Genomic DNA, 44,753 nt, shown 5'->3' on the forward strand with positions numbered 1-44,753 from the left:
TCGACAAATTTTAAGAAGTCTTCAAAGTAGCGGGCATGCGATGCTTGGTGTATTTTTAATTCGCCGACTTCGACCATACCTTCTTCAGGCATGTATGGATATTGAATGGACTTCATATTTTTTGTCGTAATAGCCATTTCGACGTTACGAATTAAAGTAGTTTCATCAGAAATTGATGCGACTTTTGGTTCAAAGTCACATTTCATAACGAAGACAAATGGATCATCAAAGTATTTTCGCAATTTTGCCTGTGCAATTAAAAAGACACCGCCTCGAACGGCGCTTGTATCAATATAAGTATAAACGAGTGGTTCGCTCATATCTTTGAAATCCTCTTTCGTTTTTGCAAATCGAATCCGGTTAAATAAATTATAATGAGGATTTGAATCTAATTCATGTCCAGCCTCGACAATAAATCGACCGATTTTTGTTGGAGCTTGTTCTGTTTTTGCATGGCGTTCCACTTTTCGTTTTGATATTTTTAATAATTCTCCATCAAGAAATTCTTTTAGAGAGCTATTTTCATATTCTTCCGCATCTAATGTTTGGAAGTGCTTATATCGCTTATCCGCTTGTTCTCCTTTTCCTTCTACTTGTATAACATAAAAAGAAAGAAAATTTATTTCGAAATCCATATTTATCACCTTATTTCATTTCGTTAACTCTTATCAGTATAGAGATGGAGAAAACATTCGTCAATTTTACAAAAAGAAACGTTAGTTCGTAGAAAAAGGAAGGGGAGTTCCCTTCCTTTTTCTTTCCCCTTGGTTTGTGGATTAAAAGCCATCTTCAACTGCTGAGAATGGTATGTTCAATCTGTTTTCTACAGTGCGCAAACGTTGGTTTAAGCGATTAAGTCTTCGCGTATGACGTTCTAATATGTTTTGAAGTTGGTTTACTTGCCTATTTAATTGATTAACGCGTTGCTCAAGTTCATTTACTCGTCTTTCTAATTGTCGACCGCCGCTACCAGGAAATGAAATTGGAATTTGGAATTGTCTGTTTGGGTCATATGGATCAATTTCTTCTGTTTGCTCTACATATGGCTGATATTGTAGCTGTGGGTCGTATTGCTGTGGATAAGCATAAGGATTATATGGAGCATATGAATTGTAGGGATACATATAACATCCTCCGTTCTTTCAAATTAGGTTAAATTCACCATAATGTATGTGCAAAAGCGGATGGGTGACACGGCAAACACCTATAAAGGAAAATTTGATATGCAAAATGATTATAAAAAAGGATTTTTCATACGAAAGTCTAAAATATAAAAGACAGATATATTACATTTGTTTTTCACATATTACATGGTATATACTGGTTATAAATGATAAAGGTTACAATCGTAACAAACTTATGTTTTTTATGCAAATATGTGTAGACATTTTGTGAAGAAAAGAGTAATTTTAATAGAGTAGAAATGAAAATGTAATATTTTATAATCATATTGTAAAGTAAGGCAATCATACATACATAAGATAGGAAAAAAGAGCAAGAAAAGTTGTTGGGGAAAAGGAGAGAGTATGTTGTTACGTAAAGCAAAAAGTATTGTAATAGGGGCACTATGCATTGGTGTAGTAAGTGGCTGTGGTACAAAAGTTAGTGATGTAGCGTTAGTTAGCGATATTGGAGGCCATACAGTAGAAGCGAAAACAGACGTTAATGATAGTATTAGTTTAGTAGATGGTCGCACAGGAACAGAAGTGAAGAAACTAGATTTATCCAGCTTAGGATACTTTGAAGATGAAAATAAGTTTAAAAAAGAAGTAACAAAAATTGTAAGTGAAGTTGGGAAAAGCGTTGATAAAAAAATGGTTCCTTCGCGTATGACAAGTGATGGAACATGGCAAGAAGGTAAGCCTTCTTATGAGTTAATGGAAAAGGAATTAGTAGAAAAGTTAATGAATGTCGGCATGTGGGATTCTTCATATCAGTTACCGATTGTTGAGAAAAAACCAGTAGCAACACCATCTGATGCAAGCGGATCTGGTACAGTCATCGGCCGATATGAAACAAATTTAGGTGGCTCGACTGGTGGAAGAATCGAAAATATTCGTATATCTGCTAATCATATTAGCGGAGTTGTATTAGGAAAAGGAGATCGCTTTTCTTTTAATGCATTAATTGGAGATACAACACCTGATAAAGGGTATCAATTAGGAAAAGAAATTGTTGATGGGAAATTAGTAGATGGATATGGAGGTGGAGTGTGTCAAACTTCATCCACTTTATATAACGCGGCAGATCAAGCTGGTTTAAAAATGGTAGAGAGAACAACGCATTCTAAAGCAGTTGGATATGTACCAAAGGGAAGAGATGCGACAATAGCCTATCCGTATTTAGACTTAGTATTTGAAAATACAAAAGATGTACCTGTCAAACTGTATATGGGTGTCGAAGGTGGAAAGCTTGTTGCTGAAGTACGTGCAATGAAGTAAGAATTTGACTTTACTTATTGTAAACTTGGCCATTCTTTTTAGTATAATACTAAAAAGGATGGCTTTTTATCTATTTTCCGAAAGGAGACGCCCGCCTTAAGGAATGAGAAGGGCGATAATCCTATGAGTAGGCGTGAGATATGAATGTCAGTTGGCATTAGCCAACATCTTTGTGCTACAATACATGTAGAACGAATTCAAGCGTGGTTGCTTGCTGCGTAAATAAAGTGAAACTTTAATCAGTGGGGTAGTTCAAATAATGAAAATGGTGTGCGACGACCAACTAGAACTGGTTAAGGGCCTTGCTGTTTTTATGATGATTTTTGATCCACTGGTATGAAAGAAATGACGATAGTGACCTGCTTTTCCGCTATATGAATCGGACTAGAAACTTCTAGTAAAGAAGCCTTTAGTCATACATTTTAGGAGGAAGCATGATAGATTTTATTTTAGAAACTATGGCGTTTGCTGGAATTATATGTATCATTTTAATTTTAAGTGTAAGTAAAACATTAAGAGATGCAAAGAAAAAGAGACAGAATAAAAATGATAAATGAAATCAGTTTAGAAGAAGGCCCTTGCGTATGGAAAGGGTCTTTTTTGTTATCGTTCAATCCCTTCGAACAACATTTCTATTTTCTTTAATAAATCCCTCATCACGAAGGCCACCGTTATGTAAAGCAATTGTAGAAGTGATAAAATCAACATCATTGTAAACAAGCTTCTTTTAGATGTAATATATATAATATTAGCATAATTTTAAAAGAGAGGAGGGGTTAGTTGGCTATAAATAAAAAAGAAAGGAGAAATGCAAAATGATATTAGATCTTGATTTTGTTTTAAGAATAGGTGTTGCTGGATTATTAGGTGCTATGGTTGGGATAGAACGAGAAATTCGTTCGAAAGAAGCTGGATTAAAAACGCATTTTCTTGTGGCAGTAGGAAGTGCACTAATTATGGTTGTTTCCAAATACGCCTTTTCTGATATTATGCTGGAGGAACATATATCACTTGATCCAAGCCGTGTGGCAGCTCAAGTTGTTAGTGGGGTTGGCTTTTTAGGAGCAGGTACAATTATTATTCAAAAACACGCAGTTAAGGGATTAACAACTGCTGCTGGCTTATGGGCAACAGCAGGAATTGGCCTGGCAATTGGAGCGGGGATGTATGCAGTTGGGATAGGAGCGACGATTCTTGTATTAATTGGTTTAGAAATTGTCAGTCGTATTTTTCGAATTCAGTTTCTGTTTCCACAACACATTTCAGTAGAAATATGTGTAAATACACAGGAGGCTATACAAAATATTCTTGAGTTATTGAAAGCCAAAGGAATACAAATGGTAACTTATGAGGTAAATGTAATCAAGAAAGAGGAAGAAATGGAGTATAAAGTAAATATACAAACGAAGGCGATTTCATCTGATGATAAAAATAAACTTATTCAAGAATTACAAAAACTTCCTAATATTTCATTTATAAAATTAAAGTCTTAAGACTGTAGATGAAGTGAGGAGAAGTTATTACCATAAAAAGGATGGTGCACAATATGTATGTCACTATCCTTTTGTTATTATACATGATTTTTGTATGATTTCATGTCAAAGAAAGAGATACATAGAAAGTATAATTTTAAATATCTTCTAGGTAATGAGCAGGATTATCATCCATTGATAAATTGCATCTATACGAAGATATTCCATTTTGATCGATAAGTATTTCTTGCATTGAAGTAAGTTAAATATAGAGTCCTGTTTCAAGGATCATCAAACTGAGCTTGATATGAGATTTGTTACATGATATGGAAAATAGAAGAAGAGGATGGGAAGTAAAAACTTGAATTATCTCATTTTTCGGATTATTATTTATGGAATAGTTAACTTACTTTAAAATTAAATAATTAATAAAGGAGAGAGGGAGATGGAAGCTACAACAGAGCACTTAGTAGTGAATTTAAAAGAAATACTTTCTGAGGAGCGAGTCGTAGTTAATATGACAGTAAGAGAACTGCATGGTAAAGACGAATCGTATCATGCAAGTAGTTTACCTGATGTTGTGGTGTTTCCGACAACGACAGAAGAGGTGAGTCAAATTATGAAGTTGGCAAGTCAATACGGAAAGCCTGTTGTGCCGTTTGGCGTGGGATCTAGTCTTGAAGGACACGTGATTCCGTATGAAAAAGGGATTACAATCGATTTCTCTTTTATGAATAAAATACTCGAAGTAAGAGAAAAGGATTTTCTCGTAAAAGTACAACCGGGTGTAACACGCTCACAGCTTAATAAAGTATTAAAAAAATATGGTTTGTTTTTTAGCGTTGATCCAGGTGCAGATGCTACGTTAGGCGGGATGGCTGCAACGAATGCGAGCGGAACGACAGCGGTAAAGTACGGAGTTATGCGAGATCAAGTGCGAGATTTAGAAGTCGTTCTTGCGGATGGAACCGTGATGCATACTGGTAATTTAGCTGTAAAGTCATCATCAGGTTATCATTTAAATGGTATTTTTATAGGTTCTGAGGGAACACTAGGGTGTTTTACAGAATTAACGTTAAAAGTATACGGCATACCGGAGCATATGGTAGCAGCAAGAGCATCATTTCCGGCGGTAAATGATGCGGTAGAAACGGTTATTCATATTTTACAAGCTGGTATTCCTATTGCGAGAATGGAACTTGTCGATGAGCTTTCAATGAAACAGGTGAATCGATATAGTGAAATGAACTATAGAGAAGAACCGACATTATTTTTAGAGTTTCATGGCAATAAAGCAGGATTACATCAGGATATTGAATTTACGAAAGAGATTGCTGGCGATCATAAATGTAAGGAATTTGTGTTTGAAGTAGAAACGGCAGCGCGCAATAAATTGTGGGATGCAAGACATAATTTAGCTTATGCATACGTTCATAGTTATCCTGGTAAAAAACTGATGAGTACAGATGTTTGTCTTCCGGTTTCAGAATTAGCAGATGCGATACAGTACGCAAGAGAAACATTACATACAACCGGAGTAGTTGGAGGCATTCTCGGACACGTAGGAGATGGGAATTTTCACGTCCTTTTAATGGTGAACCCAAATGATCAAGAAGAAGTGAAAAGTGCAGAAGAAATAAATGAAAAGATTGTTATGTACGCGCTAGAACACGGAGGAACATGTACGGGTGAGCATGGTGTAGGGATTGGGAAGCAAAAATATCAAGAGAAAGAGCATGGACCAGCACTTCTTGTTATGCAAAAAATAAAACAGGTCCTTGATCCGCAAAATATTTTAAACCCAAATAAAATATTCCAAATGAAGCAGTAGGGGATGAGTTGATGAGGGTTTTGGAGTAATGGAAATAATGGGAGAAGAATAAGAACCCCCGAGAATCGTATATGTTCTCCGGAGGTTCTATTTTCTATGCTTAAAGACAACTGTCTCACGTGCCACAAAAAGTACGATAAGGTTGAGTGGAAGGCTCGGGCACTGTAGCGTATTCATATTGTTCAGGTGAATGGGCATAAGGAGAGGAAAGGGCAGCCAGCAGTCGTTCCATTACACGGTAATCCTCTTGTTTTACTGCAGCTTCTAATGCCTCTTCGACACGATGATTACGCGGGATAATCGCAGGGTTGTTATCTCGCATTAGCTGTTGTGAAGATGATTTTGATTCTTCTTGTCTGCTTAACCGTTCTTCCCATTTTTTATGCCAAGATGTAAATGCTTCACTTTTAAAGAAATCAGTATCTTTATTTGTATCGAAAGTTAAAGCAAGGAAAGTATTTGTATAATCTGCACGATATTTTTCCATCGTGTTTAACAGTTCTTCCATTAGCTCTTTATCTGTAGCTTCTTCATTGAATATGCCTAGTTTTGCTCTCATCCCAGCAAGCCAATGCTTCTCGTATAGTGGGCCAAATTTTGAAATGGTGTTTTGAGCAATTTGAGCGGCTTGTTCTATATCTGTATGGAGAAGTGGCAATAGAGATTCAGCTAATCGTGCTAAATTCCATACCCCAATATATGGCTGGTTTCCATACGCATATCGGCCTTGCATGTCAATGGAGCTAAATACGGTTACTGGATTATATGTATCCATAAAGGCACAAGGGCCATAATCAATCGTTTCTCCACTAATGGTCATATTATCAGTATTCATCACACCGTGAATAAAACCAACAAGTTGCCATTTTGCAATTAAGCTAGCCTGTCGCTCTATTACTTCTTGTAGCAGTGCTAGATACGGTGTTTCATGTGCTTCAATATGCGGGAAATGACGTTTTATTGTATAGTCAGCCAAACTTTTTAAGTCTTCAATTGAGCGGGTAGCTGCTGCGTATTGGAATGTACCGACACGTATATGGCTACTAGCTACCCGCGTCAAAATGGCGCCTGGTAATTCTGTTTCGCGAAATATGGATTCGCCCGTTGTCGTCACGGCGAGACTGCGAGTGGTCGGGATCCCAAGTGCATACATTGCTTCGCTAATAATATATTCACGGAGCATTGGCCCGAGTGCAGCGCGTCCATCTCCACGCCGTGAGTATGGTGTTCGTCCAGAACCTTTTAACTGAATATCAAATCGTTGGCCAGAAGGTGTAATTTGTTCACTAATTAGTAGTGCACGTCCATCTCCCAGCATGTTAAAATGCCCGAACTGGTGGCCTGCATATGCCTGTGCAAGAGGAGAAGCACCTTCAGGGACTTTATTACCAGCAAGTACAGCTACGCCTTCTTCACTTTTCAGTGCCTCCGCATCTAATCCTAAAGATGTTGCTAAAGAATCGTTCAGAACCACTAACTTCGGTGCACGTACAGGTGCTGGAAGAAGTTTTGAAAAAAATGATTCCGGCAGACGAGCATAACTATTATCAAAATTCCATCCAGTTTCTTGACGTTTTGTTTTCTTTTCCATTGTATCCCCTTTTCTCATTTTGAATTTGAATTGTTTTTCCAGTTCCTTATAGTTATGTGTAGTATATGTAAAACAATAAGATGAAAAAATGTTTTTTGTTTATCCCGCTATTTTAGGGCAGTAAGGCTCCCACCTCAAGATTCAGAGAGAAGCAAGGAAGATAGATGGGAGATTACCAGCCCGTAACAGTCCGATTGGTGATGGCTTATAATCAGTGGGGGATGAAGAAACCCCTACTGATTAAAGTTCCACTTTATTACGCTACCTACGGACAGTGCGACTTCCGCATTAAGATATAGTGAAAAAAGAAGTGAGGTAGGAGCAGATTTGCTTATAAAATCCTTCATTTCATATTGTTCTGATATTTATAGTAACACTTTTAGGCAGGATACTAAAACATAAATTCTTTTTTACTTTTCATTTCTTATAATCCCTGCGACTCTGGTACTTATTCAATTATTTTCTTAAAAATTTCTTTATACTTGTATTCTCTTGTCACTTTTGTGAACTGCTATTTATTCATAACTTACATGAAAATTTACATAATGGATAAAGGAGTATCTTTATACTTGATAATATTTGATCATACACATAATTATATAACCGTTTATCTATCTATACAGAAGAAAAACATATGCAATTATTCATATTTGTATGCTTTGTCTAAAAAATAATTGTATATTAAGTTATGCAATTTTATTTTGATATATTACGAATATTGAAAGGAGAAACAAAGATGAAGAAAACGGTTGTTACATTGCTGACTGCTGGTGCAGTTTTAGGTGCACCATTTTCAACTGCTTTTGCAGAAGAACAAGCGTCACAACAAAAAATTATGGATCAAATGGAAGTCGTACAAAAAGATTGGAATGACGAAAAAGGGAACCCGTCTTTCCTAGCGGGAGAATTATCAACTAAAAATGTACAGACTCAAAAGGAAGTCGAGAAATTTTTGGAAGATAATAAAGCTTTATTTAAACTTGACCCAAAAACAGACTTGACACTTAAAGAAGTGAAATCAGATGATTTGGGAATGAAACACTATGTTTACACTCAATCTATCAATAAGGTACCAGTTGATGGTGCAAGATTTATGATTCATACAAATAAAGAGGGTAAAGTAACAACAGTAAATGGAAATATACACCCGGATGCTGCGGAGAATGTAAGAAAGAATACAACTGCTAAAATTTCGAAAGAAGCAGCTCTTTCAAATGCGTGGAAACATATTAATCTTACAAAAAATGACACGTTAGTCGAAGGGAATGGAAATGTATTAGATAAAGTAAAAGACAACTTAGAATCTACAAGTGAAAAAGCTGATTTAGTCGTATATGAAAAAGAAGGAAAATATTATTTAACTTTTAAAGTACAATTGCAATTTGTTAAACCTTATGGAGCTAATTGGCAAATTTATGTTAATGCAGAAGATGGAACAATTGTTGATTCATATAATGCAGTTACAGATGCAGATATTGCTAAAAAAGGCTATGGTTATGGTGTATTAGGTGACCGAAAAGAACTAAACACTACTTATAATAGTACAAAGGGAAAATATTATTTACGTGATATGACAAAGCCTATGAATGGAGGAGTCATTGAAACATTTACAGTCAACCACAGTGATGCAGATTATCCGGTTAACTACTACCTATTAGATGATGATAATGCATGGATCAATAAAAACCAAAGACCTGCGGTTGATGCTCATTATCATGCAGGAAAAGTCTATGATTATTATAAAAATATTCATAACCGAAACAGTATTGATGGAAAAGGTAAAACGATTCGTTCAGCTGTCAATTATGGAACTAATGTCAATAATGCATTTTGGAATGGGCAGCAAATGATTTATGGAGATGGAGACGGTTATGAATTTATTCCACTTTCAGGTTCACTTGATGTTGTTGCCCATGAATTAACACATGCAGTAACTCAATATTCAGCTGATTTGCAATATGTGAATCAATCTGGTGCATTAAATGAATCTTTCTCTGATGTATTTGGATATTTTGTCGATCCAAACAACTGGGATTTAGGGGAAGCTGTATATACACCTAGAGTTGCTGGAGATGCACTTCGTAGTTTATCGGATCCAGAAAAATATGGACAGCCTGCTCATATGAAAGATTATCAATTTTTACCTCCTACTGAAGAAGGAGATAATGGGGGCGTGCATATTAACAGCGGGATTCCAAATAAGGCGGCTTATTTAACAATTAACGCTATTGGTAAAGAAAAAGCGGAAAAAATCTATTACCGTGCTTTAACAACTTATTTAACACCAACAAGTAACTTTAAACAAGCTCGTGCAGCTTTATTACAATCTGCAGCTGATTATGATGGTTATGATAGCGCAACATATAAGGCAGTAGAAAATGCTTGGAATCAAGTTGGTATAAATTAATTTATTATTCTATTCAACTAAGATATTTTATAAAATGCAATAGTAAAAATCAAAAAGGAATCCCTCACGGATTCCTTTTTCTGATTAAGTTTTTAGAAAGGTTTTTCTTTTTAACTTTTTGCACCAAACCCCTTTGGATTCTTTAAGAGTATATTACTTTGTCTCAAGTGGTTTCCATAATGATAAAGCAAATATCCAATTTGGATCTCCATTACCTTGGTAACTTTGAACAGCTTCATATAATTTGCCTTGGTATTCTACTTTATCGCCTTTTGTATATGCTTTGTATGGATCCCATTTTGCAAAAGATGAACTTTGCTCTTTTGTAGTTACAGTCAATTTATTACTTTCCATAGATTCATTTTCGGCTGTATCAATTGCAGTGACTGTATACGTATAGGTTGTATTTGCTTGTAGGTTTTTGTCTATAAAAGATGTAGTGTCGGTTGTCCCAATTTTAATCGGCTTACCTCCAGCTACCTCGCGATAGATTACGTAATGATCAACTTCTACATTATCCTCGGATGCACTCCACATTAAATTTACACTGGAATTTGTTACCTCCATTGCATGAAGGGTAGTTGGTTGCGTCGGTGCTTCTGTATCAGGAACTTCCTCCATGGTCTTTACTGTTATAGGCTGACTTTCTTCGGACATATTTCCAGCTACATCGATTGCTTTTATTGTATATACATATTCTGTATTCGTTTGTAATTTTGTATCTGTAAATGTGGTTCCGAATACGGAACCAATTGATTTTCCGTTACGGAATACTTGATATTCTTTTACGCCTATATTATCTGAGGCAGCATCCCATTTCAGCCCAATACTATGGGGAGTAACTTTTAGCACATGTAATCCTTGTGGTTTAGTTGGCGGTTGTTTATCACTATTGTCATTATTGATTAAATTAACATCGATTACATTATAAAAAGCATTACTAGTGTCCGCTACATCCCAAACCGCTAAAATGACATGATAACCGTTACGATCCGTAGGTACATTAATTGTATGAGATATATTATTTGATGCCGCAGAGCCATTATGTTCAACAGTACCAATTGGCTCAAAATCAGCACGAGTTAAAGGTTTATTTGGATTCCATCCTTTTTTAGTAATATAATAGTGCCATTTACTTGTTGCATGTGGCGCTGTATATTTCCATGTAAATGTATTTGGTCCCCCTGTAATCGTGTTTTTAAACCAACGATCTACTGTTTGTTGGTCGAGAATACCGCCAAATAGGCCACCTGCAGAAGCAATTTTACCATCAATTGGTCCGCCTTGAGGAAATCCTTTCGGTGCTTCTAGACTTTGCGGTTCATACATTACGTTTCCACAATTTAAATTGAGTGCATCGTATTTCTGACTGCATAAAGCTGCGCGACTACTAGGTTTTTCAACGAATCCGTGTGCATATACATTTTCGGGAATTGTGAGCATTCCCATAATTCCGGCTACTAATATGGTAGCACTTATTCCTTTTTTTCCTTTACTTAGTTTTTTGAACTTAGATGATAGTTTTGTATTCATTTTTGTAACCTCTTTCCTTTTTTGTGACTAAGAGGGGTTTGATGCAAATAGCTAAGAAGAAAATTCTTAAATTCTTGTAAATGTAATGTAGCATACCACTTTAATGTTGCAAGGATCCTGCATGAACGGGTAGTAAGACTTCCGGCTGATTAAAGTTTCACTTTTTATCGGAAATACAAAGAGAAAGAAAAGTTTTAGAAACCATAGATTTTTATATATCAATTTTATTATATTTCTTTTTGTTTCAAATGAGTTCAATATGTTATGAATTGTAATAAAATGTTCAAATTAAATGTATGATTAGGGGAAAGATATAAACTTAAGTATAGGCTAGTGCCAAAATATATAGATTAATTGTTTTATATTTGTTACATATTGGAATTCAAAAAGGTTTTATGTGTAAGGAAAGATAAATAGCTATGAGGGATAAAATTTTGGCTAAAATTCTCGTTTTAAATATAATGTATAAGGATGTGGGAAGATGAAGAATGTGCAGAAAATTTTCATTCTAGTTGTATTTGTTTTATCTATTTGGAGTTTTTCTAGTATGAATAATGTATTTGCGGACGAAATACAATTTTCAGGTGTGACAGCTCCTATTGGAGTAAATGTACGCGATAATAAAAATTTGGCTGGAAATATAATAGAGCGTCTTCCGGGAAACCAGACTGTTCATTTTAATGGTTGGGAATATGGAGAAGCTGTAAAGGATTATTGGACAGGCAATTTAGATAATCGTTGGTTTTATTTTTATAAAAATGGAAAGAAAGCGTATATTGCTTCAGCCTTTGTGAATGGAAATCCACCTAATTCTGCAGCAAATTATAAATTATATGTTCCTAATATTCGACAACAACAATCAAATTGGTGTTGGGCAGGTACTGCTGTGTCTGTTTTAAACTATTTTGGTCAACCTACCAGCCAACAACAATTTGTTGGGTATGTAAAGGGAGGTTTATATAATGATCCAGCTACTTCTAGAGAAATACAACATGGTCTTGCTTATTTTGGTCTTACTTCAACAATTAGTAGTGGGGCTCTTTCTTATGATTGGTTTAAAAGCCAAATTAATAGTCATAAACCTATGATTACGCTAATTAACTGGAAAAATGGCGGGAATGTTGGACACTTTCTTGTGTTAGATGGTTATTTTAAAGGAGGCGATGGGACCGACTATATTACTTATATGGATCCTTGGTATGGTGATCACTATAATCATAACTTTGAATTATTCAAAAATAATAATAGATTTTGGTGGAATGAAACGGTTCAAAATATTAGTAGAGGGTATTAGATTACAATAAAGGGGAGAATGATTTTATGAAAAAAATATTGAAATTTGTCATTCCGTGTGCGTTGTTAAGTGTTGCAATTCTATGTATAAATAAAGCCTATGCAACAGATCGTCCAAAGGAAGATCCTGAAAAGATGGCATTAAAAGATTATCAACATAGTAAAAATATTTCATCGAAAGATGGAAAGCAACTTTACCAAATGAGTCATTTTACTTCTCATTCATCTGTAGAGACATCTACATTTTTCTTTCGTGTGTATGAACCAAAACAACCACAAGATATGATAAATAGTGCTTCTGAAAAATTGTCAGAACTTTTAATGCCTACAGATGAAAAATTATGGTTTATTCTGAATAGAAATAACCCGGAAGGTTTGATTTTTACAAATGATCAAGCACCTATACGTATGGGGGGAGAGAACCGTAGTAAAGATTTATATAAACTCTATCAGTCTATCCAATCAAATACAGAACAAATGAAAGAAATTGCTTATTTTGAATTTGAAGGACAAGGGTTATTTCTTGTTACGCATGAAAAAGGAGAGGAAGTATATGCTAGTGAGGGGGCTTCCTTTATTTTAGGAGTTCCATCCGGAGAGAAGCTTGCACCTAATGAAGTTATTTTAAAAATGAAAGAAAGAATTCTAGCATTATTAATAAGGTAGCGTATCTTATTGCTAGTGGCGGTACTCAAAATGGTGTAGTCGTGCAAGGGATTGGGGAAGATAAAATGTTTAATATTTTCTATTATGCCAATACAGATGAGTTAAATATGACCTCTAACTTCAAAGAACTAAAGGTAGCCTGTATTCGTGTAGCAACAAACTTATATGGTGAAAATTTAGCAGAAGTACAAGCTGTTCCACAAGCTTTCAAATCGTTCCCTACTAAAAAGGGAGCATATTCATGTAGAAAGATAGACTTTTGTATGGTTGTGCAATTGAAAATAGCTTATCATTTTTTATCCCGCTATTAAGCCCAACACTGATGAAAGTTTCACTGTATTAACAATTGCACAATTTATTTTGTATATTCATATTAACTTGTATTTTAATATTTAAATATAATATAATAGTGAAAAATATGAATAAAAGGGAGTTTTTTCTTGTGGATATTTATTCTAATACAAATGGTAGTACTCAAGTATTAGATCAGTCGCTTGTTTTAGCTGGATTAGAAGCGAATTTAGCGATGATTGAATTTAACCTAGATAAAGAGGTAATTTGGGTAAATGAACATTTTGCACAAGCTTTAGGGTATACAGTTAATGAAATGAAAAATAAAGTTCATCAACAATTTTGTGTTCCTAGTTTTGTAAATAGTAGAGAATATAATCAGCTATGGGATAATTTAAAACAAGGGATTAAGTTTCAAGAAAAAATTCAAAGAGTTACTAAAAAAGGGGAGTTAGTTTGGTTTGAAGCTACATACATTCCAATCTTGAATGAGCAGGGAGCAGTAGAGGCTGTACTAAAAATTGCAACAGATATTACACAACGTGAAAATCAAACAAGAGAAGTTGTTTCTCAGCTGAAAGATTTATCAATAGACTTAGGAAATAGAGTAAATGTTAATTCTAAGGAAAATATGGAAGCGCTCTATTCTTTGAGGGAAAAGGTTACTCTAGTAAGTGATATTGCTCAAATCATTAAAGATATTTCTTCCCAAACAAATATCTTATCTTTAAATGCAGCGATTGAAGCAGCAAGAGTAGGGGAACATGGACGGGGATTTGCAGTAGTAGCGGAGGAAGTAAGAAGATTAGCTAACAATGTTGAGAATGCAATCAAAAAAATCAATTCAAATGTAGAGAGCATTGTAAAGGGAGTAGCTACTGTTAACGATGTGAATAAAAAATTACAAGAAGAAGTGATTGATAATCAAGAGAAAATAAGTAAAACGATGGACGAGTTCGAAAAAATTGTAAATTGATGATTGAAGAATAAACAACATTGTATCAATTAGTAGATGAAAAAAGAGCTTTAATCATAGAATGAGTAGGTAGAATTTTTCTATGAGGATAATGTGCCGAAAACATAAAATAATAAATCACAAGCTAAAATTTTAGTTAAATTAAGTGGAGAACTGTAATTCAATATACTTTTTATCTAAAGAAGCCAGAAACGCTGTTTTCCTCAGCTTTCTGGCTTCTTTTTCTGTCTAATGAGTATTTTCTTATTGATATGGAATAAAGGTGTGATGATAGATAGGAAAAGTTGTGAAATGTTAAATAGGCAACTTTTTATCAATTAATACCAGAATATTTAGAGGATTAATTATTATAAAAAGAAATGTATATTCCGCTGAAAATCTTTCCTTAAGGAAAGATTTTTTCTGTAAAGAAAAATGTAGAAATTAATGAATATACACTTTTTGAAAAAAATGTAGATTGTCGTCTAATTATATTCATTTACAGATAGATAGAAATTGTCTAACAATTGAAGGTGTACAAAATCATTAGAGGAGATGAGAATATGTTTAAAAAAATTGTTATGGGGACTTTATTATTTGGAGGAATGATTGGGATTTATTGTAATCCAGCATCGGCAGCTCCCATACATTCAACATCAGAAGTGAAATCTTTAGATCGCAGCGGTTTATATTCTACTTTTTCACCATGGCAGTATTTAGGTCAAACTTCAAGGGAACTTCACATCAACACCAATGATCCAGAGATCTTAGCTGCTGAATTAGCGAAAGAAGCACCATTTTATGCGGACGAATTGTTTACAGTATGTTCTACCATTTTAAACGCACAAGTGAAAGTTGTATATTGGACAAGTAAGGAATGGGTAAGAATGCAAGATGGGAATTATGTATTCAAACATGAAATTAAATTTTATAGAGATAAAGAACGTACGCAACTCATTACAGAAATGGAGTCTTAGCTTCTTTAATTAATAGAGATTCAAAGAATTGTTATTTTCTATTTTGGAATATAAAAATAAAATGAATTAGCTTAAGGATAAGTTTTGAATCATCGTTTTCAAAACTTACTTTTTTTGTTTGTCATCTATCTCCTTTCTTCTCTCTGAATAATGAGATAGAATCTTACTGATTATAAATAGCAGGATAAACGAAATATAATTATAATACTATAAAAAAGAATGAATGCACATGTTAAGAGAGGAGACCATTATGGAACTTTTCGGAAAAAAAGTATTGCTATCTAAAGTAGCAATTCACGATTTGAATTTTATTTGTAGGATAGAGTGTGATTCGAATTTATGGTATTTTGAAGAATACGTAGAATCAGATGAAAATGTAATATATGAAGAGTATATAAGGAAAATTAAGGATACGGAACAACCAACAAATTATGATTTTATTGTAAGTATAGTTGAGGATAAGCACAAAATTCCAATTGGTTTAGCGCAAATATGGAACAATAGTGAATATAGAAAGAGTTGGGAAATAGGCTTTGCAATACTTCCAAGCTACCAGAGAAAAGGGTATGGAACTGAGGCAATTCAACTTTTATTACAGTTTGCTTTTGAAAAGTTAGATGCACATAAAGTGGTAGGGATGTGCAATGAGCATAATATAAGTTCGGCAATTTTAATGGAGCGTGTTGGTATGAGAAGAGAAGCTATTTTTAAGGAAGAGCTGTTTTGGCAAAAGAAATGGGTTGATCAATATTATTTTTCTATTTTGGAAAGGGAGTATTTTGGTAGAAACTAAAATTCGAAATACATTCAAGTAAACAAACTTGAGGCTTGAGGAAGTAATGTATAAAGCTTTTTTTTAAGAATAAGGAAATATAGAAAAGCTCTTCACTTATATATAACAAAAAATCTCATGAATTGTTAAAAAATATTCAAAAATTTTCATAGATTTGGTATGATTAAGTATGACAAGTTAATAGAGGCTGGAGATTTTGAGACAAGCCATAAAACAGTTTTTGGGTGCTAGTAGTGTGCTCTAAAGCGTTTTATGGCTTTTTGTTTAGGGAAATAAGCACAATAGGGAATACGATTACGATGAAGAAAGGAGTGACGATAAGAAAATTTTTAGTTACATAGAGTAGTAGATTGAAATGCTTTAGCAAGTGTGCAATGTTAGGATAGGTTTATAAAAACATATAGGGGGTATTTCTTCTATTTCGTGTAAATCTCATTAACTTGTTGAAATTTGCAATATGGAAGGAACGAAAACATGAAAAAGATAGTAAGTTTTTTAGTTATTTTCTTGTTAATTGGGAGTTTTGTTTACGGAGGAACGGTTGATGCGAACACAAATATGAAAAATAAGGTGCATGCAAATAAATTTTTAAATATTGCTCATCGAGGCGCCAGTGGACATGCTCCTGAACATACTTTTGCTTCATATGATTTAGTCAAAAAAATGAAAGCGGATTATTTAGAGTTAGATATTCAATTAACAAAAGATGGCCAATTGATTGCTATGCATGATACTGCTGTTGATCGTACGACAAATGGAACAGGTGAAGTGAGAGATAAAACATTAAGTGAGATAAAAAGTTTAGATGCGGGTTCTTGGTTTAATGAGGCTTATCCAGAAAAAGCAAAACAAGAATATGTGGGACAAAAAGTGCCTACACTTGAAGAAGTTTTCCGGAAATATGGAAGAAGTATGAAATATTACATTGAAACAAAATCTCCTGATGTGTACCCAGGAATGGAAGAGAAATTATTAGGATTGTTAGAAAAATATAATTTAGTTGGACAAAATATGTCCTCAAGTCGTGTTATGATTCAATCATTTAGTCAAGAAAGTTTAAAAAAGATTCATAATATGAATCAAAACATTCCATTAGTTCAATTGCTTTGGTACTATCCAAATGACAAGAATGAAATTGTTGAAGAGTCAAAAATTACATCTGCTCCACAGCATGTAACAAATAAAGAATTCCAAGAAATTAAAAAATATGCTGTTGGTATTGGACCAAACTTACGTAATGATAATGGAGAGTTAATCATTAATGAACCATATATGAAAATGGCTAGGGAGAATGGACTGCTCATTCATCCTTATACAATTAATGAGAAAGAAGATATGAGACTGTTAATCGGATGGGGAGCAACAGGCATGTTTACAAATTATCCGGATCGATTACATAGTGTTTTAAAAGAAAAATAAAGAGAAACGGAATAAAAGGTATACCATTGATTTAGGTATACCTTTTATTCCATTTTCATTTTTTTAGAACTCTTTAATTCACTACGCCTTTGAATACCTAAGAAAAAATGTCTGACTGTATCTTTCTTTTCGAGAATAAATATGGCGATGAAGAGGGGGACTGTTACTCCTACAATCGTATAAATTATATTCCCATAATCTATAAATTCAAGAAGAATTTTATTAACCCCTATGTGCATATACATAATTGCCATACTTTTGTTATTCATGGAAGAACAAAGTGATAGTACTTTTTTTGATTTTATAAGTTGAAATATTCCGCAATATGCGATCGTCATGATTAGCGGAATTACTATATCTAAACTATAATGATTATATGATACATATTTCATACTTAAATGATAATCCAGCAAATTTAGCTCTTGAATCGTAATCAGTCCCATTATCAATAGGGTGCAGAGTCCTGTAAGAACAGGGGGAATTTGTTTTAAATATGGTTTTACATAATATCCGATACTATAATATCCGAGGGCAAGCATAGATACATCTATATTCCAGGGAATCCACACATGTAGAGAAGGCTCTAAGCCGCCCAAGGTGCTAATATACCTTCCTTCAATATGTGATATTATATATAAGAAAGCAATGAATAATAAGCGAGTGTGTGTTCTTTTAAAAATAAGAAATATAATGAGGAATAATACTTGTGTAAAGAACAGACAAGTTATAAACCAAAAGACCCCGTAATAGCTTGAAATAAATCTTCCACCGAATAGTACTTTTCCGATATCCTCTATATACCAATGAAAAGAACTATTTCCTTGCATTAGCTCCTCTGCATAACGAATCATTGTAAAAAGACCTAAATACGTTATATAAGGGATGAGTAGACTATGTGCTCTTTTCTTTAAATAAGGTCCGACTTGTGACCATTGTTTTACTGGTTTAGACACATAACCACTAAACAGAAAAAAGGCGGGCATATGAAACCAATAGATATAAGTTATAAGGTTATTATGATTATAAGCATGCCCAGCAACAACAAGGATTAGCGCAAACCCTTTTGCTGAATCAAGCCACAATTCATGTTTTTTATCTATCATGTTTTCACTCCCTAATGGTATTTACAACATCTATTTTAGAGGGAATGAAAGCGAATTTTCCAACATGTTATTGGAGCTTAAAGCGCTGGTAAGCAAATAGAAATATTAGTAATAAAATAATGATTTTGTAACGAAAGAGAAAGATACATTTACTGTTAGGTAATTTTCTAATGAAATGATACATTTTCATTTATTCTATCAATAAATTTACGTAAAGCATTTGAATAAAAGGTATCTTTGCGAACGATAAACATAGTAGGGACCTTTGAAACACGTTTTGGCAAAAGTGTAAGTTCAAAAGGGTGTTCATTATTTTGAATGAGGGATTTAATCATGATTGCAACTCCCATACCTGATTTGACACAAGCGAGAATTGCCTCAATTGTTCCAAATTCTAATACTCGTTTTGGAATAATTCCCTTTTCATAAGCCCATGTCTCAAATAAATTTCGATAATAACATCCTTGACTAAAAGCGAGTAGATTCATTTGCCCAAGTTCTTTTAGAGAAGATAAAGGCGATTTACTAATGATAACGAGCTCTTCTTCTTGAAAGAAAAAGGAATCAAGGTCAGCATGATGAACTTGACCAGCAATACATGCTCCGTCTAGTTTTCTTTCAAGAACAAGCTGAATTAATTGCTCTGTTGAGTGAGTTTCTAAAATAAGATCAACTTCGGGATACATGTCATAATAGGATGACAATATAGAGGGAAAACGCACTGCCATTGTAGATTCTGTAGCGCCAATTTTTAATGTCCCTGTTGGATGCAATACATTATTTTGGATGGCTTGTATAGATTGATCCATTAAGGAAAGGATTTGCTGTGCGTAAGACAATAAAATTTCCCCATTTGAAGTTAAGGAAACACCTTTCCCGTTACGGTAAAATAGCGGTACCCCAAGTTTTTTTTCTAATTGTTTAATGCGCATCGTTACATTTGACTGTACATAATTTAAGTTTTGAGCAGCGTGAGATATATTTTGTTCTTTTGCAACTTCGTAAAAAATAGTAAGATCTTTTATATCCATGGAAGACCTCCTAAAAGATATCAATTTTTTTGATGATTTTTATCATTAATACTTATTTTACATGATATCTGAACATTCATACAATAAAGTGTGTGGGGGAGGGATGAATTTGTTAAAACAAGAAAAAGTGACGGAGAGTGCTCATTTTTATAAATGGCTTGTATTGATATTAGCAACAGGAGTGCAAGCTAGTGCAACGCTTGTTACATATGGTGTAGGACCGCTATCTTTCTTTTGGAAAAAACTGTACAATCTAAGCGATATGCAGATGGGATTGTTGTTAACTGCTGTTAATATTGGACCGCTTTTTTGTATGCTTGTTGCAGGAAGGTTACTTGATCAATATAATGAGAAATTATTAATGGGAATGGGATCTATCTTGCTTGGCGGATCTTTACTACTTGTTCATCTAGCGGATGGCTTTATGGGACTATTCATTGTTCTTTGTTTTGTAGGAGTGTTCTATAGTACAGCGCAACCTGGAGGGAGTAAGGTCATTTTAAAATGGTTTCCAAAAGAAAATAGAGGGTTCGCTATGGGCATCAGGCAGGCGGGGATACCAATCGGAGGAGCAATTGCAGGGGGTATCATTCCGTTTCTCTCTGTAAAATTTAGTCTATCGCTTGCTATATATGTACTTTCAAGTATATGCATAATTGGAGGGATTTTGTTTTTCCTGTTTTACAAAGAACCTGTTCATTCTTCTAGTGAGCGTGTATGTAATAAGAAAAGCATTTCGTTTTTGCAACAGTTAAAGATGATTGCAAGTAATAAAAAATTATATCCTGTTTTGTTTACTGGAATTTGTATGATTTCGTTACAACTGATTGTAGTGGGACACTTTATGAAATTTTTAACTGCTACCACTTTTATATCACCTATTTTGGCAGGAAAGATATTTTCCATTATGTTATTTTGCGGGATGATTGGCCGCGTTGCTCTAGCGACGATTAGTGATCGTCTTTATGGAGGAAATCGAACTAAGCCGTTAATGATTTCTGTATTTGTTGCATGTTTCTGTGTCATTGCTATATTAAATATAAAGATAATGTCAATTGGATATATATGTATGGTAAGCGGGCTGTTAGGCTTCTTTAGTCTCGGGTGGTTTAGTCTTTTTATCGTTGAAGTTACAGAAAATGCTAACGAAAATGAGGTTTCTTTCACTGTTAGTTTTGCTTTAACATTAAATCAAGTCGCAATTCTATTGGCCCCGCCTATCTTTGGTTTTGTAGTAGATAAGTGTGGATATACAGCGGCCTGGATTGGCATCGCTTTATGTATACTAGCATCAGGAATCAGTCTATTGATTCACTTGAAAAAAGAGCATAAATAGAACATTTTTTGCGATATACTACATAATCCGTTTTAGTAGGAAAGGTATATTATTTAATTTATTTTTATGTAATATTCTATTAATATGTACGTTTTTAGTGAGAAGGTTATATGAAAAATTATGAATTATATAGAAAGATAAACAAATAACGGGTACCTATGTATGACAGGCACCCGTTATTTGGATTATAACGTTGAAAATTCTTCAACAAGTTTCTTAAAACGCTCTAATGCACTTTCAATTGGTTTTGGTGTTGTTAAATCGACACCCGTTTTTTGTAAAAGTTGAAGCGGATAATCGGAACTTCCACTTTTTAAAAATGCAATATAGTTTTGCTGGGAAAGAGGGTCGCCACTTAATAATTGCTCGGCAATTTGGATGGCAGAAGCAAATCCTGTTGCATATTTATAAACATAAAATGGACGATAAAAATGCGGGATTCTTGCCCAACCATATTTTACTTCTTCATCAAATATAACTGCTTCTCCGTTATATTCTCTAAACAATGTTTCGTATACTTCGTTAAAACTTTGAGCATTAAGTGGTTTTCCTTCTTGTGCCATTTCATGTGTGATTTTCTCAAATTCTGCAAACATAACTTGTGTAAAGAAAGTGCCTTTAAACTTTTCGATAAAGTGATTGATTAAATGGTTGCGCACATCTATATCTTTCGCTTCTTTTAGTAAATGATGAATAAGTAATACTTCATTTACGGTTGAAGCAACTTCTGCAACAAAAATGGAGTAATGGGCAGAAATTCTCGGTTGGAAACTGTGTGAATAATGAGTGTGCATGCCATGTCCACATTCATGCGTCAATGTAAAGAGACTATTTAAGTCATCGTTATGATTTAAGAGAATAAAAGGGTGAACATCGTATAGACCAAAATTATAAGCACCCGAACGTTTACCAGGTAGTTCTCTCACATCAATATAGCGTTTATCTTTAAAACTTCGAAGTGTTTGAATGTATTCTTCGCCGAGTGGAGATAGAGATGCAAGCATGGTTTCAAATGCTTCCTCGTAAGAGATGTCTTGTTTCACACCTTTCACTAAATCGACATGTAAATCGTATTGTCGCAATTCATCGAGTTGTAATTTTTCTTTTCGTAAATTGTTATATGTATGAAGCGATGCAATATTTTGTTTCGTTGTCTGAATTAAATTATCATATACTTCCTTTGGAACATTATCATCGAATAAAGACTTTTCTAAGGCTGAAGGATAATTTCTAATTTTTGAAATGGTGATATTATTCTTTATTGCTGCTGATAAAGTGGAAGCAATAGAGTTTTTCAGTTGTATATAAGGTTGATAGTACGCTTTATATGCTTCTTTTCTTTTGTCACGATCTTCATCTTTTATTAATTTCGCATACATACCGCGTGTTAAAGGTACTTTTTTTTCATCATCTGCTGTAACAGTTCCAAATACAATATCTGCATTGTTAAGCATACCGTATGTATGCTGAGGGGAAGAGAGAGCTTCACCCATTTGGGACAAAATTTCTTCTTTATCTTTATTTAACACATGTTTTTTATAACGATATAATTCTAATAAATCTTCTTTATAATATTGTAGACCTTCGTTTTCTTCTATGTAAGAATGTAACGTTTTTTCTTCTATACTAAGTAAAAATGGAGAGAAAAAGGAGCTTGCTGCACTTATTTTCACATGTAATTGCGATGCTTTATCTAGAAGAGACTGTGCCTTTGTATCGCGTGTGTCAAGGTCTGACTGAAGGCGTGCATATGCATAAATGAGACTGAATAAGCGGGATATTTCTTCACGTTTCGTTAAGTAGGAAAGAAGACTATAGCTATCATGAATATTCCCGTTGAATGTTTTTAAGTCGTCTACGAATGTTTCCACCTTTTGATAGTCATTTTGCCAGTCTTGGATTGTTTGATAAATATCCGTTAAATCCCATTTTTCTTGATCGGGTACGTCTACTCTACTTTTGAATGTTGTCATAATCATGTCCTTTCTAATGATATAGTTTATCTACTCTCTATATAACTATGAAATACAACAAATTGCAAAAAAATACCTGCTATATATAAAAAGTCTTGTCAAAAGCGATAAAACTTTTTAAGGATAAACTATAATCGGATGTCAAATATTGCATGTAGTAGGTTTAAATATTGCTGCTTTGTGATCTTTTCTTTTCTCTTTTCGCCTTGTTTCGTTACAGTTAAGCTATCTTTTGTTAAAGAAACATGCCCATCAGAAGTTAGTTTTGTGATAAGAGGTACTTTATTAAAAGGAGAGTCTTTATGTTCGACAATTGTTTTTTTGTGCTTCATTTACGATATTTTCATCCGCTTTTTCTATATAAAATGCATAACCTAAAGTCCACTCTTGAGAGGAAGCAGCATTTAGCAATTCATTATTTATTCTCATTTCTAAAACGTAGTTTCCTTTTGTAGTCGTTTCTTTTCGGATACGATAGTCGCCTGTAACAGAATGGACGATTTCACCAGAGAAAGGAACAGGTGCCAGCGGAAGGTATGAGCCAAAACCGACTTCAATTAAATAGGATTGTTTGTTGTGCTTTAGAACAGTTGCTACATGTCCAGAATCGACAGCCCAAGTAGCCGAAGCAGCATTATAAACGGTCCCAGATACGAGATGAACATCAAACCCGCAATCTTTAAGGAAATAATACATTATCGGGCCCAGTTCATAACATAGACCACCTCGGTTGTTTGCTAAAATTTTTTCTTGAAGATGTTCTTTTGATATTTCTTTCACTTTACCTTGAATAATATCCAAATTTTCAAATGGAACGGTTTGCGCCATCGCGTAAAGAATTTCATTTAAATCTTCAAATGAAATTGATTCTTTTTCTTTTATATGCAGTCTAGAGAAGAATTGTTTTTGGAGATCTGTCATGGGAATCACTCCTTATATTTGTTATATACTCATTGTACTGAAGGTAAGGAAAGAAAGCATCTGTCATGTATGAAGTGAAATATACTTATGGTGAAAGCGTGACAAAATGACACCTTTACATGGATTGGAACATATAGTATGATAGTTGCAATAAATTAGATTTTAATGAGTGGACATAAATGAATGAGAGGTGCTTTTTGTGAGTGTGGTAGGTTCTAAATAGGAACAATTGAATGAAATAAAACTGGTAATAACAAGGGGAATTTTCTATTAAGTATACCCCTTAGTTTGCCATGGATTTATTTCAAAACCCTATGAAGATACCTACTATACTTTATAAAGCGTGTAATGATGATGGGATTGCCGTGTTTTTTTACGGTTTCTTTCATGATATTTTACACATGCCTTGTAAATGTAACGAAAGCTGCGGTATCTCCGCAGCTTTTTTTGTACCCATTTGAATAAACCAAAATATATGACCAGCTCATTAAAATGTAATGAGTAGGTATCTTCGTTTATGATGTAAATCAATCATAGTGAGGAGAAAAGACAGTGAATCAAATGACTTTTGAAAAGTTGCAGTACAATGAATTGAAGGACATTGTTAAATCTTACTGTGTAAGTGGGTTAGGAAAGCGATTATTGGATCAATTAGAGCCAAGTACAAATATAAAGGTAGTACGAAATCGATTGAATGAAACGACGGAAGCGCGAGCGATATTAGATGCAGAAGGACATGTACCTTTTTTAGGTATTTCTAATATTGATAACATCATGCAAAAACTAGAAAAAGGAATGATTCTAGAGCCAAGCGAGTTCGTGAGTGTTTCAGATTTTTTACGGGGCTGTCGCAAGATTAAAAAGTTTATGTTAGATAAGGAATTTTTTGCACCAATGCTCGCAGCGTATGCAAATTCTATGTCCGAGTTTAAAAGCATAGAGGAAGAAATACAATTTTGTATAAAAGGAAACCGTGTTGATTCTGCTGCAAGTAAAGAATTAAAACGAATTCGAAATCAAATGGATTCGGTAGAGGGAAAAATAAAGGAACGGTTAAATAAATTTTTAAACAGTAGTGCAAATAAGAAGTATATACAAGAATTCTTCATTAGTAAAAAGGACGACCGATATACGATTCCGGTGAAAGCGTCTTATAAAAATCAAGTTGCAGGAACAATTGTTGCAGTTTCTTCTAAAGGTTCTACTGTTTTTATAGAACCAAATACTGTTACAACATTAAACGTGGAACTGGCAAGCTTACGAGCGGAAGAAGCGATGGAAGAATATCAAATATTAGCAACTCTCTCAGGAATGATATTAGAAAACATATATCAAATCAAAATAAATATAGAGCTAGTGAGTCAATATGATTTAGTATTTGCCAAAGCAAAATTTAGTAAGCAAATTGGCGGAATAGAACCAAAGTTAAATGATTACGGGTATATAAAGCTCGTTCATTGCAAGCATCCGCTTTTATCAGGAAAAGTGATACCGCTAAATTTTGAAATTGGTCAAAAGTATCGAAGTTTAATTATTACAGGACCAAATGCTGGGGGGAAAACGATTGTTCTGAAAACAATCGGATTATTAACATTAGCGGCAATGTCGGGGTTTCATATTGCAGGAGAGCGAGAAACGGAGATTGCTGTTTTTGAACATATCTTTGTAGATATCGGTGATAATCAAAGTATCGAAAATGCACTAAGTACATTTTCATCTCATATGAAAAATCTTTCAGAAATTATGGAAGTATCAAATAATAATACGCTGTTATTATTTGATGAAATAGGCAGCGGTACGGAACCGAATGAGGGAGCTGCGCTAGCGATTTCTATTTTAGAAGAGTTTTATCACATGGGCTGTATCACTGTCGCGACGACGCATTATGGTGAGATTAAGCGATTCTCAGAAATGCATAGTGACTTTATGAATGCAGCGATGCAATTTCATAGTGAAACATTGGAACCGATGTATCAATTATTAATTGGAAAATCGGGAGAAAGTAATGCACTTTGGATTTCTCGAAAAATGAATGTACGAGAACATGTATTGCAAAGAGCAAAAGAGTACATGGAAAACAAAGAATATCGTTTAGAAAAGCTACATGAAGGAAAAGTAAGAAAGCCTAAAATTGTAAAGCAAGCGGTAGAAGAGGCATATGCATATAAAAAAGGAGATCGCGTGAGATTATTAGATGATGATGAATTTGGAATTATATACCGAGAGAAAGATAACTTCTCCAACGTTGTCGTGTTTTCCAAAGAGCGGTTTATAGAAGTAAATAGTAAACGGATTGCTTTAGAGGTCGAGGCGAAGGAATTATATCCAGAAGGTTACGATTTAGATACGTTGTTTGTAGATTATAAAGAACGAAAAATGCAGCATGATATAGAGCGTGGATCAAAAAAAGCACTGCGTAACATTCAAAAAGAAATAAGAAAGAATAAAGGATAAGAGGTTATGCCAATAATTGTTAGACAAGAACGTGAAGAAGAGCATAAAAAAACAGAAGAAGTTGTACAACAGGCATTTTTACATGAAGAGTTTAGCGATAAGAGAGAGCATGAACTTGTAAGTCGTATTAGAAAATGTGATGCGTTTATTCCAGAATTATCATTAGTGGCGGTGGATCAAGAAATTATTGGTCATATCCTTTTATCTAAAATTCAAATAGTAGATGGTGATAAATGTATAGATTCGCTAGCACTTGCTCCAGTATCTGTTGCACCAGGGTATCAGAAAAAAGGAATTGGAAGTTTGTTGATTTCAAATGTATTAAGAAAAGCAAAAGAGCTTGGATACCATTCTGTCATTGTTTTAGGGCATAAAGAGTATTACACGAAATTTGGTTTTAAACCGACTCACCTATGGGATATACGTGCACCATTTGATGTGCCAGGCGAAGTGTTTATGGCAATGGAGTTAACGGAACATGCTCTTCAAAATGTGCAAGGTGTTGTTCAATATTCGGAAGCTTTTTCTGGATAGTACAAAAAAGGTAGCTAGAGAATTTCTTCTAGCTACCTTTTTGATATGTAAATTGAAATGATTAAGGAATGAATCAAATCTTTCTTGTATTTTTTCGACTTTTTAATAATCGGTGGCTTAGCACCAATTTCTAAAGAGAACGTAGTTGGGTTTTAGACATGTCATCAGTAAATGAAGAGGCAGCAGAGTTAAAAGAATTGCACGGTAGTGTGCATCAACTGCAAAGTGAAGTTCAACAGCTTAGACATGAAAGACTGGTTGTAGAAATTAAAAAAGGTGTTCAATGATTGGGGGATTGTGGTAACAAACAAGGTTTGCAGCACATCGCTGCAAACCTTGTTATATTAAATAACGTAAATATATATAAGCATGTGATAATAATAATGCAATGATGGTTAACGGTAAGCCAATTTTTAAGAAATCAAGGTAAGAAAATCTATGTCCTTCACGGTTCGCAATACCTGCTACGACCACGTTTGCGGATGCTCCGATTAAAGTTCCGTTTCCGCCTAGGCAAGCGCCGAGTGATAGTGCCCACCAAAGTACTTCGATTTGTGGCGAATCAACAGATAAGCCAAGCCCTGCTGCCAAGTCTTGAATAAGCGGAATCATCGTTGCGACAAATGGAATGTTATCAATGGTTGCGGATGCAGCTCCTGATACCCATAAAATAAGCATAGCTGCAAAGCCAATATCACCATTTGTTACATCAATTACGTCTTTAGCAAGAGATGAAATGAGCCCAATATCGATTAATCCACCAACAAGAACAAATAATCCGGCGAAGAAGAAAATCGTTACCCATTCAACGTGAGCGAATACATCTTCTAATTTGTGCTGCTTCACGCCAATTAGCATAAGGAGCGTCGCACCAGTCATTGCGATAACCGCTGCATCCACATGAATAATAGAGTGAAGAATAAAGCCGAGAATCGTTAAACCTAATATAGAAAGAGATTTGACGAGTAAGCTTTGATCACGAATATAGTCTTTTTCATTTAAAGTCATAAGTTTTGCAATTTGTTCAGGTGTTGTTTTCAATTTTTTCCTATACATAAAGTAAATAATAGTTAACGTAACGATAGAAATAATAAGAACAATGGGTGCTAAATTAAGTAAGAAAGCATTAAAATCTAGATGCTTATTCGCTGATCCAATCATAATATTTGGTGGGTCACCAATTAATGTCGCTGTACCACCAATATTTGAAAATAATACTTCTGAAATGAAGTAAGGAACAGGTTGTACTTTTAACATGCGTGTAATGGATAACGTAACAGGGACGATTAATAAAACGGTTGTAACGTTATCTAAAAATGCGGAACCGACGGCAGTTAATAGGGATAAAAATAATAAAATGCGAATGGGCTTTCCGCCTGCTGCTTTTGCTGCTTTAATCGCTACATACTCAAATACGCCTGATTGACTTGTAATATGAACAAGAATCATCATGCCGATGAGAAGGGTAATTGTTTCCCATTGAATATGAGATGTAAAAGCAGTATGTAAGTCTACAATGCTAAAAATAATCATAATAGCAGCACCGAACAGTGCAATAACAGCACGGTTCAATTTTTCCGAAATAATAAATCCGTATGTAATTAAAAATACGGCAATTGCAAAATAATATTGCAGGTTTGTTACTTCATGTGCTGAATGTTCCAATATGTCACCTTCTTTAAAATATGTATTCAATTGTCGAATTTATCCCTCCGTATAAAATATATTGTAGCAAATTAAAAAAGGAAAGAAAACGTTTTGCAATTGTAAGCGAAAACAAAATTTCACATACTATAAATTTGTAAAATAAAGTGCAAATTATTAGGAAAAGTAAGCATTCTGCTCTAATATAGAGATAGCAATTTACATTATTTTTGCGTAAAATGTTTTAAAGAGGTGAAATCCGATGGAAATAGTAAAAGATAAAACAGTTGTTCAACATGAAATTGAACGTTTTGTAAATAAAGATGTATATATTCATTTAGAAACAACAAATGGAGCATACGCTTCACATTTTAATGAAAAGATGATGACAGTTGGGGCATTCATTCGTAATGCTATCATTCGTTTTGAACGTGGTAAAATTGTTGGAACGAATCCGTACCGAGTTGGTCTGAAAATGGATCACGGCTGGGTATACGCTGAAGGTATTACACATTGGGAAGTGGACGAGCAAGGTCGTTTGTTACTTTCAGGTCATGATAATAAAGGGCGTCTGGCTGTAGCTCTTGAATTAAGCTTAACACCATTTAAATAAGAAGGAGGGGAAAATATGGAGAAACATGTATTAGTTGTATTTCCACATCCCGATGATGAATCCTATGCAGCAGGAGGAACAATTAGTTTATTAACAAGACAAGGAGTACCTGTAACATATGCGTGCGGAACGCTTGGTCAAATGGGAAGGAATATGGGGAAACATGTATTTGCAAACCGTGAGACAATCTCAAGTATTCGCGAAAAAGAATTAAAAGATGCATGTGAAGCAATGGGGATTACTGATTTAAGATTGCTCGGATTTCATGATAAAACATTAGAATTTGAAGATGTAGATTTTGTAGCTGATAAAATTGAAGCTGTCATTCGTGATGTGCAACCATCAAGAATTATTACATTCTATCCAGAACATGGTGTTCATCCAGACCATGACGCATTCGGACGTGCTACAGTTCGCGCTGTATCTCGCATGCCAAAAGAAACGCGTCCAGTGATACATGCTGTTGCGATTACAAAAAATCGTGAAGAAGTATTAGGAGAGCCGGATATTGTAAATAATATTAGTGAAGTCTTTGATCAAAAACTAGCAGCTTTGCGTGCGCATCGTTCGCAAACAGAAGCAATGCTAGAAGAAACAGAAGTGAAAATTCAAAATAAAGATGCTGCAGCATTAAAATGGTTGCAGATTGAAGAATTTTGGATTTATAAATGGGAATAGACAAGAAAATCGTTTCTTCTCATATTCCTTACGTATGAAAGAGATACCATTATGCGGTATCTCTTTTCTATTAGATAGGCACATTTTAAATGAATAGAACATACACTTACAGAACATCTTGAAAAGAGGGGGCTAAAGTATGTACTATTCATATGAGGATGTATACGGCTATTTTCGAGATGGTTATGAGTTAAGTGGAGAAATCGTTGCATTAGTTGATCCGTACGTTGTACAAACATTACAATCTATTGTAGGAAGAAGAATTACAGTTGAAACGATTCGAGGAAGTGTGAGTGGAACGTTAAGAAGTGTAAAACCAGATCATATTACATTAGAAGAAAAAGAAATACTTACATTTGTTCGCATGCAACAAATTGTATGGTTCACTCCTGAAAAATAAGAATACTCACAAAGAAAGATAAGAACCTACTATCTGTATGTATGGGAATTTACAATATATGTTATCTTAATGTTTATGAAGAGAAATAGTAAAAATGATAGCTTCACTCATACCCTCCTATAGATATTGATATGAGGAAAATGAGGTGCTTATTTTGTTGTTGTATAATCACATTTCTATCATGGTCCCTCCCATTCCGTAGCAAAAGAACGTTTTAATAATCTGAGATTTTCTAAGTTATAGGAGGGGATTAGAAATGAAAAAAGTCTCAGTGCCATCGCTATTGTTAATGATTATTCTTGTAGCATTTCCACAAATTGGTGAAACAATTTACACGCCATTTTTGCAAAGTACCTGAAGATGAAGAATCTTTTTCTTACTCTCTTGATGCAAATTTAATTGTAAAGGAGACAAAAGGGACATGGAGTTATTATGATTTGAATGATGAAGAAGTCAATCATTTATTGTCGGAAGAGCTTTGTTGTGTATTTTGAAAAACTGGAAGCGGTAGTTGCTGCTCAGTTTTTGTATTTCATAAATCAAAAAAAGTGGAGGTTTTCTTCATCCCCCACTGATTATGAGCCCTCACCAATCGGGCTGTTACGGGCAGCCCTACTCCCAGCTATCTTCCTTGCTTCTTTCTGAATCTTGAGGCGGGAGTCTTACTGCCCTAAAATAGCGGGATGAATGAAGTTGGGGAGGAATGAGTATGCAATATGTACATGTCGGAATTCATGTAAAGCATTTGGAGTAATGACTGGGAAGATAAGAATGAATGGGATGTATTCCAAAGAGTACGGAGTGAGATTGGAGAGCGAATTAAAACATTTGCTGAAACAGGAGAATGATTTAACCTAAAAAAGAGGCTTCCTACCTATAGGAGAGCCTCTTTTTTACATTATATTTTGAATGATTTTTTTAATAAAATCATAAACCAAACAAGACTTAGACCAATAAGAGAATGAGAAACTGCTACGATATACGTTAAGCCTTTAAAATCTGCACCATTTAGTTGAAGGAGTCCTCGTGTTGCCATGGAAGCAAGGGTTAATATTAACCCAATATTATGAACGATAAACCACATATCAAAACCTTTTATTTTATGGAATGCAAATGATTTTGCTAATGCTAGAGTGATTAAAAAGAATAAAAATCCTAGTACGAGCGTATGCGTATGTAAAAGATTTAGTAGAGTAGAGCCGAGAATGCCTTTTGCTTTTGCGTATTCTCTCGCAAATACACCAGCTAATAACCCGATAATCAAATATACAAACGATGCATAATATAATTTTTTCATGATTATGTTCCCCCTTGAAGTAGTCATGTTGTATTTGAAAGTAATAATCGTTACATATTTCTATGTTTTTAAACACTTCCTCTCATTTAACAAAGAGACTGCAATGAAATAGATATTCGGTAGTATCCTTATAATCTCACTTTTTGATTTTCCAAGGAGAAGCGAATAGATACAGCAACTTAACATCATGTCATGCATTAAGTTCTAGACTTGTTCTCTGTTCTAGTAACAAGTGTCAGAGTCTGAGTGATAAAAATGATAAAACTCCCAGATTTCTAGGAGTCATGGTACAACAACGAAAAGTTGCAATCATTGTAATTATAGGATATCTGTCTATACAAAACAATTGAACGTTATGTGAAAACTTATTTTATAGCGAAGAAATCCCCTTGATTTGTAAAAAGAAAATTTATATGATGGAAGAAAACACATGAACATATGAACATATATTCATGTGTTTTAGGACGAAAAGAGGGATGCACATGTTAGATGTGATTATAGTAGGAGCAGGTCAGGCAGGTTTAGTTATGGGGTATTACTTGCAAAGAGAAAACAATCACTTTGTCTTATTAGATGGAGAAGAGCGAATTGGTGATGTATGGAGAAAGCGATATGACTCTTTGCAGTTGTTTACACCGAGAGCTTATAGTGCATTGCCAGGTATGAGTTTAGCTGGAAAGCAAGATGGGTATCCAACGAAAGACGAAATTGCCAATTATTTAGAAGCATATGCAAAACATTTTTCTATACCAGTAAGGTTACAGATGAATGTTTCAAAGATAAGAAAAAAGGGGGATACATTTGAAGTCTATACTTCAGACAAGGTGCTACAAGCGAAACAAGTGATTGTTGCAGCAGGTGCCTTTCAAAAACCGTTCATTCCCTCTGTTTCCAAAAATCTTTCCAATGATATTTTTCAAATTCATTCTTCTCAATATCAATCACCAAAACAAATTCCTAATGGGCCAGTTCTTGTAGTTGGCGGTGGAAACTCCGGGACACAAATTGCGGTAGAGCTTGCGCAGTATCGCGATATTACGATTGCTGTTAGCCATCCGCTTTCTTTTTTACCATTAAAAATAATGGGAAAGAGCATTTTTGCTTGGCTTGAGAAAATCGGACTACTATATGCCGGAACCGATACGAGACGGGGAAGATGGTTTCAGAAACAGAAAGATCCCATATTTGGTTTTGAATGTAAGAGATTGATTCATAATGGGAAAATAACAGTAAAATCAAAGGTAGTAAGTGCATTGCAAAACAAAGTAATCTTTTCAGATGATAGCACATATGAAGTGCAAAATATAATTTGGTCCACAGGATTTATACCGAATTATCAATGGATTGAAATAGAAGGTGCAGTGAATCAAGCAGGTATGCCAATTCATACAAGAGGAGTTAGTGTAGTGTCAGGATTATACTATATAGGTTTACCTTGGCAACATCAAAGAGGTTCGGCGCTTCTATGTGGTGTAGCGCGAGATGCAGAGTTTATATTGTCAATCATAGAAGGACAAAAAAAGGATCGGTAACAAATCGTACCGATCAACTATATGTACATGAATTAGGAGAGGCCAATCTTTTATTACATTCATTATAAGTCATTTTAAGCAATGCGAAAATAGGAAGGGGAGCTTGAAATGTTGAGAAAGTTTTTTGTGATGAAACATAAAGAGAATGAAGAGTGCTCTATAGGAATAGGAACGGATTAGATGTATTTTTTTGAAATGATTTATGATAGATTGATAGCAAGAAGGGAAATTCTGTAAAAATGTTTTTTGATAAGTAAAGAGAGGGATGTAAGATGAAATTTGATGATCAACGCTTACTTGAAATTCGATTAGGTTCTCTACTAATAACAGAAGAAAATCAGTATTTAGTTATAAAGAAAAAGGATCATTATTCAGTATTAAACATTAAAACATTAGAATGTACACCGCTTGAAGTATCATTAGAACACATAGAAGAGATGCTTCAGGAAGACTTGCAGGAACATATACAAGAAATTATTGCACCAGAGCATTTAAAAATTGTTGCGAAAAATATTCTATAATGTAATAAATACACACTGTTTGTAAGGCTGATGTGATAAGACATCAGCCTTATGATTATGCGCTATATACACCATTTCAAAATAAGTCCCGCATGTACAAGGCCACCGCCAAATCCATATAAAAGTAATGTATTACCAGTAGTGATTTTTCCGTCTTTCAACCCAATATCAAGTGCTAGTGGAATAGAAGCAGCAGAAGTATTTCCGCAATATTGTAGACTCATAAGCGTGTTATCAAGAGAAATACCTGTTCGTTCACAAATGGATTCGATCATTCTTAAATTCACGCTATGTGGAATGAACCAATCAATATCGGTTACATGTAAATGATTTTTCTGTAGTAATTTTTGTACACCTTGAGGAACAGTATTTACAGCCCATTTGTAGACGGCTCTTCCGTTTTGAACGAGATAAGGTGTGTCTTGTAATTGTGCTCCATTCATCGTTTTAGATAAAGCTGTTTGATATAAATGAATTCCCCCAGAACCATTAGATCCCATATAAGTTCCTAAAAAACTAGGATTATGTTCGTCATATTCTACAAGAGCTGCACCAGCGCCGTCCCCGAAAAGGATGCAAGTAGTACGATCGCTATAATCTGTAATTTTTGACAGTGTTTCAGCGCCAATTACGAGTATCTTTTTGTTAGTCCTTGAAGTAATAAGGCCATTGGCAACAATTAATCCATAAACAAAACCTGCGCATGCTGCACTTAAATCAATTGCTCCTGTATGAGGGATGTCAAAATGAGTCTGAACTTGACTTGCGGTATTGGGGAACATGTAATCTGGTGTAGCAGTCGCAACAATAATTAAATCGACATCATCAATTGAAACATGGAATCGATCGATTAAGTTTTGGACAGCTCGAATGCATAAAGTTGTAGAGAATTCATTAGAGGAAGCGATTCTTCGTTCATGCATACCAGTTCGCTGAACAATCCATTCATCTGTCGTTTCTACAAGGTTTGATATATCTTCATTTGACAATACTTTCTCAGGCACATAAGTCCCAACAGCTGTAATTCGCGCTTTTGAATACATAATGACACCTACCTTTATTACTAGGTTATAAAACTTAATATAAATTGTATTATAATTTTTATGTTAATTCAATCATTTGTGAAATTCTAATTATTATTAAAAGAAAAAACAATCTTATTTATCTCCAAAAATATGTAGTAATATTTGAATGTAGAGGTTTTTATTACATGTTATTAACTGTTTAGATAATAAAAAAATAGTGTGGAAATTCAAAACAATAACGCTAAATTTAGAATAATAAAAATTATTTCAAGTATCCTTATTTTTGTATTCAATATATAGCTTTGTTTTTCTTTCATTTACATTAAAGGGGATAGAAATGTCCATTGCATATGCAATTTGGTCAGAAATGGGAAGTGTTACAATTACAATCGTTGATTTCTTTTATTTGGGGGAAAATATCAATTTGATTAAGGGATTGGCGATTTTTTATTAAGGTATGAGCCATTACATTTTTCAAATAATGAAATTGCATTATTTGGCTTTGTTGCAATTAATCACTATTATTTCTTATCTTTATTCGTTTTGCCTATGACAAAAATAAAACTATGCAATAAGGCATAGGATGCTGTTCAATTATAGGGCCCGTTTCTTCAGTAAGCGCAGTTTAACATATACAATTATATATTGAGTGAACAAAAGGGGGAAAAGTAAAGTAATGCAAAATCTAGAAATAAAAGAGAGTAAACTACTTGATGAAGATATTGAAGAGATTTCTGAACTTTTGAAAACTTTAGTAGATGATGGAGCGTCAATAGGTTTTTTACCTCCACTGGAACAAGAAGAAGCGATAAAGTATTGGCAAACTGTTTTAGCACCGGAGGTAATATTGTTTATTGCCAAAATCAACAATAAAGTGGCGGGCAGTGTTCAATTGCATTTAATTACAAAGCCAAATTTAGTTCAATAACATAGCAAAAAGTGATCAAACTTTATTTTAAACCTACATTAAAATGACTCAAAAACTCTTAGCGTGGTTATTTTCCAAAATGCTGACGATACCTTATGTTCATCAACCTAAGATTTTTTCATTCCCCCATAACGAAAATTTTATGCATCGTTGACTACTGATAACGAGAATTATGTAAATGGAGCTGCCCATGTGGACAGCTTATTTACATAATTCTCGTTATAGGAATCATACCCGCGGAACCGCCTAGTTCAAGTGTTCATGAATAAATATTTATTTTATATTTTTAAGACATTAAAAGGGTCTAGCCTCTCGCTTCACTTACCCCAGCCAACCACCAAGTTATGTCGTGAAATTACTGGTAAATGGGCTTACATACTCTTTGACAGGTGTAGAAATCACCTCCTGTTATTTGCATGCAACGCGCAAAACAACTTGGTTCAGATGAATATCACATGATTGCAGGAGAATTTGAGGACATTTCTACCGGTCCTAATGGTTCTGAACCGGGTATTGGTATCGGAATCTCTGGTATAGTTGGACAAGTCTTTATGGTACATTGTTGTTTATAATAGCAAATCGGTCTATTTCCAAAATAAACACAGTCAAGTACTGGAAAACAGTTTATACAGTACATAGTTTTTTCTCTCTCTTTAATTCATATATTAATCTAAGTGTAAATTAAGGTTTTATAAGGTATTTTAAGAGTTTTACATAGTCATTCAAATTATAGATTATGAGTAATTTATCTAATGTGATTGGGTAGTTTTAAGTTTTTACTTGTCTAGGGGGAAAGTACTAAATAGACAAGATATTTATTAGATTTTTTAATTTAGATATTTATTTAAAAAAGTTAAATATTGATTGGTTAATCGCCCATACATAAATTGTAAATGGGCATATGTTTTATAGGAAATGGAGTGTATTGGAGGGATTTTTATGTTTTATGACCAATATAGTTATAATTTAAACTTTCGTGGTCCTGTTAACACTTTTTATGAACATATTAATGGGGCAGGTTCTTCTTTCACAATGAACTCAGGAGAATTTAAAGAAGTTTTGGAAGACTGGTGGAGTGATAGAATTTCTTCTGTGCTTGTTGCACCTCTTACTTTAGTGGTTTTATATCAACATAGAGGTTTCGGGGGGAGAGTTAGGTATCTTGTAAATACAGGGAATTCTCCTCAACTTTTTAATCTTGTAGAAGGTGGTTGGGGGGACAATACTTCATCAATTAAAACATATAGACTTTGTTATTAGGTGGAATATGGACATTTTAACATTTGTATTTTAGTTAGGTATTTTTTTTATTAATCCAAAGCATAGCTTTGGATTAATAAGGCATTCATCCAATTTTATATGGACAATTATCTAAAAACTTTACAGTTAAATATAATGTCATTGACTGCGAAGTTGTATCAATAATTAATATTAAGATGATTAATATAGCCTAGAAAAAGAGTATTGGAGAGATGTTTATGTATTATAATCCAAATAATTACAATCCAAATAACTATGATCCAAGTAATTACAATCCAAGTAATTACAATCCTGATTCTTATGAAAATATAGATGTTAGACAAAGTACAGTCGAATTCTTTGAACATATAAACGCAACTGGTTCGTCATTTAATGTAAATCTAGGAAATGATGTAGAATATGTCGGAGATGTGTGGAATGATAAAATTTCTTCTGTAAGATGCCCACCTAGATCTTTAGTAGCTTTGTATGAGCATAGAGGCTTCAAAGGTAGGATTATTTTACTAATAACTAGAGGTAACAATTCACGTGTGGTTAATCTTCATACGCATTTAGATTTTAATGATCAACTTTCATCGATTCGAACTTTTCGAATTTGCTAAAAGAGCTTCAGATTAACCCTCACTTAAATATGTCAAATAACTAGAATTATTAATTGTGGGATAGCTTAACATTAAAGATGTAATTTAGTTTTCTTTTAATTGTAAAGATTAATCTTGATGAATACTATATGTATGTAAGGTTAATATAACGTCCTATTATAGGTAGCGAATTTTTCATAGAATCCTTGTCAATACAAGGATTCTTATTTTTAGTGCGCCCAGCATGTGCATATTCTCTAGGGTTCAAGTCCCGAATTGTGAAGGCAGTAGTAACGATTAGCTTAAGACAAGGGTGTCCGTGGTGACGCGGAATCTGAAGGAAGTCGGCGGCAAATCTCCGGTCTGAGGAACACGAACTTCATATAAGGCTAGGTATCATTGGATGAGATTGCTAAACAAATCAAAGTCCTTACTGCCAAAGGTGATACAGAGTAAATGAAGCAGATAGGTGGAGAGGAAGAATATGTGCTTACCTGGGGAGGTCTGATTGATACGTCAAGTGAACTTGATAACCTTACTTATGAAAGTAAGCTGAACAATCGGAAGTTAGCAGAGGTCATAGTACCTATCTCGGCGAAAAGATAGGGAAGGACTGAACAATTAGGAAGAACATTACACTGGGCGTTCACTCTTTATGTAGAAGCAGACAATCCAAACGGACTTACTTGAGGGAGGAAATGGTGAATACATGGGGGACTACTTCAAGAGGGCTGAGTAAAGAGTGGCACAAACAGAAAGTAACGTTCACGAAGAAAGGAATATCAAAATGTTGATGAAACAACTATTGTCACGGGAAACCTTAATCATGGCTCTGAAAAGAGTCGAACAAAGGGAGTCATGGAATCGACAACATGCCCGTAACATTCCTACGAAGGCATGTGTACGAGAATTGGCAAATCATTCGCGAGCAAAATTGAGGAAGGAACATATATACCTTCTCCTGTCCGTCGTATCGAAATCCCGAAACCAAACGGAGGAGTAAGGGTATTAGGTATCCCAACCGTGACAGACCGCTTCATCCAACAAGCAATCTCTCAAATCTTAACTCCCATATTTGATCCTACGTTTTCACCAAATAGCTATGGCTTTCGCCCGAATAAAAGAGGACATGATGCCGTAAGGAAAGCGAGAACGTATATAAAGGAAGGGTACAAATAGGTAATAGACATGGATTTAGAGAAAGTCTTTGACAAAGTAAACCATGATAAATTGATGGCAATTATCGCAAAGAAAGTGAAGGACAAACGAATACTTCGACTGATTCGAAGATACTTACAATCGGGTGTAATGATAAGTGGAGTAGTAAGAGACACTTACGAAGGAACACCACAAGGTGGACCGTTAAGCCCCCTATTATCGAATATCCTCTTGAATGAACGAGATAAAGAACTAGAAGCTAGAGGTCTCCGATTTGTAAGATATGCGGATGACTGTAATATTTACGTGAAATCAAGAAAAGCTGGAATCCGTGTGAAAGAATCGGTTACAACCTTCATTGAAAAGAAATTAAAGTTAAAGGTAAACCAAGAGAAGTCAGCAATTGACCGACCTTGGAAGAGAAATTTTCTTGGGTTTAGCTTTACGTTAGGGAAAGAAGTAAAGATTAGAATCTCCAACGAAAGTAAGAAACGAGTGAAGAAGAAAATTCGAGAACTTACAGCGAGGTCAAAATCTATATCAATGGAACAAAGAATGGAGAAACTCAATCAATATCTAATTGGATGGTGTGGATATTATGCATGAAGTGACACACCAACCATATTTCAAGAATTGGACAAATGGACTCGGAGAAGACTTCGGATGATTGTGTGGAAACAATGGAAGTTACCAAGAACAAGAAGGAAGAAGCTTCAATCTTTCGGTATTTCCAAACAGATAGCATACGAATGGGGGAACTCTAGAAAACAATATTGGAGAATCTCAAAAAGTCCAATTCTACAAAGAACCCTAGACAATTCGTATTGGGAAAGTCTAGGGCTCAGAAGTTTGAGTAATAGATATTCAATGATTCGTCAGACTTAATTGAACCGCCGTATACGGAACCGTACGTACGGTGGTGTGAGAGGTCGAGGGTTAATCACCCTCTCCTACTCGATTAGTCTTTATTTTCTGATTGGGAAATATTTTCAAAAATGGTGAATAATTTGCTGAAAAATAGTATAATTGTCGAAGGGAGAAGTGAAAAAAGGAAGGAATATGGTTTTTTGTTAAATTATAGGAAGGTTTTAAGTAGTTTAGTAGCAGCTGGAATTTTATTTTCTGGTTTCACAAGTGCTGAAGCTTCTTCAGAAGGAGTAAATAATTTAAGTAATCAAGATAAGGAATTGTTAGAAAAAGCTTGGAAAGTCTCAGAGGAAACAGCCTTTAAACAAGAAAAAGAAGTTTTATCACAAATGAAAAAAGATGGTTATTCAATTAAAAACTCTCCAATGTTAAATCAAGAAGTAGAGAGATTAAAAGAAGAAAATCCAGAAAAACATGAATATCTTTCAAATCTTACTAAATCAAATAAAATTAATAATAAAGGATTAAAACAACAATCTTCTATTGCCAATACGAGTCCTTATTATGGTGATGCTTTAGGGTCAGCTGGAGATATTTTATTCAAATACTTGGGGATTTCAGCATGGTCATACAGCTATTGTAGATTGGGATAGAAGTTATATGATTGATGCTACTCCTACATATGGTGTTAAGAGAAGACCAAATAAATGGAGAAACTATAAAACTGAAGTAGCTTTAATTGTAAATGGTGCTAAAGGTGGCCAAACTACAAATACTGTGGATTTTGCACTTAGTAAAGAAGGATCACCATACACAATATGGACAACTAAATGGTCTGAAAGTGAATATTATTGTTCTAAGTTAGTTTGGCAAGCATGGAAAAAACAAGGATTTGATTTAGATTCTAATATTGGTGGTACTCGTGTTACAGATAAAGTGTTGCTAAATCAGTTTGTTTTAGCCAGTAGAAATACATATGTCTAATAAAACTACTGCTTATTATAGTACTTCGAATTAAAAAGAAATCGTTTACATGTTTATAAAAGGATTGCTTAATTTCTAATTAAGTAGTTGTAAACGCCAGAATAAATTTTACAGTTTTCGCTAATATGAACTTTACATTTTTATCCACATTTGTCGCCCACTTTATTTGGAGAAGCAGGTATGATAGCCTTGTAGAATCAGCCATGGTTCTGTTATTACTAAGGCTTCAAGGCTGTTTATCATACCTGTAGAGGCTCCATATCAAGTGGGCTATGCGTAATCTAATGTGTAAAAGGAAACTTAGCAGAAATTGTAAAATTCTCCTTGGCGTTTACAGTTATATCTAAGTAATATAGGGGGTTTTTATGGGAATTATAGAAGTTAAAAATTTAGAGAAATCATTTACTATTGAAAGGAAAATGATAAATATCTTGAAAGGGATAAACCTTGAAATAAAGCAAGGTGAATTCTTATGTATAATGGGTGCAAGTGGATCAGGTAAAACTACATTATTACAATTATTGGGAGGAATAGATGTACCAACTGCAGGGGTAATTCACATAGGGGATACAGAAATTTCAATGCTAAATGAAAAGGAATTGGCGTTATTCCGAAGAAGAAAGATTGGGTTTATTTTTCAGCAATTCAATCTTATACCGATATTTAATGCAGAAGAAAATGTTGCGCTTCCATTATTATTAGATGGTGTTAAACAACAAAAAGCAAATGAACAAGCAAAGAAGCTTTTAAAAATTGTTGGCTTAGAAGGGAAAGAAAGAAATCTACCCTCCCAACTTTCTGGAGGTCAACAACAACGAGTTGCAATTGCTAGGGCTTTTGCAAATAATCCAGAAATTATATTAGCGGATGAACCGACTGGTGCTTTAGATTCGGAAAATAGTAAAAATATAATTACCGTACTTAGGGATGCTTGTGATGATTTAAATCAAACAGCTGTGGTAGTAACACATGATCCTTTTGTAGCAGCTCATGCAGATAGAGTAGTTTTCCTATTAGATGGTGCAATAATTCATGAATATAGAGAGACTAAAGAAAATATTCATGAAAAAGTTAAACGTATTCAAGAAATTATGAACAAATATTTTCAGTAGGATAGGAGGTTCTGTAAATGTGGACTTTTAAATATGCGTTAAAGTCAATAAAAGAAAATCATTTAAGAACAATACTCATTATCCTTGGTACGGCTTTAGGTGTAATGTTGGCCACCATGTTGTTACTTGGAAATAAATCTGTAGAAGAAACTGTAAAGCAGCAAGTTATTAATAACTATGGTGACTATAACTTTCAATTTGGTTATCTAAAGAATGATAAGTATTTGGATGATGAAGAAGTAAATAAAATAAAAAAACTTGTAAGTTTGAAAACTGTATCGAAGGTATTGATCCCATATGTAATACCTAATAACCCAGAAATCTCAAATCAGCCATCATATTGGGGAGTTGAGCAAAATTCACCTGAAATTCGTTCTTATAAGATTGTTCAAGGTAGGTACCCAGAAAAAGGAGCTGAAGTTGCACTTACAAAGTCTTATATAGAAAAAAACAACCTTAAACTAGGTGAAGAAATCAAAATGCCCTTCCCACCTTTTAATGAAAAAACAGTGAAAATAGTTGGAATTCTTAATCCACCTACAATGGCTGCAATGAAGCAAACTGCATTTTTTCCTATTAAATGGCTACAAGATGAATTAAATTTGAAAAAAAAATATAATTTAGTGCAAGTTAAAACAGTCAATGCTAGTGAAGAAAAATCTTTAGTTTCTGAAATCAAAAGTGTGCTGGGCGATGTGAAAATTGATCAGCGTGTATATGTAGAGAAAGCCTTTGATCGTTTAAATGTAATGAAACCTTTAATCTGGGGGTTAGGTGGTGTTGCATTATTTGTAGTAGCTCTTTTAGTCATGGGAAGCTTTTTCTTGTCTGTACGTGATCGATTTAAACAATGGGCTTTATTACGTGCTCTTGGTAGTGGATCTACACAAATCATTGGTGTAGTAATAATTGAATCGTTAATAATCGGAAGTATAGGTTCTTTAGTAGGAGTTTTATCTGGAACTTTATTTTACCGTTTGGCTGCTGGACTTATTAATAGATGGATAGGTGTGGGAAGTGTTGATAACGAAATTTTTATAATCCCATGGAATCTATTAATTTTGACTTTAATTTTGGGGATTATTATGTCTATAGTAGGATCAATTATTCCAGCGATGTCAATAAGAAAAGTTCCTCCTGTACAAGCTTTTAGACCTGGATTTCTTTCTGCCGAAGAAAAAGAGAAAAAAATAAGTATAATTAGCTTCTTTATAGCGATATTGGGTATTGCTATTGGAGTAAGTGCAAGTTTCACAGAGAAGTTTTTCAAAATAAATATTAGTCCTATAGGTACATTTTTATTTGTGGTAGGTTTATTATTTTCCATACCATTTATTATTCGAGTTATGGCACCTATAATCACGAAACCGTTCCAAATTTTCTTTCGTATAGAAACCTCTATAAGTAGCCGAAATGTAATTCGTAATCGACAAAAAGCAGCAATATCGGTTGCAATAATATCATTTGGATTTATGTTAGCCTTAGTAGGGAGTATGTATATGAATTCAATGAAGGAAGGTATGAAACAAGGGATAAAGGAAAGTATGCCTTCAGACTTAGTTATTCGTATTCCAATGTTAATGCGTGGGAATGAATATATTCCTTTTGAATGGTTAGAAAAAGTTAAGCAGATAGAAGGTGTGAAAGATGTTGTTGCTATAGCGACGGATACTCAATCTCAATTAGTTGATTACGATTTTAAAAAGTCTGATCCTGAATGGTATGACTATATGCGTAAACAAAATATTGATTTTAAAAATATAGAGGTTTCTGGGGTAGATCTGGTTGAATTTAGTAAGATTAAAAAAATAAAAGTAGTATCAGGGAAAAGTTTACAGGAACCTTTAAAAAATGGTGAGGGAATTATTTCAAAGAAAACAGCTGATTATTTAGGAATAAAATTGAATGATAAAATTAAAATCCAATCGCAAAATCATAAGCCACAATTTATTAAGATTACGTCAATATTAGAAAAAAATTTACAAATGAATACAAGGGCAGTATTAGTTAATGAAGAATGGGGAAAAAAGAATTTTCATATAAAAGGTTATGAATCTATAGAAATAATGATAGATCCTCATAAAAATATTAATAGTATAGAACAGAAGATTAATCGAGTTATAAAAAATGGAGCCAATATAGAACTTATTAATAGTACAGATTTATTAAGAGAGCAACAAACGTTGTTAAATCAAATGTTACTATTAATTCAGCTATTGGTTGGTATTATTTTTATAATTTCCGGGATTGGTTTGATGAATGCAATTATAGCAAGTATATACGAACGTCGTGCTGAAATTAGTATGATTCGAGCAGTTGGTGCAATTCCAGGACAAATGAAAAAAATTATTTGGTTAGAAGGGACTTTTTTAGGGCTAATAGCGAGTGTTATTGGGGTGCTAGGAGGAATAATATTTAGCTATATTGTCTTGCCTAGTTTGGATTTAAGTGTGATAGATATTCCTTATGTACAAATAGTATTTTTAGTCGTAATTAGTATATTATTGGGGACATGTGCAGGATTAATTGCTTCTTATCAACTTAAAAAATTTAAATTACAGGATACATTAAAGGAGCTATCCTCTTAATTTAAAAGTATAGTATACATTAAAGGAGCTATCCTCTTAATTTAAAAGTATAGTATACATTTATAATACAGTTTATTCAATTGGTATGATGATTGGGCCAATAGCTAGCAGTACTATAGCAGATGCATTTGGATTAACAATATCCTACATGACAATAGCCGCTATTGTTCTACTATACATGATATTTTTAACTACAACTTCGCGATCTCAATCTTGATATAATTGTATATGAGTTCTCTAGTGAATAAAAAATTTAATCTAATCTATTAAGCTTGTATATGCTAAACATTAATAGCCCAAAAAGTTTTGGATAAGTAATAGTTTATGAGATTAAATAAATATAAAACTAAGATTCTAATCTTACAGAATGAATTAAGAGGAGAATGGGAAGGCCGTGCTTTTGAAGGTTTTGACCAACAGTTTAATCAATTAAAACCAAAAGTACAGAATTTCGCACAGTTATTACAAGACATTAATATGCAGCTTAATAAAACTGCAGAAGCTGTTGCTTCTCATGATGAAGAATTATCACGTAATTTCGGTT

Annotated in this window: 37 protein-coding genes and 9 pseudogenes; 35 read left to right on the forward strand and 11 right to left on the reverse strand. The window is 34.0% G+C overall.

Annotated features, from left to right (window positions below; genetic code table 11):
• Both MR056_RS19920 and MR056_RS19925 read right to left on the reverse strand, forming a co-directional pair.
• Positions 1-635: DUF3900 domain-containing protein (locus tag MR056_RS19920; protein WP_242136654.1), on the reverse strand; the 635-nt coding region annotated here is incomplete at its 3' end.
• Positions 636-776: 141 nt separating this feature from the next.
• Positions 777-1,124: a hypothetical protein gene (locus MR056_RS19925; RefSeq protein WP_087095091.1), complete on the reverse strand. Its 348-nt coding sequence runs from the start codon at positions 1,122-1,124 to the stop codon at positions 777-779.
• Between the two features lie 405 nt (positions 1,125-1,529).
• Between MR056_RS19925 and MR056_RS19930 the strand changes: the two genes are divergently transcribed.
• The 4 genes from MR056_RS19930 (at position 1,530) to MR056_RS19940 (ending at position 5,744) form a co-directional block, all read left to right on the forward strand.
• Positions 1,530-2,441, forward strand: coding sequence for a VanW family protein (locus MR056_RS19930; RefSeq protein WP_041809852.1), 912 nt, complete (start codon positions 1,530-1,532; stop codon positions 2,439-2,441).
• A 434-nt stretch (positions 2,442-2,875) separates the two neighbouring features.
• Complete coding sequence (locus tag MR056_RS22320; protein ID WP_255816365.1) at positions 2,876-2,998, forward strand: hypothetical protein; 123 nt, start codon at positions 2,876-2,878, stop codon at positions 2,996-2,998.
• 258 nt (positions 2,999-3,256) lie between these two features.
• The gene (locus MR056_RS19935) at positions 3,257-3,934 is read left to right on the forward strand and encodes an MgtC/SapB family protein (protein ID WP_012094659.1); all 678 of its coding nucleotides are present in this window, start codon (positions 3,257-3,259) and stop codon (positions 3,932-3,934) included.
• A 424-nt stretch (positions 3,935-4,358) separates the two neighbouring features.
• On the forward strand, positions 4,359-5,744 hold the full coding sequence (locus tag MR056_RS19940; protein WP_012094658.1) for an FAD-binding oxidoreductase: 1,386 nt from the start codon (positions 4,359-4,361) through the stop codon (positions 5,742-5,744).
• A gap of 115 nt (positions 5,745-5,859) precedes the next feature.
• Here MR056_RS19940 and MR056_RS19945 read toward each other — a convergent pair whose 3' ends face one another.
• Positions 5,860-7,335 carry a protein adenylyltransferase SelO gene (locus tag MR056_RS19945; protein WP_012094657.1) on the reverse strand — a complete coding sequence of 492 codons (1,476 nt, stop codon included), beginning with the start codon at positions 7,333-7,335 and terminating at the stop codon, positions 5,860-5,862.
• Positions 7,336-8,071: 736 nt separating this feature from the next.
• On the opposite strand from MR056_RS19945, the gene MR056_RS19950 reads away from it, so the two are divergent.
• Positions 8,072-9,742 (forward strand): M4 family metallopeptidase, encoded by a 1,671-nt coding sequence (locus MR056_RS19950; protein ID WP_012094656.1) that lies wholly within the window; start codon positions 8,072-8,074, stop codon positions 9,740-9,742.
• Between the two features lie 153 nt (positions 9,743-9,895).
• On the opposite strand, the gene MR056_RS19955 is transcribed toward MR056_RS19950, so the two are convergent.
• Positions 9,896-11,275, reverse strand: a complete 1,380-nt coding sequence (locus MR056_RS19955) for a lytic polysaccharide monooxygenase (RefSeq protein WP_087098930.1) — start codon at positions 11,273-11,275, stop codon at positions 9,896-9,898.
• 481 nt (positions 11,276-11,756) lie between these two features.
• Between MR056_RS19955 and MR056_RS19960 the strand changes: the two genes are divergently transcribed.
• The 8 genes and pseudogenes from MR056_RS19960 (at position 11,757) to MR056_RS19990 (ending at position 17,669) form a co-directional block, all read left to right on the forward strand.
• Entirely contained in the window at positions 11,757-12,569 is an 813-nt protein-coding gene (locus MR056_RS19960; RefSeq protein ID WP_041809849.1) for a papain-like cysteine protease family protein, read from the forward strand.
• Positions 12,570-12,595: 26 nt separating this feature from the next.
• Complete coding sequence (locus MR056_RS19965) at positions 12,596-13,234, forward strand: hypothetical protein (RefSeq protein WP_087095089.1); 639 nt, start codon at positions 12,596-12,598, stop codon at positions 13,232-13,234.
• A pseudogene (locus tag MR056_RS19970) lies at positions 13,210-13,461 on the forward strand (M4 family metallopeptidase); the annotation flags it as partial. The gene MR056_RS19965 and the pseudogene MR056_RS19970, both read left to right, overlap by 25 nt.
• A 299-nt stretch (positions 13,462-13,760) precedes the next feature.
• A pseudogene (locus tag MR056_RS22750) lies at positions 13,761-14,075 on the forward strand (PAS domain-containing protein); the annotation flags it as partial.
• Between the two features lie 99 nt (positions 14,076-14,174).
• Entirely contained in the window at positions 14,175-14,501 is a 327-nt protein-coding gene (locus MR056_RS22755) for a methyl-accepting chemotaxis protein (protein ID WP_370684832.1), read from the forward strand.
• Positions 14,502-15,043: 542 nt separating this feature from the next.
• Entirely contained in the window at positions 15,044-15,457 is a 414-nt protein-coding gene (locus MR056_RS19980; protein ID WP_012094650.1) for a hypothetical protein, read from the forward strand.
• 250 nt (positions 15,458-15,707) lie between these two features.
• On the forward strand, positions 15,708-16,250 hold the full coding sequence (locus MR056_RS19985) for a GNAT family N-acetyltransferase (RefSeq protein WP_012094649.1): 543 nt from the start codon (positions 15,708-15,710) through the stop codon (positions 16,248-16,250).
• Between the two features lie 474 nt (positions 16,251-16,724).
• Positions 16,725-17,669, forward strand: a complete 945-nt coding sequence (locus MR056_RS19990) for a glycerophosphodiester phosphodiesterase (protein ID WP_087098928.1) — start codon at positions 16,725-16,727, stop codon at positions 17,667-17,669.
• A gap of 44 nt (positions 17,670-17,713) precedes the next feature.
• Here the strand turns inward: MR056_RS19990 and MR056_RS19995 are convergent, their stop codons facing one another.
• Positions 17,714-18,772 carry an acyltransferase family protein gene (locus tag MR056_RS19995; RefSeq protein ID WP_087098926.1) on the reverse strand — a complete coding sequence of 353 codons (1,059 nt, stop codon included), beginning with the start codon at positions 18,770-18,772 and terminating at the stop codon, positions 17,714-17,716.
• 167 nt (positions 18,773-18,939) lie between these two features.
• Positions 18,940-19,803 carry a LysR family transcriptional regulator gene (locus MR056_RS20000; RefSeq protein ID WP_012094646.1) on the reverse strand — a complete coding sequence of 288 codons (864 nt, stop codon included), beginning with the start codon at positions 19,801-19,803 and terminating at the stop codon, positions 18,940-18,942.
• A gap of 109 nt (positions 19,804-19,912) precedes the next feature.
• Between MR056_RS20000 and MR056_RS20005 the strand changes: the two genes are divergently transcribed.
• Positions 19,913-21,139 (forward strand): MFS transporter, encoded by a 1,227-nt coding sequence (locus MR056_RS20005; protein ID WP_176371941.1) that lies wholly within the window; start codon positions 19,913-19,915, stop codon positions 21,137-21,139.
• 185 nt (positions 21,140-21,324) lie between these two features.
• On the opposite strand, the gene pepF is transcribed toward MR056_RS20005, so the two are convergent.
• Positions 21,325-23,112: an oligoendopeptidase F gene (pepF, locus tag MR056_RS20010; protein WP_048723769.1), complete on the reverse strand. Its 1,788-nt coding sequence runs from the start codon at positions 23,110-23,112 to the stop codon at positions 21,325-21,327.
• A 128-nt stretch (positions 23,113-23,240) separates the two neighbouring features.
• Positions 23,241-24,033 (reverse strand): annotated as a pseudogene (locus tag MR056_RS20015) (arylamine N-acetyltransferase family protein).
• A 552-nt stretch (positions 24,034-24,585) separates the two neighbouring features.
• On the opposite strand from MR056_RS20015, the gene MR056_RS20020 reads away from it, so the two are divergent.
• The 3 genes from MR056_RS20020 to MR056_RS22325 all read left to right on the forward strand — a co-directional run bounded on the left by MR056_RS20020 (position 24,586) and on the right by MR056_RS22325 (position 27,308).
• Positions 24,586-26,487 carry an endonuclease MutS2 gene (locus tag MR056_RS20020; RefSeq protein WP_048723772.1) on the forward strand — a complete coding sequence of 634 codons (1,902 nt, stop codon included), beginning with the start codon at positions 24,586-24,588 and terminating at the stop codon, positions 26,485-26,487.
• A 6-nt stretch (positions 26,488-26,493) separates the two neighbouring features.
• The gene (locus MR056_RS20025; protein ID WP_048723774.1) at positions 26,494-27,021 is read left to right on the forward strand and encodes a GNAT family N-acetyltransferase; all 528 of its coding nucleotides are present in this window, start codon (positions 26,494-26,496) and stop codon (positions 27,019-27,021) included.
• A 158-nt stretch (positions 27,022-27,179) separates the two neighbouring features.
• Positions 27,180-27,308 carry a hypothetical protein gene (locus MR056_RS22325; RefSeq protein ID WP_012094640.1) on the forward strand — a complete coding sequence of 43 codons (129 nt, stop codon included), beginning with the start codon at positions 27,180-27,182 and terminating at the stop codon, positions 27,306-27,308.
• A gap of 52 nt (positions 27,309-27,360) precedes the next feature.
• Here MR056_RS22325 and MR056_RS20030 read toward each other — a convergent pair whose 3' ends face one another.
• The gene (locus MR056_RS20030; RefSeq protein ID WP_048723777.1) at positions 27,361-28,686 is read right to left on the reverse strand and encodes an ArsB/NhaD family transporter; all 1,326 of its coding nucleotides are present in this window, start codon (positions 28,684-28,686) and stop codon (positions 27,361-27,363) included.
• Positions 28,687-28,927: 241 nt separating this feature from the next.
• Here MR056_RS20030 and MR056_RS20035 point away from each other — a divergent pair, with 241 nt between their 5' ends.
• The 5 genes and pseudogenes from MR056_RS20035 to MR056_RS20055 form a co-directional block, all read left to right on the forward strand.
• On the forward strand, positions 28,928-29,278 hold the full coding sequence (locus MR056_RS20035; protein ID WP_012094638.1) for a YojF family protein: 351 nt from the start codon (positions 28,928-28,930) through the stop codon (positions 29,276-29,278).
• Positions 29,279-29,293: 15 nt separating this feature from the next.
• Positions 29,294-29,956, forward strand: a complete 663-nt coding sequence (bshB2, locus tag MR056_RS20040) for a bacillithiol biosynthesis deacetylase BshB2 (RefSeq protein ID WP_012094637.1) — start codon at positions 29,294-29,296, stop codon at positions 29,954-29,956.
• Between the two features lie 139 nt (positions 29,957-30,095).
• Entirely contained in the window at positions 30,096-30,356 is a 261-nt protein-coding gene (locus tag MR056_RS20045) for a YuzF family protein (protein WP_048723780.1), read from the forward strand.
• A 383-nt stretch (positions 30,357-30,739) separates the two neighbouring features.
• Positions 30,740-30,850, forward strand: a pseudogene (arsR, locus tag MR056_RS20050) (arsenical resistance operon transcriptional regulator ArsR); the annotation flags it as partial.
• Between the two features lie 279 nt (positions 30,851-31,129).
• Positions 31,130-31,204: pseudogene (locus tag MR056_RS20055) on the forward strand (arsenate reductase); the annotation flags it as partial.
• A 50-nt stretch (positions 31,205-31,254) separates the two neighbouring features.
• Here the strand turns inward: MR056_RS20055 and MR056_RS20060 are convergent.
• Positions 31,255-31,653, reverse strand: a complete 399-nt coding sequence (locus MR056_RS20060) for a DUF2871 family protein (RefSeq protein WP_012094634.1) — start codon at positions 31,651-31,653, stop codon at positions 31,255-31,257.
• 482 nt (positions 31,654-32,135) lie between these two features.
• On the opposite strand from MR056_RS20060, the gene MR056_RS20065 reads away from it, so the two are divergent.
• Positions 32,136-33,185: a flavin-containing monooxygenase gene (locus MR056_RS20065; RefSeq protein WP_048723783.1), complete on the forward strand. Its 1,050-nt coding sequence runs from the start codon at positions 32,136-32,138 to the stop codon at positions 33,183-33,185.
• 272 nt (positions 33,186-33,457) lie between these two features.
• A complete protein-coding gene (locus tag MR056_RS20070) occupies positions 33,458-33,706 on the forward strand; it encodes a hypothetical protein (protein ID WP_048723785.1) in 249 nt (82 codons plus the stop codon).
• A 62-nt stretch (positions 33,707-33,768) separates the two neighbouring features.
• Here the strand turns inward: MR056_RS20070 and MR056_RS20075 are convergent, their stop codons facing one another.
• A complete protein-coding gene (locus tag MR056_RS20075; protein WP_048723787.1) occupies positions 33,769-34,749 on the reverse strand; it encodes a ketoacyl-ACP synthase III in 981 nt (326 codons plus the stop codon).
• A gap of 246 nt (positions 34,750-34,995) precedes the next feature.
• Between MR056_RS20075 and MR056_RS20080 the strand changes: the two are divergent.
• The 11 genes and pseudogenes from MR056_RS20080 to MR056_RS20130 all read left to right on the forward strand — a co-directional run.
• Positions 34,996-35,182 (forward strand): annotated as a pseudogene (locus MR056_RS20080) (DMT family transporter); the annotation flags it as partial.
• Between the two features lie 225 nt (positions 35,183-35,407).
• Positions 35,408-35,647, forward strand: a pseudogene (locus MR056_RS20085) (GNAT family N-acetyltransferase); the annotation flags it as partial.
• 428 nt (positions 35,648-36,075) lie between these two features.
• Positions 36,076-36,231: a hypothetical protein gene (locus tag MR056_RS20090; RefSeq protein WP_157671226.1), complete on the forward strand. Its 156-nt coding sequence runs from the start codon at positions 36,076-36,078 to the stop codon at positions 36,229-36,231.
• A 367-nt stretch (positions 36,232-36,598) separates the two neighbouring features.
• Positions 36,599-36,919, forward strand: coding sequence for a hypothetical protein (locus tag MR056_RS20095; RefSeq protein WP_048723789.1), 321 nt, complete (start codon positions 36,599-36,601; stop codon positions 36,917-36,919).
• A 218-nt stretch (positions 36,920-37,137) separates the two neighbouring features.
• Positions 37,138-37,521, forward strand: coding sequence for a beta/gamma crystallin domain-containing protein (locus MR056_RS20100; RefSeq protein ID WP_041809842.1), 384 nt, complete (start codon positions 37,138-37,140; stop codon positions 37,519-37,521).
• A 766-nt stretch (positions 37,522-38,287) separates the two neighbouring features.
• Positions 38,288-39,543: pseudogene (gene ltrA, locus MR056_RS20105) on the forward strand (group II intron reverse transcriptase/maturase).
• Positions 39,544-39,653: 110 nt separating this feature from the next.
• Positions 39,654-40,178: a hypothetical protein gene (locus MR056_RS20110; protein ID WP_087098920.1), complete on the forward strand. Its 525-nt coding sequence runs from the start codon at positions 39,654-39,656 to the stop codon at positions 40,176-40,178.
• A 7-nt stretch (positions 40,179-40,185) separates the two neighbouring features.
• Positions 40,186-40,509, forward strand: a complete 324-nt coding sequence (locus MR056_RS20115; protein ID WP_012094624.1) for a YiiX/YebB-like N1pC/P60 family cysteine hydrolase — start codon at positions 40,186-40,188, stop codon at positions 40,507-40,509.
• Between the two features lie 365 nt (positions 40,510-40,874).
• Positions 40,875-41,621: an ABC transporter ATP-binding protein gene (locus MR056_RS20120; protein ID WP_012094623.1), complete on the forward strand. Its 747-nt coding sequence runs from the start codon at positions 40,875-40,877 to the stop codon at positions 41,619-41,621.
• 17 nt (positions 41,622-41,638) lie between these two features.
• A complete protein-coding gene (locus tag MR056_RS20125) occupies positions 41,639-44,209 on the forward strand; it encodes an FtsX-like permease family protein (RefSeq protein WP_087098918.1) in 2,571 nt (856 codons plus the stop codon).
• Positions 44,210-44,569: 360 nt separating this feature from the next.
• Positions 44,570-44,753, forward strand: a pseudogene (locus MR056_RS20130) (WXG100 family type VII secretion target); the annotation flags it as partial.

Origin of the sequence: Bacillus cereus group sp. BfR-BA-01360, from assembly GCF_022663595.1 — a bacterium.
In the GTDB taxonomy this organism is placed as follows: Bacteria; Bacillota; Bacilli; order Bacillales; family Bacillaceae_G; genus Bacillus_A; species Bacillus_A cytotoxicus.

Bases quoted from the DNA above. Each gene is read 5' to 3' on its own strand.
- MR056_RS19925 (WP_087095091.1), bottom strand. From the start codon at position 1,124: ATGTATCCCTACAATTCATATGCTCCATATAATCCTTATGCTTATCCA.
- MR056_RS22320 (WP_255816365.1), top strand. From the start codon at position 2,876: ATGATAGATTTTATTTTAGAAACTATGGCGTTTGCTGGAATTATATGT.
- MR056_RS19935 (WP_012094659.1), top strand. From the start codon at position 3,257: ATGATATTAGATCTTGATTTTGTTTTAAGAATAGGTGTTGCTGGATTA.
- MR056_RS19940 (WP_012094658.1), top strand. From the start codon at position 4,359: ATGGAAGCTACAACAGAGCACTTAGTAGTGAATTTAAAAGAAATACTT.
- MR056_RS19945 (WP_012094657.1), bottom strand. From the start codon at position 7,335: ATGGAAAAGAAAACAAAACGTCAAGAAACTGGATGGAATTTTGATAAT.
- MR056_RS19950 (WP_012094656.1), top strand. From the start codon at position 8,072: ATGAAGAAAACGGTTGTTACATTGCTGACTGCTGGTGCAGTTTTAGGT.
- MR056_RS19955 (WP_087098930.1), bottom strand. From the start codon at position 11,275: ATGAATACAAAACTATCATCTAAGTTCAAAAAACTAAGTAAAGGAAAA.
- MR056_RS19960 (WP_041809849.1), top strand. From the start codon at position 11,757: ATGAAGAATGTGCAGAAAATTTTCATTCTAGTTGTATTTGTTTTATCT.
- MR056_RS19965 (WP_087095089.1), top strand. From the start codon at position 12,596: ATGAAAAAAATATTGAAATTTGTCATTCCGTGTGCGTTGTTAAGTGTT.
- MR056_RS19980 (WP_012094650.1), top strand. From the start codon at position 15,044: ATGTTTAAAAAAATTGTTATGGGGACTTTATTATTTGGAGGAATGATT.
- MR056_RS19985 (WP_012094649.1), top strand. From the start codon at position 15,708: ATGGAACTTTTCGGAAAAAAAGTATTGCTATCTAAAGTAGCAATTCAC.
- MR056_RS19990 (WP_087098928.1), top strand. From the start codon at position 16,725: ATGAAAAAGATAGTAAGTTTTTTAGTTATTTTCTTGTTAATTGGGAGT.
- MR056_RS19995 (WP_087098926.1), bottom strand. From the start codon at position 18,772: ATGATAGATAAAAAACATGAATTGTGGCTTGATTCAGCAAAAGGGTTT.
- MR056_RS20000 (WP_012094646.1), bottom strand. From the start codon at position 19,803: ATGGATATAAAAGATCTTACTATTTTTTACGAAGTTGCAAAAGAACAA.
- pepF (WP_048723769.1), bottom strand. From the start codon at position 23,112: ATGACAACATTCAAAAGTAGAGTAGACGTACCCGATCAAGAAAAATGG.
- MR056_RS20025 (WP_048723774.1), top strand. From the start codon at position 26,494: ATGCCAATAATTGTTAGACAAGAACGTGAAGAAGAGCATAAAAAAACA.
- MR056_RS22325 (WP_012094640.1), top strand. From the start codon at position 27,180: ATGTCATCAGTAAATGAAGAGGCAGCAGAGTTAAAAGAATTGCACGGT.
- MR056_RS20035 (WP_012094638.1), top strand. From the start codon at position 28,928: ATGGAAATAGTAAAAGATAAAACAGTTGTTCAACATGAAATTGAACGT.
- bshB2 (WP_012094637.1), top strand. From the start codon at position 29,294: ATGGAGAAACATGTATTAGTTGTATTTCCACATCCCGATGATGAATCC.
- MR056_RS20045 (WP_048723780.1), top strand. From the start codon at position 30,096: ATGTACTATTCATATGAGGATGTATACGGCTATTTTCGAGATGGTTAT.
- MR056_RS20060 (WP_012094634.1), bottom strand. From the start codon at position 31,653: ATGAAAAAATTATATTATGCATCGTTTGTATATTTGATTATCGGGTTA.
- MR056_RS20065 (WP_048723783.1), top strand. From the start codon at position 32,136: ATGTTAGATGTGATTATAGTAGGAGCAGGTCAGGCAGGTTTAGTTATG.
- MR056_RS20070 (WP_048723785.1), top strand. From the start codon at position 33,458: ATGAAATTTGATGATCAACGCTTACTTGAAATTCGATTAGGTTCTCTA.
- MR056_RS20075 (WP_048723787.1), bottom strand. From the start codon at position 34,749: ATGTATTCAAAAGCGCGAATTACAGCTGTTGGGACTTATGTGCCTGAG.
- MR056_RS20090 (WP_157671226.1), top strand. From the start codon at position 36,076: ATGCAACGCGCAAAACAACTTGGTTCAGATGAATATCACATGATTGCA.
- MR056_RS20095 (WP_048723789.1), top strand. From the start codon at position 36,599: ATGTTTTATGACCAATATAGTTATAATTTAAACTTTCGTGGTCCTGTT.
- MR056_RS20100 (WP_041809842.1), top strand. From the start codon at position 37,138: ATGTATTATAATCCAAATAATTACAATCCAAATAACTATGATCCAAGT.
- MR056_RS20110 (WP_087098920.1), top strand. From the start codon at position 39,654: ATGGTGAATAATTTGCTGAAAAATAGTATAATTGTCGAAGGGAGAAGT.
- MR056_RS20115 (WP_012094624.1), top strand. From the start codon at position 40,186: ATGATTGATGCTACTCCTACATATGGTGTTAAGAGAAGACCAAATAAA.
- MR056_RS20120 (WP_012094623.1), top strand. From the start codon at position 40,875: ATGGGAATTATAGAAGTTAAAAATTTAGAGAAATCATTTACTATTGAA.
- MR056_RS20125 (WP_087098918.1), top strand. From the start codon at position 41,639: ATGTGGACTTTTAAATATGCGTTAAAGTCAATAAAAGAAAATCATTTA.